Source organism: Marisediminicola senii, from assembly GCF_011057645.1.
GTDB classification, from domain to species: Bacteria; Actinomycetota; Actinomycetes; order Actinomycetales; family Microbacteriaceae; genus Marisediminicola; species Marisediminicola senii.
The window spans coordinates 1-44,246 of sequence record NZ_JAALGE010000019.1 but is presented as its reverse complement, the minus strand read 5'-3'; the positions used below and the strand labels follow the sequence as shown (position 1 = coordinate 44,246).

33 protein-coding genes are annotated in these 44,246 nt (G+C 67.2%); 18 read left to right on the top strand and 15 right to left on the bottom strand.

The window, feature by feature from the left end:
* Nucleotides 1-129: 129 nt before the first annotated feature.
* Nucleotides 130-1,146, top strand: a complete 1,017-nt coding sequence (locus tag G5S38_RS15845; RefSeq protein WP_268921057.1) for a carbohydrate binding domain-containing protein — start codon at nucleotides 130-132, stop codon at nucleotides 1,144-1,146.
* Nucleotides 1,147-1,870: 724 nt separating this feature from the next.
* On the opposite strand, the gene G5S38_RS08220 is transcribed toward G5S38_RS15845, so the two are convergent.
* From G5S38_RS08220 to G5S38_RS08210, 3 genes are all read right to left on the bottom strand, one after another.
* Nucleotides 1,871-2,794 carry a carbohydrate ABC transporter permease gene (locus G5S38_RS08220; RefSeq protein WP_165067117.1) on the bottom strand — a complete coding sequence of 308 codons (924 nt, stop codon included), beginning with the start codon at nucleotides 2,792-2,794 and terminating at the stop codon, nucleotides 1,871-1,873.
* Nucleotides 2,791-3,786 (bottom strand): carbohydrate ABC transporter permease, encoded by a 996-nt coding sequence (locus tag G5S38_RS08215; protein ID WP_165067114.1) that lies wholly within the window; start codon nucleotides 3,784-3,786, stop codon nucleotides 2,791-2,793. Before G5S38_RS08215 ends, G5S38_RS08220 begins: the two co-directional genes overlap by 4 nt.
* A gap of 84 nt (nucleotides 3,787-3,870) precedes the next feature.
* Nucleotides 3,871-5,154: an ABC transporter substrate-binding protein gene (locus tag G5S38_RS08210; RefSeq protein WP_165067111.1), complete on the bottom strand. Its 1,284-nt coding sequence runs from the start codon at nucleotides 5,152-5,154 to the stop codon at nucleotides 3,871-3,873.
* Nucleotides 5,155-5,324: 170 nt separating this feature from the next.
* Between G5S38_RS08210 and G5S38_RS08205 the strand changes: the two genes are divergently transcribed.
* Nucleotides 5,325-6,542, top strand: coding sequence for a glycoside hydrolase family 32 protein (locus G5S38_RS08205; RefSeq protein ID WP_165067108.1), 1,218 nt, complete (start codon nucleotides 5,325-5,327; stop codon nucleotides 6,540-6,542).
* Here the strand turns inward: G5S38_RS08205 and G5S38_RS08200 are convergent.
* Complete coding sequence (locus tag G5S38_RS08200) at nucleotides 6,528-7,559, bottom strand: LacI family DNA-binding transcriptional regulator (RefSeq protein WP_165067105.1); 1,032 nt, start codon at nucleotides 7,557-7,559, stop codon at nucleotides 6,528-6,530. The genes G5S38_RS08205 and G5S38_RS08200 overlap by 15 nt on opposite strands.
* Before the next feature lie 618 nt (nucleotides 7,560-8,177).
* Here G5S38_RS08200 and G5S38_RS08195 point away from each other — a divergent pair.
* The 3 genes from G5S38_RS08195 to G5S38_RS08185 all read left to right on the top strand — a co-directional run bounded on the left by G5S38_RS08195 (nucleotide 8,178) and on the right by G5S38_RS08185 (nucleotide 10,295).
* The gene (locus tag G5S38_RS08195; RefSeq protein ID WP_165067102.1) at nucleotides 8,178-8,531 is read left to right on the top strand and encodes a YciI family protein; all 354 of its coding nucleotides are present in this window, start codon (nucleotides 8,178-8,180) and stop codon (nucleotides 8,529-8,531) included.
* Nucleotides 8,532-8,676: 145 nt separating this feature from the next.
* A complete protein-coding gene (locus tag G5S38_RS08190) occupies nucleotides 8,677-9,027 on the top strand; it encodes a YciI family protein (RefSeq protein ID WP_165067099.1) in 351 nt (116 codons plus the stop codon).
* 89 nt (nucleotides 9,028-9,116) lie between these two features.
* A complete protein-coding gene (locus tag G5S38_RS08185; RefSeq protein ID WP_235928967.1) occupies nucleotides 9,117-10,295 on the top strand; it encodes an RNA polymerase sigma factor in 1,179 nt (392 codons plus the stop codon).
* Nucleotides 10,296-10,356: 61 nt separating this feature from the next.
* Here G5S38_RS08185 and G5S38_RS08180 read toward each other — a convergent pair whose 3' ends face one another.
* Nucleotides 10,357-11,955, bottom strand: a complete 1,599-nt coding sequence (locus G5S38_RS08180; RefSeq protein ID WP_165067094.1) for a DUF5597 domain-containing protein — start codon at nucleotides 11,953-11,955, stop codon at nucleotides 10,357-10,359.
* Between the two features lie 140 nt (nucleotides 11,956-12,095).
* Nucleotides 12,096-12,374 (bottom strand): hypothetical protein, encoded by a 279-nt coding sequence (locus G5S38_RS08175; protein ID WP_165067091.1) that lies wholly within the window; start codon nucleotides 12,372-12,374, stop codon nucleotides 12,096-12,098.
* A 138-nt stretch (nucleotides 12,375-12,512) separates the two neighbouring features.
* Between G5S38_RS08175 and G5S38_RS08170 the strand changes: the two genes are divergently transcribed.
* The 3 genes from G5S38_RS08170 (at nucleotide 12,513) to G5S38_RS08160 (ending at nucleotide 14,416) form a co-directional block, all read left to right on the top strand.
* On the top strand, nucleotides 12,513-13,025 hold the full coding sequence (locus G5S38_RS08170) for a TetR/AcrR family transcriptional regulator (protein WP_165067088.1): 513 nt from the start codon (nucleotides 12,513-12,515) through the stop codon (nucleotides 13,023-13,025).
* Nucleotides 13,018-13,683 carry a GAP family protein gene (locus G5S38_RS08165; RefSeq protein ID WP_165067085.1) on the top strand — a complete coding sequence of 222 codons (666 nt, stop codon included), beginning with the start codon at nucleotides 13,018-13,020 and terminating at the stop codon, nucleotides 13,681-13,683. Before G5S38_RS08170 ends, G5S38_RS08165 begins: the two co-directional genes overlap by 8 nt.
* A 67-nt stretch (nucleotides 13,684-13,750) precedes the next feature.
* Nucleotides 13,751-14,416 carry an SIMPL domain-containing protein gene (locus tag G5S38_RS08160; RefSeq protein ID WP_165067081.1) on the top strand — a complete coding sequence of 222 codons (666 nt, stop codon included), beginning with the start codon at nucleotides 13,751-13,753 and terminating at the stop codon, nucleotides 14,414-14,416.
* A 64-nt stretch (nucleotides 14,417-14,480) separates the two neighbouring features.
* Here G5S38_RS08160 and G5S38_RS08155 read toward each other — a convergent pair whose 3' ends face one another.
* From G5S38_RS08155 to G5S38_RS08135, 5 genes are all read right to left on the bottom strand, one after another.
* Complete coding sequence (locus tag G5S38_RS08155) at nucleotides 14,481-14,810, bottom strand: DUF3140 domain-containing protein (protein ID WP_165067078.1); 330 nt, start codon at nucleotides 14,808-14,810, stop codon at nucleotides 14,481-14,483.
* 164 nt (nucleotides 14,811-14,974) lie between these two features.
* Entirely contained in the window at nucleotides 14,975-15,946 is a 972-nt protein-coding gene (locus G5S38_RS08150; RefSeq protein WP_165067075.1) for an NAD-dependent epimerase/dehydratase family protein, read from the bottom strand.
* Nucleotides 15,947-15,978: 32 nt separating this feature from the next.
* Nucleotides 15,979-16,422, bottom strand: coding sequence for a response regulator (locus G5S38_RS08145; protein WP_165067071.1), 444 nt, complete (start codon nucleotides 16,420-16,422; stop codon nucleotides 15,979-15,981).
* Between the two features lie 2 nt (nucleotides 16,423-16,424).
* Nucleotides 16,425-17,951, bottom strand: a complete 1,527-nt coding sequence (locus G5S38_RS08140; RefSeq protein ID WP_165067068.1) for a sensor histidine kinase — start codon at nucleotides 17,949-17,951, stop codon at nucleotides 16,425-16,427.
* Nucleotides 17,952-18,010: 59 nt separating this feature from the next.
* Entirely contained in the window at nucleotides 18,011-20,956 is a 2,946-nt protein-coding gene (locus G5S38_RS08135; RefSeq protein ID WP_201276625.1) for an ATP-binding protein, read from the bottom strand.
* A gap of 649 nt (nucleotides 20,957-21,605) precedes the next feature.
* Between G5S38_RS08135 and G5S38_RS08130 the strand changes: the two genes are divergently transcribed.
* From G5S38_RS08130 to G5S38_RS08120, 3 genes are all read left to right on the top strand, one after another.
* Nucleotides 21,606-22,511 carry a class C sortase gene (locus tag G5S38_RS08130; protein WP_165067062.1) on the top strand — a complete coding sequence of 302 codons (906 nt, stop codon included), beginning with the start codon at nucleotides 21,606-21,608 and terminating at the stop codon, nucleotides 22,509-22,511.
* 204 nt (nucleotides 22,512-22,715) lie between these two features.
* Complete coding sequence (locus G5S38_RS08125; RefSeq protein ID WP_165067059.1) at nucleotides 22,716-30,929, top strand: pectinesterase family protein; 8,214 nt, start codon at nucleotides 22,716-22,718, stop codon at nucleotides 30,927-30,929.
* A gap of 113 nt (nucleotides 30,930-31,042) precedes the next feature.
* Complete coding sequence (locus G5S38_RS08120) at nucleotides 31,043-32,407, top strand: hypothetical protein (RefSeq protein ID WP_165067056.1); 1,365 nt, start codon at nucleotides 31,043-31,045, stop codon at nucleotides 32,405-32,407.
* A 46-nt stretch (nucleotides 32,408-32,453) separates the two neighbouring features.
* On the opposite strand, the gene G5S38_RS08115 is transcribed toward G5S38_RS08120, so the two are convergent.
* Both G5S38_RS08115 and G5S38_RS08110 read right to left on the bottom strand, forming a co-directional pair.
* Nucleotides 32,454-33,944 (bottom strand): MFS transporter, encoded by a 1,491-nt coding sequence (locus G5S38_RS08115; protein WP_165067053.1) that lies wholly within the window; start codon nucleotides 33,942-33,944, stop codon nucleotides 32,454-32,456.
* Nucleotides 33,945-34,177: 233 nt separating this feature from the next.
* The gene (locus tag G5S38_RS08110) at nucleotides 34,178-34,999 is read right to left on the bottom strand and encodes an alpha/beta fold hydrolase (RefSeq protein WP_165067050.1); all 822 of its coding nucleotides are present in this window, start codon (nucleotides 34,997-34,999) and stop codon (nucleotides 34,178-34,180) included.
* On the opposite strand from G5S38_RS08110, the gene G5S38_RS08105 reads away from it, so the two are divergent.
* Complete coding sequence (locus G5S38_RS08105) at nucleotides 34,993-37,428, top strand: helix-turn-helix domain-containing protein (RefSeq protein WP_268921056.1); 2,436 nt, start codon at nucleotides 34,993-34,995, stop codon at nucleotides 37,426-37,428. The genes G5S38_RS08110 and G5S38_RS08105 overlap by 7 nt on opposite strands.
* A gap of 36 nt (nucleotides 37,429-37,464) precedes the next feature.
* Here the strand turns inward: G5S38_RS08105 and G5S38_RS08100 are convergent, their stop codons facing one another.
* Both G5S38_RS08100 and G5S38_RS08095 read right to left on the bottom strand, forming a co-directional pair.
* Nucleotides 37,465-38,004 (bottom strand): NADPH-dependent FMN reductase, encoded by a 540-nt coding sequence (locus tag G5S38_RS08100; RefSeq protein ID WP_165067043.1) that lies wholly within the window; start codon nucleotides 38,002-38,004, stop codon nucleotides 37,465-37,467.
* On the bottom strand, nucleotides 38,001-38,810 hold the full coding sequence (locus G5S38_RS08095) for an IclR family transcriptional regulator domain-containing protein (protein ID WP_201276624.1): 810 nt from the start codon (nucleotides 38,808-38,810) through the stop codon (nucleotides 38,001-38,003). The genes G5S38_RS08100 and G5S38_RS08095 overlap by 4 nt, the downstream gene beginning before the upstream one ends.
* A 162-nt stretch (nucleotides 38,811-38,972) precedes the next feature.
* On the opposite strand from G5S38_RS08095, the gene G5S38_RS08090 reads away from it, so the two are divergent.
* From G5S38_RS08090 to G5S38_RS08065, 6 genes are all read left to right on the top strand, one after another.
* Nucleotides 38,973-40,238, top strand: a complete 1,266-nt coding sequence (locus G5S38_RS08090; protein ID WP_165067037.1) for a CaiB/BaiF CoA transferase family protein — start codon at nucleotides 38,973-38,975, stop codon at nucleotides 40,236-40,238.
* Nucleotides 40,235-41,065 carry a citryl-CoA lyase gene (locus G5S38_RS08085; protein ID WP_165067034.1) on the top strand — a complete coding sequence of 277 codons (831 nt, stop codon included), beginning with the start codon at nucleotides 40,235-40,237 and terminating at the stop codon, nucleotides 41,063-41,065. Before G5S38_RS08090 ends, G5S38_RS08085 begins: the two co-directional genes overlap by 4 nt.
* 93 nt (nucleotides 41,066-41,158) lie before the next feature.
* Nucleotides 41,159-42,019 carry a DODA-type extradiol aromatic ring-opening family dioxygenase gene (locus G5S38_RS08080; protein ID WP_165067031.1) on the top strand — a complete coding sequence of 287 codons (861 nt, stop codon included), beginning with the start codon at nucleotides 41,159-41,161 and terminating at the stop codon, nucleotides 42,017-42,019.
* On the top strand, nucleotides 42,016-42,381 hold the full coding sequence (locus G5S38_RS08075) for a hypothetical protein (protein ID WP_165067028.1): 366 nt from the start codon (nucleotides 42,016-42,018) through the stop codon (nucleotides 42,379-42,381). Before G5S38_RS08080 ends, G5S38_RS08075 begins: the two co-directional genes overlap by 4 nt.
* Nucleotides 42,382-42,431: 50 nt before the next feature.
* Nucleotides 42,432-43,898, top strand: a complete 1,467-nt coding sequence (locus G5S38_RS08070) for an amidohydrolase family protein (protein WP_165067024.1) — start codon at nucleotides 42,432-42,434, stop codon at nucleotides 43,896-43,898.
* 132 nt (nucleotides 43,899-44,030) lie between these two features.
* Nucleotides 44,031-44,246: hypothetical protein (locus tag G5S38_RS08065; protein ID WP_201276623.1), on the top strand; the 216-nt coding region annotated here is incomplete at its 3' end.

Genomic DNA, 44,246 nt, shown 5'->3' with positions numbered 1-44,246 from the left:
CTCGCCAGATCCCGCCTCACCCTCGTCCCCGACACCGGAACCGAGGTGACCACCGAACCCGCCCTCGGACTCAGCGCCTAACCCCCAAACCGAAGGACACCGCTACACCACCACCGGGGACTTGACCCAGTGACGCAGTTCTACGTGTACATGAACCAGGTCGGCGAGGCGTCGTCAGGTCGCATTGTTCTCGATGACATTCGGGCCGCCGCCGGCGACGCCGAGCCGGTCCTTCCGGGTGCGCCCGGCGGGCCGGGCGACGCGGAGCCGAGCATCATCGAAGACTTCGAGGGCTATGCCGACGACGCCGCCCTGCGTGCGGGGTGGACCCGACCAGGCGCGACCGCGATCTCCCTGTCAGCCGAGAACAAGTCGACCGGTGACTTCGGCGGGGCCTTCCCGTACACGGCTGGATTCGACGAGTTCCAGCGCGCGATTGCCGCCGACTGGTCGCAGTTGGACGAACTGAGCATGTGGGTGGCACCCGACGCGAACGACCAGCGCATCACGCTGCAGCTCGTGGCCGGAGGCAACTTCTACGACGCGACTGTGCAATTGACGGGAATCGAGCCGGTCAATGTGACCATCCCGTTCAGCGACTTCGTTCCGTCGCAATTTCAGGGTCGTGACACCGCGTTGCGACTGACCCCGACCGAATTGCGTACCGCGACGTCCCTCGCAATGTTCATCGAGGATTCGCCCGCTGCCGCTGTTCCGGCCACGGGTGTGCTGTATTTCGATGACCTTGTCGCAAGGGCGACCCAGGAGGCGCCAACAGATCCGACCGACCCTGTCGACCCCACGGATCCGACCGACCCGGTCGATCCGACGGACCCTGTCGATCCCTCAGACCCGACGGTTCCCCTGGACCCCACCGACCCGGCTGTTCCGTCTGGCCCCACGGGTCCGATCAGCCCCTCAGATCCTGCAGTCCCGACGAATCCCATTGGACCCACTGCTCCTGCGGGTGCGCCAGGGTCGACCGGCGGATCGGCGGGGTCAGGAGCTTCGGCAGCGAATGACGGTGAGCTCGCGTTCACGGGGGGCGATGGAAACCTAGTCACCGCCCTCGGGTTTGGTGCCATGGTCGTACTTCTGCTTGGCGCGGCATTGACGCTCATCGCTCGGCGGTCAAAGCTCTCGTAACGGGGGCACGCTCATGCGGGAGCGGACGCACGGCATTAGCCGGGCATCCGCTCCCGCTTTATGCGTTCAGGCCCTGTCCTCACTGCCGAACGAGGTGCGTGTTGACAGCGATGGGCTGTCAGCTGTTCGCCCTGTACCGAGTCACTAAGCCCACAAACACCTCGCCATATGTTGGAGGGGAGATGGTGGTATGGCGCCTACTCATACTGACCAATCGCCCGCACCTCGCAAAAAAGTCTTTCCGGCAGTGTCGTGTTCGGCGACAGCTTGCCAGGATTTTTCGAGTCGTCCGACCTGGCGAATAGCCCCTCGGTGCACAATCAATGCAACCAGGCGGCGGAGGATGCGACGGCGCCCGCAGCAATGGCGATGACCGCTTCAATCACATTGCAGACGATTGCCAATACAACGACTGACCGGTTGCGCCGTTGCAGCCACGGTGCGCGGACGCAGTCGAGAATGCCCTGCTGACGCCCGGGAGCGTCATGAGAGTTTGAGGGAAGCGCCTGGGTAGAGAACCAATTTCACACAACTGACTCCTCAGCTCGACTAACCGCAGCTAAACCAGACCAGCAAGTCGATGACGATGGTCTAGCAGGTTGCATCCAGTAATTGCGGGATGGTCCTCCCGCGCCGTGCGACTGTTGGTCTGAGGAGATTGACGTGTGCTCAGATCGTTGCGTGGTAACTCAAATCGGATAAACCGCCATCGCCCGCCTCGCTTTCACTTGACGGAGCCGGCGGTGAGGCCGCGGACGAAGAACCGCTGCAGCGCGAAGAAGATGATGAGAGGCACGACGAGCGTGATGAAGGATCCCGCGGCCACTCTCTGCCATCCCTGCCCATACTGGCCAAGGAGGGTATAGAGGCCCTGGGTGAGTACCTGGTTGGGGCCACTCTGAATGAACAGGTAGGCGACGAAGAAGTCGTTCCACACCCACAGGAACTGAAAGATCGCAAAGGATGCCAGCGCGGGTACCGACATGGGCACGATGAGGCGCCAGAAGATCTGGAAATGGCTGGCGCCGTCGACGCGCGCGGCCTCGATGAGTGAGTTGGGCAGTGTCTGCATGTAGTTGCGGAGGATGTAGATGGCCAAGGGCATCGCGAAGGTGGCGTGAACGATCCACGCCGCCGGGTACTGCCCGATGATTTGAATCCCCGTGGTGTCTCCGAACCATACGAACAGCTGAAGGATGGGAATGACGGCGATCTGGATGGGAACAACCATGAGGCCGAGAATGATCGCGAAGTAGGCCTCCTTACCGCGAAATTGGAAGAACGTAAATGCGTAGGCGGCCATGGCCGCGATCATCACGGGGAGGACCGTGGCCGGGATCGTCACTGCGGCCGAGTTCCAGAATGTCGTGCTGGCATCGAGGGCGCTCCACGCGTCGCTGAAAGCCCCAAGTGTCCAGGCCTGCTGGAACGGGGTGAGCAGGACGTTCCACCACCCCGTCGTGTCGACGTCCGTCTTGCTGCGGAAGCTCGTGATCAGCAGTCCCAATAACGGGAAGAGCCACGCTACGGCGATGACGCCCATGATGATGGTGATCAGGATATGGGGCTTTTCCCGTTCGGTGCCATCGAGTTTGCGTTTCTTGGACTTAGTCGGGATGGGCGGGGTGGCGGTTGGTGTCGTGGTCATCGGAGTTCTTCCTGCGACTTGTAGCTGCGGATTTGGTAGACGATGAGCGGCACCACGGCGATCATCAGCACGATGACGACCGCCGCGGCCTTGCCGGGATTCTGGAAACTGAATAGCTGCGAGTAGAACTCGACGACGAGCACACTCGTGTTGTACTGGCCGCCGGTCATGGCGTAAATGATGTCGAAGCTCTTCATGACGAAAATCGTTATCGTCACAAAGACGGCCAGCACGGTGCCCCGGATCTGGGGGACTATCACGAGAAGAAATGTTCGTCGCTCGTTGGCGCCATCGAGTCTGGCGGCTTCGATGGTCTCCTCGGGGACACCCTTCACTGCGGCCGACAGCAGGACCATTGCGAAGCCCACCTGGAGCCAGATGACGATGAGCATGAGCAGGAAGCTGTTGAGGCGCGCAGCGTCGATGGTGAGCCACGGCACGGGGTCATTGCCCGTGATTCGTGTCCACAGTGCGTTAAGCAGGTAGATGGGGGGGTTGCCGGGCGGGGCGTAGAAGTAGATGAAGCGCCAGGTGACCGCTGCTGCCACGCCGCTGATGGCCATGGGGATGAAGATCATGGCCTTGAAAGTCTGTTCCCGACGCTTGCCGAGTCGATCGGTCAAGATCGCGACCAGAAGCCCGATGAGGACGGTCGCGGCCGGCACGACGAGAACCCAGAGCAGGTTGTTGATGAGGACGCCGAAGAAGTTGGGATCGGTGAAGAGGGAGGTGTAGTTGTCGAAGCCGACAAAGGTGGCGCCTTCACCGCGCCGTTGGCTCTGCCGCATGAAGCTCTCCACAAAAGTGCGCAGCGCCGGATAGAGCAGGAATACCGAGACGAGGACGATAACGGGTAGCAGGAACACGTACGGGAGGAGCCGCGCCTTTGTTCTGTCGTGGGTTTTCTCGACCACCCAGTTGAGGAGCCAGAAGATCAGGAATGAGATGCCGAGGCCCAGGGCCACGGATATGAGCGCGCTGAGGATAGCCATCGAAACCGCCTGACGTCGTTGTGGGGAGGGGAAACTGCCTGTCGGGCGGAGATGTCTCCTGCCCGACAGGCACTGAGGGTGTGGCTACCGGGGCCAGGAGGCGTCGATGTCTTGGAATGCCTGTTCCATGGACTTTTGACCGGTGAACCAGCTGGTGAGTTCGGTCCATTCGGTACCGGTTCCCACTTCACCCGGCATCTGGTCTGACGCGTCGAATCCGAACACCGTGGAATTCTTCAGCAGCTCCTGCGCGTTCTTTTGGAACTCGGTCGTGTAATTCGAGGTGTCGAAGTCGTTGTGCGGCGAGAGGAAAATGGCTTGGCTCGCGTAACCGTTGGTGCCGAAGTCCTTTCCGGTGATGTATTCCACGACCTGCGTGGTGGCGTCCGAGTCCGTGAAGGCCCCGACCAAATCACCGCCGCCGAGCATGGCCACGTCGGTGCCTTCCGGGGAAGGCAGCTGAAAAAAGTTGACGTTCGTCAGGTCGTTCTCTGCGATCTGCGCCTTGACGTCGTCGGGGAAGAAGTCGGCGATGAACGAGCCTTGTCGCATCATGAAGCACTGTCCGCTGTCCTTGCCCGAAGCAAACAGTTGGTTGCCCGCTGACTGGAACGACGTGGTGGCAGCACCGGGACCGCCTCCGTTCACCTTGTCTGGCGCGAGCAGTTCATCGGCAACCTTGTCGCCGGCTTGCGTAACGGTCGGGCTGTCGAAGAGCAGGTCGCCAGCAATCCATGCGTTGTACTCATCGAGACCGCCAAAGCGCAGAACGTACTCTTCCAACCAGTCTGTTGCCGGCCATCCCGTGCCAGCACCCGATTCCAACCCCACGCACCAGGGGTAGCCGAGATCGCCGTCGATTATCTGCTGTTGCAGCGCGGTTAGTTCAGCGTCCGTCGTTGGCACCGATAGACCGGCGGTCTCAAAAGCGGCCGGGTTGTACCAAACCAGGGACTTCACGTTGATGGAATACGGGAGCCCATAGGTCTTGCCGTCTACCTCAGCGATTGTGCCAAGCCCGTTTGCCTCATCCGCGGTGATCGCGTCGACGTCAATTCCCAAGTCTTCCAGTGGATACAACGACTGCGTCTGGCTCTTCAGGACGCCCGGTTGCGGGTAGATGGCGATATCGGGCGGATTACCCGCCGTCGCTCGTGCAACCACCGCTGTCTGAAAGTCGGTATTCCCGTCATAGGTCACGGTAACTCCCGAAGTTTCGGACCACTTGTCCAGATCGGCCTGGAAGGCCTCGGCCTGGGCGTCAGTGAATGCACCCATGATGGTGACCTCGTCGTCCCCGCCGTTGGCGCCGTCATTCGCACCCGTGCATCCGGCCAGCGTCAGCACGGCTGCGCTTGCAATGGCCACGCGAACCTTTTGGTGTCGGAGCATCTTTACTCCATCCTCTCGTCGGTGGGCACCAGCGCCCAAAACGTTTTGTTAGAGTGACTGTAGTGACACGTAGCCGCGACACAAAACGATTTGTGTCACGACGAGGTAACGATCGGCCAGTTCAACACTCCGCCTCGAGGAAGCCCATGAGACCCGAGTTCCACTTCACCGCCTCCGGTTGGATCAACGATCCGCATGGCGTTACCTATGCCGATGGCAGATATCACCTGTTCTTCCAGTACGTTCCGGGATCGACCAGTTGGGATCTTGGCTGTTATTGGGGCCACGCGAGCGGGCACGACCTGTTTTCGCTCCATGAATTGGCGCCAGCGCTGGCGCCGGGCGATGGCGATGACGGCATCTGGTCGGGGGCCGTCATGGTGGCGGACGACGGGCTGCCGCGCATCTTCTACACCTCCATCTCTGCGGGTGAGCCAGCGATCGGGCGCATTCGCATCGCCTACGCGGAAGACCCGGACTGGCTGCACTGGAAGAAAGGGCCGGTCGTAGCGACGGCACCCACGGGAACCGGCGTCACGGCTTTTCGAGACCCGGTCGTGACTGCGGACGGCTCAGGATGGCGCATGCTCGTGGGTGCCGGGTTTGCGAACGGGGCCGCCGGAGCGGTGGGGTACTCATCCGGGGACGGGGAGACCTGGAGCGAAGGCAGCACGGTCATTGCTCGTCTTGGTGATGAGGTGGATCCGGTGTGGAGCGGGTCCATATGGGAGTGCCCACAGATCATCGAGGTCGATGGTCAACACGCCCTATTGCTCTCCGTGTGGAACGAAGACGTGCTGCACGACGTGCTGTATGCACTCGGCAGCTACGAAGAGGGCGTCTTCTCGCCTCGCACCTGGGGGCGCCTGAGCTTCGGGCCATCACCCTACGCGGCCACTGCTTTTCGCGACCAACAGGACAGGAGTTGCGTCATGTTCTGGCTTCGCGGAATATCCGGCGACGGTTGGACGGGCGCGCATTCCGTTCCTTACGTCGTCGCCATCGACGGGGATCAGCTGTCTCTGAGCCCGCACCCCGACCTCGATCGGTACCACGACGAAACCGCAGTAACCGGAACCGCGGCAGACATGTCCTGGTCTGACCATGCCCGCACGACTATGAGAATCCTGGGCCGCGACACCGAGATTCTCGTTCTGGACAAGATTGGCACGGACCTCCACATCCGAGTAGACGGGGCCGAGTACACGCTTCCGTGGGAGGGGGACATTCGCATAATCCTTGACGGACCCATCCTGGAGGTGTCGTCACGGGCAGGCGTCTTCGCCTGCCCCATCGACCCTCTCCAGGGTGACTGGCATCTGGAAGGGGCAGATATCAAGGTTCGCGGGTTACGGAAGCAATGATGACCGTCGGCGCGGTGTCGTCACCGAACCGCGGGTGACCAGCGTGCCCTCGAGACGCGTTTGCAGGGGGAGGTCAGCCGTGCTGGGCGATTCGAGCAGTGCCAGTGCCGATTCGACTCCCCAGTACCCCATGGCGTAGTGCGGGAGCGATACCGTCGTCAGCCCGGGAAGCAAAGCCGCAGCGACGGGTTCGAAATCATCGACACTGATGACGGAAAGGTCACCAGGAATCTCGATCCCGGCAAGACCGGCACCCTGATAGATCCCCATCGCCATCGGGTCATTGAAGCTGAAGACGGCCGTGACGTCGTGTGCTCCGGCTTCGAGCATCGCCGCGAAAGCGATTCGCCCTGCGGCGGATGTTCCCGGATCTCCTCCCGTGAATACCTGTGGTTCGAGACCCGCCGCTTTCATGGCGTTTGTGTACCCCTCCATCCGTCCGACGCTACCGCGGCCAGTCGCCGATACCGTGAGGTGGGCAATGCGCGTGTGGCCTGCTGCAAGCAGGGTCTCGGTCGCCAACCGACCGATCTGTTTCTCATCAGGGGTGACGGATGGGATTACGCCGCGGTCGTCGGAAGTGTCTACCAGCGAGGTCGGAATGTTCATTAGCTCGCGAGGGAGCACTGTTGCGCCTTGGTGGAACATCCGCGCGTACACGACGGCATCGACCTGCGCCGTGAGCAGTCCCGAGATCTGCCGGGACTCGATCGCGCTGTCACTATTACTGTTGACAACAACCAGCAGCTGCCCACGCTCGGACGCAGCGTCTTGCGCACCCAACACCACCCGCGTCGCGAACGGTGTCGTCGCGATGTCGTCTGAGACGAACCCGAGGATGTTCGACCGATGACCGCGCAGGGCACTAGCAAAGCGGTTCGGAACGTAACCCATTTCGACAGCGATACGCTGAACACGCTCCCGAGTCGAGGGTGCCACCTGGCCGCGTCCATTGAGAGCATGCGACACCGTCGTTATGGAAACGGATGCCGCCCGCGCAACGTCTTCTATGCCCACGGGTTTAGCTACCATCGATCTTCCTGACATAGTTTCCCGGGCTCCGACGGACAAGGCCGATCGTAGCCGAAGTACTACTGGCTAGGACGAGGTGCGGCAAGGAACGGAAATTGGCATGTGCAGAGGACGACCGAGCCATAGCGTGACCTGCCGGAAGCTAATCTGTCCAACTTGACGGCCGCGAAATCGTAACCATCAGCGGCACCGACTACACGCTCATCGACTGACCGTTCGCTGCCCAAGCCCCACAAAAACCCCACACGTGGCGGAGATCTGGGCTGGGCAAAACACGCGCTTGTGACCCTAGATTGCCGAAAAATGGGGCCTTCATCGTCACTCGCTTGCAGTTCTTGACCGCGATTTAAGGTTCAAATCCCTCCGGGCGCACCAAAGAAAAAGACCCCACAGTTTCATCGTGGGGTCTTTTTCGTTTGTACGGCTGGGTGGACGCGAACCCCCTCCGTGGGCCCCATCCCTGCCGCGAGACGGGGCGTCAGGTGCGACCGCGGCGAAATAGCCGCGACGAAATCCGGGTCGCTTGTCGATCTGGCGCCGGGCCGTTCGTTGTAGTTGTGACGGCGCCGGACTGGCCGGCCCGCGAATCCAGGAGGTAGTTCCATGTCCGAATACGCGATCCTCATCTACGAAGACCCGGCCTTCTACGAGACCATGCCGCCCGAGGGGTGGGGCGCGGTAGTCGAGGCGCACAATGAGTTCACCAAGGGGGTCGTCGAGCACGGTGGGTCCATCACGGGCGGCGGGGCCCTCAAGCCGGTGACGATGGCCCTCACCATCAGGGGTGGCACGGTCACGGATGGCCCGTTCGTCGAATCCACGGAGTCCTTCCTCGGCTACTACACCGTCGAGGCGCGTGACCTCGACCACGCAATCGAGCTCGCCAAGCTGGCCCCGGCCACCGGCGGCGGCGTCGAGCTTCGCCCGCTCCACGACCCGTCAGCGGGCCAGCTCTGATCGCTTTCCGCAAAAGGAGCCGACCGCGTCCGCCTTACGGGTGGGTGTCCTGCTCTTACGACGCGGATTCCGCGGTTCGTGTCGAATCCGGGGTTGCCCGTTCGCTGTAGGGATGCAACGGTTTCCACGACGAAAGGACACGACCGTGAAGTACGTCATCATGTTCACCACCACGCCCGAACTCGACGCAGCGGTGTCGCCTGAGCGCTTAGAGCAGGTCTATCGCCGCACCTACGATTGGTTCGGCACGAACCGTGAGGTGATGACCGAGTCCGGCGCGCAGCTGCAGCCGGTCACCACCGCCACCACGGTCACCCACGGCGGCGACGCGCCGGTCGTGGTCGACGGGCCGTTCTCGGAGGCGAAGGAGGCCATCGGCGGATTTCAGGTGATCGACGTGCCCGACCTCGACGCGGCGATAGCCATCGTGAAGACGTGGCCGCTGCTCGAGCTGCCCGGCGTTTCGGTCGAGATCCGCCCGATCATCGTCTACTAGCGATACATCGAGCTGTGAACGAGACGGATGCTGCGGCAGCGGAGTCGGGGCGGACCCGCGCCGCGGCATCCGATCGACTTCTCGCGAGGGTGATCCGCGAGGAGTCCGGGCGGATCGTTGCGGCGCTGACGGGTTGGCTCGGAAGCCTCGACCTCGCAGAGGAGTCGGTCGCCGACGCGATCGAGGAGGCCGTGCGCCAGTGGCGCAGGAGCGGGGTGCCCCCCAATCCCGGGGGATGGCTGACGCAGGCGGCCCGCAACAACGCCCTCGACCGCCTTCGGCGCGAGAAACGGTACCGCGAGAAGCTGGCCCTGCTCGCCGATCCGACGGAGGCCGCAACATTCATTGGCACCCGCGAGCTCGACGAGCGACTGCCGCTCCTGTTCGGCTGCTGTCACCCCGCTATCTCCCCGGACGCGCAACTCGCTCTGACGCTCCGTGCGATCTGCGGTCTCACGACCGCGCAAATCGCGCGCGCCACCCTGGCTCCGGAATCGACGGTCGCGCAGCGGATCGTGCGGGCCAAGCGAAAGATCGGCGCCGCCGGCATCCCCCTGCGAATCCCCGAGGGACCCGAGCGGGCTGCGCGCCTGGACATCGTTTTGACCGTCGTCTCCGTGATGTACAGCGAGGCCCACCTGATCGCAGGCGGAGATGCGGCTGCGGACCGCGACCTCGCCGATGACGCCCTATGGCTCGCGCGCGTGGTCGCACACCAACTGCCGCGCGAGGCAGAGGCGCAGGGACTGCTCTCACTGCTGCTGTTCCACCGGGCACGCGAAGGGGCGCGCGCCGTCGACGGAGAGCTCATCCTGCTTGCCGACCAGGACCGGACGCGATGGGACGGCCGACTGATCGCCGAGGGACAGGCCGTACTCGGGAAGGCGGCGATGCTACGACGCCCGGGGCGCTGGCAGCTGCACGCGGCGATCGCCGCATGCCACTCCGACACGCGCGACGGCGGCGACACCGACTGGCTCCAGGTGCTCACGCTCTACGACATGCTGCTGGCGTACGACCGCTCGCCGATCGTACGGCTGAACCGCACGGTGGCGCTCGCTGAGGTCGACGGACCGCAGGCGGCGCTGGAGGAGGTGGATGCGCTCCGACAAGCCCTCACGGGATACCACCTCTGGCACGCCGTTCGCGCGCGGATGCTCCGACACCTCGGCCGTCGGGACGAGGCAATGGCCGAAGACCTGCGCGCCCTGGAACTCACGGCGAACGACGCCGAGCGGCGCCTGCTGGAGGCGCGGGTCGCTCGCTGAGGCGGGCCGAAATTTCACCGTCACCGCGGAGTTACGGGCGTGAGACGATCAGTTCACGGGCTCACACGACGTACGCGGCGATGTGCACGATGCCGGTGTCGGGGATGCGGGTCGGGATCGGGCGGCCCGGTACGAGACCGATCCCGGCGAAGGGGAACGGGATGCGCGTGCCCGACGCCGTCTCGTCGCCGTTGAGTTGGAGGACCGGCACCAGGTCATCCCCCTCGAGGTCGAGGGCCGTCGCAGACAGCAGCGACGCGGCCTGGCCGTCTGCGCTCGTGAGGGTGATCCAGAACCCGCGCCCGATGACCCAGGCCGCGTTGTCACCGTCGTCGATGACCAGGCCGTACGCGGGGCGGGTCGGGGAGGCGGGATCCGATTCAGCTGCGCTGTGCACGGTCATCCTGATGTCGCCGATCGGCAGCTGCGCAGACGGCGTCACATCATCGAGAAGCAGGCCGCGAATGCGCGCGTCGGGGTGTTTTGCGATCACGGCACCTGCGCCGCGAAGCAGCCGGAATGCGTCGGACAGCAACCCGCCCTCGGGGTCTTCCGGCCAATAGTGGTCGACCCCGAACGGCGAGACGCCGAGTGCAGCGTGAGACCCGACTGCCGAGAACATCTGCAGCAGGCCCGGTGCATCCGCACGGAGCTCGGGCACGAAGAGCCGCCCACGGCGCGCCTTGTACCCGGCAAACACGGGCTCGGCGTCGTCGACGTAGACATCGGCAGCGATGAAATCGATGTCGGGGGCGAGGGCCTCCCAGATGGCGGCAACAGGCATCACCGGGCCGCCGCTGGGGTACTGCCCCGGTCGCTTGCCGCCAGCCAGGGCGACGGGGCCATCGAGCACGCTGTCACGATCGAGCCAGGCGTTGACGAACAGGGGCACGTCGAGTTCGGCCCGCCCGGCGGCAGCCACGACCTGCGTGTATGCCGCGAAGCCCGCTGCCATGAATGCCTCGTCGAGCCGGTCTCCCGCCGGAAACACCTCCTGCCAGGTGCCCGTGGTGAGACTTCCGCACTCCACCCACCCGGCGTGCAGCGGCGCGTGTCTGTCGCCTGCGACGGCATCGATCACCGATGCCGGTACTGGTTCGCCGTACCGCTTCTCGGCGAGTGGCCCTCGATCGCGAGAGTCACTGAGCAGGCCGATCTCGTTCTCCACCTGGACCGCGATGACGCTGCCCGCGGCGTCGACTTCGGCGATGCAGCGCATCATCGTGGCGAAGGCGCGCGCGTCGGCGTCGCGGGACTGCGCGGCGAAGGGGGTGAGGTGCTCGATGTGCCGGCCGTCGGCGAGAACGGCGCGAGGGAACCGCCCTGCGTCGCGCTTGACCCACGCCGGTACGTACGACGACGAGGCGTTCTTGTATGAACCGAACCACAGGGGAATCAGTTTGAGGCCGCGCGAGCGCGCGCCCTCGATCATCGCATCGAGCAGGTGGGTGTCGAAGACCCCCTCGGTGGGTTCGAACAGGTCCCACGCGACGGGCGCGAGCACGGTGTTGGCTCCCAGCCGCTGCACGGCGTCGAAGGAGGCGGCGATCGCTCGTGTCGTGCTCGAACTCGAGTTGTGGACCTCGGCCCCGACGACCAGAAACGCGCGGCCATCCACCGTGAGGTACGGTCCAGTCCACTGGTTCGACGTTCCGTTCACAGGGTCATTCCGTTCGTTGCAGCGAGACCAGGCGCGTCGCACGAGGCATGACGAGTGTGCCGGCGCAGGCAGCGTGACCCGACAGGTGCCGACTGTGGTGAATCGAACTCAGCGTAATACGCGGGGCGGGCCCCACATGGTCAGTCGAGAATGCGCCACTCGCGCACGAACTCCTCGACGGTCTTGGTCTCGAGGTCGCGACGAACCGTCTGGAGAAGAATGTGCGGGTCGCCGACGTCGGCGGCGGTGCGCAGGACCTCGGCTCCGCTCTCGCGCCGGCGCACGACGAGGTCGGCGTCGACATCGACGTCGCCCCAGGCGGCGCGAACTATGGCCGATGCCCGACGGAGCAGGCGCCGAGTGCGCGTACCGGCCGGCTCCTCGAGCTCTGCGGTCAGGTGATGCGAGGCGAAATCCATTCCCTCATCCTGTCGGATCCATGGTCCGGCGCGGCGCTCGTCGACGTGTCGCGGTTGCGAGCATAACCAGTGCTACCACCATTAGAGCAGGCCGCCACAAACCGACCAGTCGGTCGGTTCTCGTGCTATCGTCGTGTGATGGGAACAAGGCAACACATCCTGCAGACCGTTCGGCGACTCGCGATCCAGACGGGGTCGGTGCCGTCGATGGACGTCATCGCACGGCAGGCGGAGGTGTCGAAGGGTGGGCTCATGCACCACTTCACGTCGCGCGCCGCCCTGGTGGAGGGCATCGCCGTGCAGGCAATAGACGACATGGATGCGGCACTGACCGCTGCCGCCGGGCGCGGCGACGTCGTCGAGACCTGGCTGCGCCTGTCGTCATCCCCCGACGAGGCTGCCCTGTATCGGGCCATGCTGATCCTGCTCACCGATCACGCCACGCTGACCGACACGCTCCTGCAGCAGACAGTCGACGCGACCCGGCGATGGGAGCGCCTGTTCGCTGGCGAAACCGGGGACCCGGTGGCGGCCTCGGTGGTTCGCCTCGTGGGTGATGGGATGCTGCTGAACGGCGTCACCGCCGACAGTCCCGCGCCCGACATCGACGCGGTCGTGCACTGGCTGAACCGCGGGTCGTCCCGTGATTGACGGTGGCCTCCTCGCCGTGATCGCGGGTCTCGCGCTCGCGGATTCACTCAACCCGGCGACCATTGTCGTCATCACCCTGATCCTGCTCACCGTTCGGCACAGGCCGGTCGGATCGGCGCTGGTGTTCGTGCTGGGCGCAATGAGCACGGTATTCGCGCTCGGGCTGCTCATCTTCGTCGGCGCCTCCGCGGCCGCGAACGCCGTGGGCGAGGGGCTGGTCTGGCTTCGTCGCGCGGTGTTCCTGATCGCCGCGATCACCCTGGCCGTCGCCGGGGTGCGCCGCCTGAAGGATCGCGAGCGGAAGGGCATCGACCTGCCGTCGTGGTTCGGGGTGTGGACCGCGTTCCCGCTCGGCATCCTGGTCACCGGGGCCGACCTGCCGAACGCATTTCCGTACTTCATCGCCATCGAACGAATGATCGCCGCGAGCGTGGACCTGCCTGTCGGTTTGCTCGTGCTCGCCGGGTATGCCGTCGTGTACTGCATCCCGTGCCTGGTCCTTCTCGCCCTCGGGATGGCACATGGCGACACAGTCAGGGCGCGCCTGGGAAAGGTATTGACGCGATTCTCAACCGGAACCGTCCGGCGATCCGTGCCGGCAGCGGTCGGTCTCATCGCCCTGGCCATCGCGGTGCTGACCATTGCCTTCTGGCCCTGACGACCGCATGACAGAATCCGGGGAGCAAACATCGGCACGGGCGGCGCTGACCCAGGACGGGAGTGACATGACGCACACGACGATCACGGTCCGAGGCGAGCACATGGCGTTGCTCGCACCCGAACTGGCGACTGTCGACCTCACGATCCAGCACGACGGGCCCGTGCGGGACGCCGTGGTCGCGGCGTTGACCAGCACTGCTGACCGGCTCATCCAGGCCATCGTCAGGGCAACCGACCGCCACCCCAGCCCGCTGGTCTCCTCCGCCAACGAATCGGTGCGCGTCTGGGCTGAGCGACCGTGGACACCAGACGGAGTGCAGCAGGACCATGTGCACCACGCCACGATGCGGTTCTCCGTCGTCATCGATGACTTCGTGTTCCTCGATGGCTTCGTCGACGATGTCGCGGCGATGCCGGGTATCGCCGTGGAGGGGGTGTCGTGGTCCCTCACCGAGCCGACCCGGCTGGCCACCCTCGACGATGTGCGCCAGCGGGCCGTGCAGGATGCCGTGGCGAAGGCGACCGTGTATGCCCGAACCATCGGGATCGATGCCGTGCGGGTGACAGCGCTGGCAGACGCCGGGATGCTCACGGATGCCGGTCGACCTGCGACGGGTTTCGAGCAGTCGATGATGCTCCGCTCAGCACCCGCAGCGGCCCCCGGTATCTCCCTCCACCCCGAGGAGATCGAGGTCTCCGCGGCGGTCGACGCCCGATTCACCGCACCCTGACCTGACCACGGGGAAAGGGGCCACATCGGCTCCGTCTGCTAGCTCGCCCGAACCACCACGCCGTCTATTTCTGCGGGTCGTGGCCCCAGTTCATCAGGGAGTACCGCCACCGTGAGTGCTCGACGTCGTGCTCCGGTCGCTGGGCCCGGTGTCGGTGCACATATCCGACCACCTTGCGCATGTGCGCGTAGTCGTCAGACGTGAGGTTCGATTTGTTCTTCTCGAGGATTCGGATGATGTGTCGTCCGCTTTCGTGTCCGACCGACTCGCTCCCGCCGTCCTTCTGCCCGACCGCTCTCGAATCGTCCGTCTCGAGCCACGTCTTTAACTCGGCGGGCGTCATGTTCACCGCATCGCGGAAGTCTTCTCGGGTCTTTGCGTCGTCGTCGCTCATGTGCCCATTGTGCGGTCACGGTGCTGGGTAATGAACCCGTTGCGCATCGAGCAGGCGCGCCCCTCTGCGCCGGGGGGGGCGTTGGCGCAACGCCGTGCCCGAACATGCTCCCACGATGAGTCGAGGGTCACTCGCCAACCAGACCCCGCAACGGGTCCCCTGCGTTAGACCGCGAGTGGTACTGACACGCCGAGCTCTCCCCGCTCGATCAAGTGTCGAATGGACTCGAGAATGACGGCCTCCGGTTCATAGTGGGGCGCGTACCCCAGAAGCGTGCGCGCCTTATCGATGGAGAAGTATTGGCTCCGGTGAAGGTGCCCCCAACTGGCGTCCGCGAACTCGGTGGGTGTCGACCGTCGGAATTCCTCCCAGCCGACACTCTGCAGGGTCGCCTCCTGGCCGAACCAGCCCGACGCGATCTGCGCGTAGCCGCGAACCGTGAGCGCAGAGGGGGCGACGATGTGAAAGTCCTCGCCCGCCGCGGCATCCACATTCCGGGTCGCGAGTTCGAATGCCTGGGCGACATCGTCGGCGTGGACGTGGTGCATCGACTCCGCGCCCGAGCCGGGCATGCGCAGCTCCCCACCCTCGGAAAGGGTGCGCCACACGGCGGGGTCGAGGTTGCCCAGCGGCCCGATGGGGTGCCAGCCGGGGCCCGAGATGTGGCCGGGATGCAGGGACGTCGTAACGAGGCCGCCCCGCGCTGTCTCTGCCTTCAGGTATTGGGCGATGGCTTCTTTCTGGGTGCCGTACTCGTCGATGGCCGGGGTGCCCTCACCCTCCCGGATCGGGAGTTTGAGCGTGGGTCCGTAGCGCCAGACGGAACCGCAGTGGACGAGGTGCCCGACGTGACCGCGGATGCTCTCAACGAGCGCCGCGGCCGACTCGACGGTGAAGCACACCAGGTCGATCACCGCGTCGGGCGCTAGGTCGCGAACGCGCGCACCGAAGACGCCGTCGGTGTCTTCTTGCTCCCGATCGGCGGTGACCTGCCGCACCTGCTCCCATTCGGGGCCGCTCGTGTAGGCGGTACTGGTGCCGCGGGTGATGTTGGTGACCTCGTGTCCGGCGCGTACGAGGCGCGGGATGAGGAAGGAGCCGATGTGGCCGCTTCCCCCGGTGACGACGATGTGCATGGAAACTCCAATGGCGAGGGTGTACGTCGACGCTAGCCCTCTCGCTGTTCGATGGCGTCTTCGGCACGGCGGTCTGGCTGGGCACGCGATTCGATTCTGGCGAACTGCTGCTCGAGACGCTCCCGCAGCTCTACGGCTGCGAAGGGCTTGGCGACGAAGCTGTCTGCCCCGATGGGAACGCCCGCTGCGTCGACCTCCCCCTGAAAACCCGCGCTCATGAGGATCACGGGAATCGCGGCCAAGTTCGGATCGGCTCGTAATTCGTGGAGCACGTCGACTCCACTCAGCTTCGGCATGACGATGTCGAGGACCACGACCTGGGGCGAACGCTCCCGGATCAGGTCGAGCGCCATCCGCCCATCGGACGCCGCAATGACGTCATAGCCGGCCTTCACCAACCACCGGGTCACCAGGGTCAGCAGGTCGGCCGTGTCGTCTGCGACGAGCACGGTGCGCGGGTGTGCGGCACCGACCACGGTCAGTCGCCGCGCGGGTGGATAGCCGGAAGGGTGATCGTGAACGTGGAACCCTCGCCGAGCACGCTGGTCGCCGACATCGTTCCGTTCTGCGCCTCCACCATTCGCTGCGCTATGGCCAGGCCGAGACCGGAGCCCTTGACGCCGACGTTCAGGGCGCCAGCCGTACGAAAGAAGCGATCGAAGATGCGATCGATGGATGCCGCTTCGATGCCAATCCCGGTGTCCTGAACTGCGATTCGCACGGTGTCGCCGAACCCGCCGATACTGATCGTCACCTGCCCGCCGTCCCTGTTGAACTTCACCGCGTTGCTGATGAGGTTCGAGAGCGCCTGTTCGAGGCGCAGCGGGTCGGCTTCGACGGTGAGGGTGTCGGCTGGCGCATCCGTTTCTGCATCCGTTTCGACGACGATGTCGACCTGCGTCGCCTGGGCCGTTGCAGCGAACGACGTCACCACGAACTCGACCAGTGCGAGAACGGGCACGGATTCGGTGTGCATCATGGCGGCACCGATGTCTGCCTCGCCGACGATGAGGAGGTCGTCGATGAGCTTGCTCAACCGCTTCGCATTCCGGTGGGCGATATTCAGGTATTCCCGGTCCTCGGCGGCGAGGTCCGGGTTCTCCAGTACCTCCTCGATGAAGCCGAGCACCGAAGCCGTGGGCGTTCTCAGTTCGTGTGACGCGGATGCCGCGAAGTTGCTCTGCATCTCGTTCGCTGCCACCGCGGCATCGCGAGTGGCCGTGGCCTCCGCCCGCCACTGCATCTCGTCGGTGACGTCGGACAGTGTTCCGACCCAGCCGGAGGATGTCCCTTCACCGCCGAAGACGGGCTTGGCGACGTGGAGCATGGTGCGAATGGTCTCGTGGCGGGTGATCTCGAACCGGTGCGAGAACGGCGGGCCGACCCGGCCGACGTCTGGCCTGGCGCCGACGAGGGCGGTGACCTGGGTCGGACTGAGCAGGATCTCCCACGGGTTTCCGACGGCCTGGTCTGCGGTAATTCCTGTCAACTCGGTCCACCGCGGGTTCACGTAGGTGTAGCAATTGTTGAGGTCGGTGCGAAAGATGCCGATGGGGGCGGAGTCGGTGAGCAGGGTCAGTTCGTCGGCGGATTCCCTGATCTCCCTGGCCTGTCGGGCCAGGGCTTCGGCGCGCAGGTAGAGGTTGGCGAACACCCGGACTTTCGCCCGGAGCTGGCTCGGGGGCACCGGACTGTAGATGAAGTCGGCGGCGCCAGCGTCGTAGGCCGTGAGATTGGCGATTGCCTCGCTGTCGTGGGCCGTGATGAAGATGACGGGCGTGAGCTCCGACTGTCGGCGCTGCCGAAGCAACTGGGCCGTCTCGAAACCGTCCATGATCGGCATTCGCACGTCGAGCAGGATCACCGCGAAATCCTGCGTCATGGCGCAGCGCAGGGCGGCATATCCCGAGTCGGCCTCCACGACGGTGTATCCGAGCGGTTGTAACGCCGCCTTCAAGGCGAACCGCTTGCTCGAGTCGTCGTCGACGATGAGGATGTGAACCAACGGAGCACTCTCCGGTTCGTTTACGGACGGCTGGACGTCTACCTGCATGACCCGGGTGTTCACGACGGCACCACCCGAGCGGAACGGCGCCATGGGGCGAGGGCCGCGAGAAGCTCGGCGGAGTTGACGGGCTTGGGGAGATACTCGTTCGCGCCGGCGCCGATGCACCGTGCTCGTTCGCCGTCGACGACCTTTCCGGTCATCGCGAGAATGGGCAATGCGGAGTATCGGTCGTCACGCCGGATGGTTCGGATCGTCTCGTAGCCGTCCATCACCGGCATCATGATGTCCATGATGACGATGCTGACGGCTGGGTTCCTGCCGAGCACGTCGATCGCCGCGAAGCCGCTTTCTGCGAAAAGCACGGTGGCACCGCATCTCTCGAGGAGAGCGGTGATGGAGAAGATGTTGCGCATATCGTCGTCGACGACGAGCAGCGTGGTGCCCGTGAGTGAGTCGTGGTGCGATGCGGAGCCTGTGAACAGCGTGTCGGCGTGGATCGGCTCGGCGTCTGCTCGGGTACTGGCCGCGACGGCCGCGGGTGAGAAGCCGTGCTGGGGAGTGGGAACGAGCTGGGCGGTTGCGGTGGGGGGTGCGTGGCCACTGCCGGCCGTGGTGTCGACCGGGAGGTAGACGGTGAAGGTGCTGCCGATACCGGGCTCGCTCGAGACGGTGATCTCGCCCCCGAGCAGGCGCACGTATTCGCGACTGATCGACAGACCCAGCCCCGTACCGCCGTACAGTCGCGCCGTCGTGCCGTCACCCTGGGCGAACTCCTCGAAGATTCTCGCCTGATGATCCTCCTCGATGCCGATACCGGTGTCGACGACGGAGAACGCCAGAACCGTGTCGGCCGAGGCGAGGGACTCCATTTCCCTGTTCCAGCCCTCTGCAGCGAGGCTCACGGTCAGCCAGACCTGCCCGCTGGGGGTGAACTTGAACGCGTTGGCGAGGAGGTTCTTCAACACCTGGCGGAGGCGGTCCGCGTCGGTGACGAGCCACTCCGGGCAGTCCGGGGCGATGGTGACCATGTAGTCGAGGGACTTGGCCTTCGCAACGGGCTCGAACTCCCGTTGGAGGGCGCTGCAGACCGGGCCGATGGCCGACGCCGTCAGCTCGACGGAGACGGTGCCCGACTCGACCTTCGCGAGGTCGAGGATGTCGTTCAGGAGCGTGAGGAGGTCGTTGCCCGACGATCGGATCACGCTGGCGTATTCGACCTGCGACGCCGTCATATTCGCCTCGGGGTTGCTTTCCAACATCTCGGCCAGGATCAGGAGGCTGTTCAGCGGGGTCCGCAGCTCGTGGGACATGTTCGCGATGAATTCCGACTTGTACCGGGAGGAGGCCGCCAATTGGCCGGCCTTCTCCTCGAGCAGTCGGGCCGATTCCTGCGCTTCGCGATTCTTCTGCTCCGCCTCGGTGTTGCGCGTGGCCAGCAGGGCAGCTTGCCGACCCAGGTCAGCGTTGGATTCCCGTAATTCTTCGGCGAGGGACTGCGATTGCCTGAGCAGGTCGCCGGTTCGGGTGTCCGCCTCGATTGTGTTCAGAACGAGGCCGATGCTCTCGGTCAACTGGTCGAGGAATTCCATGTGGGTGGGGCTGAACGGCGAGAAGGACGCCAACTCGAAGACGGCACGGACCGAGCCCTCGAAGAGCACGGGCACGACCACGATGCTCAGGGGAGACGCCGACCCGAGCCCGGAGTTGATCCGCACGTAGTCGTCGGGGACCTCGATGAGCAGGATGCGTTTCTTCTCCCGAGCGCACTGGCCGATCAGGCCCTCTCCCACCCGGTACGTCGTCGACAGGTGTTTGCGTTCCCTGAATCCGTATCCCGCCTGCAGGCGGAGCGTGACGTCGTGCCCCTCGGTCGAATCGGAGATGACGTAGAACACCGCGTGCTGTGCGGACACCAGCGGTGCGAGTTCGGAGAGGATCATGTTCGAGACGGCCTCAAGGTCTCGTTGCCCCTGCAGCATGCGGGTGAAGCGTTCCAGATTGGTCTTCAGCCAGTCCTGTTCGATGTTCTGGCGCGTGGTCTCCCGGAGGTTGCGGATCATCTCGTTGAGCTTGTCCTTCAGTACTGCGACCTCCCCGCTCGCTTCGACGCTCACCTGCCGGGTGAGGTCCCCTTCCGTGACCGCGGTGGCCACCTCGGCGATGGCCCGCACCTGGTTGGTGAGGTTCGCCGCCAACTGGTTGACGTTGTCGGTGAGGTCCTTCCATACGCCGCCGATCTCCGTCGACTGGGCCTGGCCTCCCAGCTTGCCCTCGACTCCCACCTCGCGGGCAACCCGGGTCACCTCGCTCGCGAACGCGTTGAGCTGGTCGACCATGGCGTTGACGGTATTCTTCAGCTCGAGGAATTCGCCCTTGACGTCGATCGATATCTTCTTGCTCAGGTCGCCATTCGCGACGGCCGTCGTGACCTCGGCGATGTTGCGCACCTGGCCGGTGAGGTTGCCGGCCATGAGGTTGACGTTGTCGGTGAGGTCTTTCCAGACACCGCCGACCTCGATCGTGACGGCGGCGGCCTGACCGAGCTTTCCCTCCGTGCCGACCTCGCGAGCGACGCGGGTCACTTCGGAGATGAAACCGTTGAGCTGGTCGACCATGCCATTGATGGTGTTCTTGAGTTCCAGCATCTCGCCGTCGACCTCGGCGGTGACCTTCTTGCTCAGGTCGCCGCCCGCAACAGCGCCGATCACGCGTTGCATCTCGCTCGTGGGCTGCACCAGGGCGTCGATCAAGCCGTTGACGGAGTCTGCGCTCCCTGACCAGCCCCTCGCCCAGCTGCCGGACGACACTCGCTGGGAGAGCCGGCCCTGTCGTCCCACGACCTCGGTGACGCGGCCCAGTTCCTCGCTGAATGACTGGTTGGCGATGATCACATCGTTGAGGCTGTCGGCGACCTTGCCGCCCAGTCCCGTCCAATCGAGCGGTGCGCGTACCGAGAAATCACCGGCCTTGACGGCGGCGAGCACCTCGAGAAGCGCGGCCAACTCGGTCGTGTCCGCAGGTGGCGCAGAGCGTGCGTTCCCCCGTGAAAATCTCCCCATGCGATGCTTCTCCCCGTGTGCGACGCGGAAGCCGCGACATTCCCCTTCGCATGCCCCGCACCTCCCACCGTAGACCCGATGATGCCCACGACGCGGTCCCCTTTAACCCCCCGAAAGGGGCACTGTACACCGTGCGGTGCCCCGCACGGCGCCCGCGGCACCGGCATGGTCCCGTACCCAATCCCGGTCGTCCTGGCCAAGAGAACCGATAGACACGACCGGGGGGACTCCTGATCGGGGTGTACCCCGATGCTCACCCCTGGATTGCTCCACGGGTGAGCATGAACCAAGAATTCATGCGTAGTTCAGCGCACATCCCGGCGGGATGCGATTTGCGTCACGCTCGCGTATCGCTCTTGCATCACGAGCATTCCTAATTTGCCATCGCAATGTTCGTGCGCTCCTATGCGCGCCGACTCCTCGGAGTTTGGGGCCTCCGCAGTCTTGGTGACATTCGTGTCGCCTCCTTTTTGTGTCTGGCACACGTTTCGATACGTAAGTAGACCCGTTTTCTTGTTTCTTCGCCCAGCGCAGGAGGGAGCTGCGCCGCCGCACCCGGTGGCGGCTGCCCCTTGTACCCCTCGCGATCGCGATGGTGAGCCTGGCCGGGGCCGGCCTGCTGCTGTACCCGGCGGCAGCCGCCTGGGGCAGCGCGGTCGAGCAATCCCGCGCTATCGACAGCCTCACGCAGGGCATCACCGACCTCGGCGCCGAGACCCTGCGCGAGCGGGTCGCCGAAGCATACGACTACAACCAGAACCTCGGCGGAGGCGGCGCGGCCGTCGCCGCGAACGAGCGACTACCGCTCGCCAACGACCCGGGTGGCGCAGACGACGGCGAGTACCGTTCGATGCTGCGCGGCGACACCGAGGGCCTGATGGCCCGGGTCAAGATCCCCTCGATCGACGTCGACCTGCCGATCTACCACGGCACGAGCGAGACCGTGCTCGAGCACGGTGTCGGCCACCTCGAGGGCACCGCCCTGCCGGTGGGAGGGCCATCCACCCACTCGGTGCTCACGGGGCACCGGGGCCTCGCCACGTCGGAGCTGTTCACCGACCTCGAACGGGTGCGGGTCGGAGACACCTTCACCATCGAGGTGTTCGGCCAGGTGCTCACCTACCGGGTCATCGAGAAGCTCGTCGTCGAGCCCGAAGACACCGAGAGCCTGCTCATCCAGCCGGGGTGCGACCTACTGACCCTGGTCACCTGCACGCCCCTCGGTATCAACAGCCACCGCATCCTGGTGACCGGAGAACGACTCGTTCCCACCCCGCAGGCCGAACTCGACGCCGCGGGAGACACGCCCGACGTTCCCGGGTTTCCGTGGTGGGTGCTCGGTGCCGGGGGAGCCGTCGTGGTCGCCGGTGGCTACGTCTGGGCCTCCGGGCGCCCCCAAAAGGGGGGTCACCCGATCGGGGGGCCACCGCGCCCGACGCCCCGTGAGCCCCGGAATTCCGGGGATTTCGCGCGCGGCCGCACGCCGCGCGGCGGGTAGTCACCACGAGTTCCCAATGTTCACCTGCGCGTGGTCTTGCAACCTGCGTCTCCGGGTGTATAACTAAATCCGGCTCAGTCTTACCCAGGCCAGCCACTTACCCGATTCTCTTTCGCGCTCCCCCGAGCCGAACCGTTTTCTCGCGCCCCCACGCGATGGTTCCCCGACGGGCAGTCGTGCCTTACCCGAAGGCCAGCATCCGCTATGTCGCGCCGTTTTCTCGCACACCCGTTCGCCTCCCGTTCGTCTACCAGCACGCCAGCGCCCGCGCAGTCCGCTGATACCCCGTCCAAGTCGCGTCTGCGCCTGCCCGCGATCGCCGTCGTCGCCGCCGTGCTGGCCGGCACCGTGCTGCCCGCGCAGACGGCGTTCGCCGCCGACACCAGCGCACCGTCCACCCCGGGAAGCGTCTCGGCCAGCTACTTCGGCGGCGTCGGATCGGTCGTCACCTGGGGCAAGGTCTCGGCATCCGACCTCGCCGGCTACCGCGTCTACCGCAGCACCAGCAAGACCGTCACCCCGTCGACCGCCACCCTCGTCGGCACCACGACGACGCTCAAGGCGACCGACGCGACGATCGCGGCCGGCTCCACCGGCTACTACGCGATCACCGCCTACGACAAGACGGGCAATGAGTCGAAGCCGTCGAGCGTCAAGACCATCACCGCGAAGGACACCACGAAGCCGGATGCCCCGGCCAGCGTCAAGACGTCGGTGTCGGCTACCGGCATCGCCCTCGACTGGGGAGACAATGACGAACCGGACCTCAAGGGGTACACGGTGTCACGCTCCACGTCGTCGAGCGGAACCTACAGTGCCCTCAGCGGCGCCCCCATCACCAGCTCGTCGTTCATCGACACGCAGGCCCCCAGCGGCACCAAGTCGTACTACCGGGTGATCGCCGTCGACCTCACCGGCAATGTCTCCTCGACCTCCTCCACCTCGGCGACCCGCCCCGCGGGCGCACCCGCCGCGCCGGCAGCCCCGACGTCCCTCACGGCCAAGGTCACCTCCGGCTCCGCCGTCGCCCTCAGCTGGGGCAGCAGCGCGGGCGCGACCAGCTACGTCGTCTCGCGCGCCACCAGCGCCACTGGACCCTTCGTGCGCGTCAACACCTCGACCCTCACCGGCACCTCCTACACCGACGCGCCCCCCGCTGGCGCGACGGCTTGGTACTCGGTCGTCGCGGTCAACGCCGTCGGCACATCCCCAGCCGCGGCCACCTCGGTCGCCCTGCCCGCCGACACGACCGCCCCGAAGACGCCGACCAGCCCCACCTCCGTCGTGCTCGCCGGTACCGCCGGAATGAAGATCTCGTGGAAGGCCAACACCGAAGCCGACCTCGCCGGTTACATCGTCTACCGTCGCGACGGCAACGACACCTACCAGCAGTACCTCCCCGCCGCCGGCGTCACCGCGCTCACCACGCCGACCTTCACCGACGCCGCCGCCACCGAGGGCACCACCACCTACTACCGGGTGCGCGCCGTCGATACCTCGGGCAACGTCTCGAGCTACGTCGCCATCACCGCCAACAACCGCAACGTCGCCCCCGCCGCCCCGTCGAGCTTCACCGTCAAGCAGAACCCGGCGTCGGGCCTCGACCTCGCCTGGGCGACCCCCAGGGACACGGATGTCGCGGGCTACAGCATTTCGCGCAGCACCACGAGCTCCGGCACCTACGTGCTCCTCGCCACCGTCACCGCCGAAGCCGCGGGCACCCTGCCGAGGTTCACCGACACCAGTGCCCCCAAGGGCGTCACCGTCTACTACCGGGTCACCGCGCAAGACAGGGTCGGCAACGTCTCGAAGGCGTCGAGCACCGTCTCTGGAACGTCGCTCACCGCCCCCACCCCGATCGCCGTCGACTACACGGTGCTCACCGTCGGGGCCGACAAGCAGTTCCCCACCATCCAGGGCGCACTCGCGACCATCCCGAAGAACGCGCTCAAGAACTACCGGATCGACATCGACCCCGGCACCTACAACGAGTCGTTCCGTGTCGACCAGTCCAACGTGATGCTGCACGGGCTGGGCTCCGACCCGTCGCAGGTCGTCATCTCGGCCGCGCAGGCGTCCGGATCATCCGACCCCGACGAGCCGGAAGAGACCCTCGGCACCGCCGGCAGCGCCGTGGTGTTCGTCACCGGTTCCGACGTGACCCTGAACAACCTCACCGTCGTGAACGCCTTCGACGAGGCCGCGAACCCCCAGATCACCAGTGCCCAGGCCGTCGCGCTGCGCGTCGAGGGAGACCGCTTCATCGCCGACACCGTGCGCCTGATCGGTAACCAGGACACCCTCCTCGCCGACACCCCGAAGCCGACCACGCGCATTCGCCAGTACTACGTCAACAGCTACATCGAGGGCGACGTCGACTACGTGTTCGGTGCGGCCACCGCCGTCTTCGACCGCGTGACCTTCCGCTCGCTCGACCGCGGCAAGAGCAACAACGGCTTCCTCACCGCAGCCAGCACCGACACCGGAAGCAAGTACGGCTTTCTGATCACCGACAGCAAGATCACCAGCGACGCCGCAGCCGGCACCATCAACCTCGGTCGCCCGTGGCACCCGAGCGCCGACCCGTCCGCCCTCGGATCCGTCGTCGTCAAGAACACCTGGCTGCCCTCGGCCCTCGACAGCGCCGCCCCGTGGGACGACATGTCGTCGACCAACAGCTCCGGCGTCAAGGTGCCCTTCTCCTGGAAGGACGCGCGCTTCTCCGAGTTCGGCAACTTCGGCCCCGGCGCGACTGTCAACGAGAACCGCCCCCAGCTGAGCGCGAAGGACGCCGCGAACGCGACGTCCGAGAAGTACCTCGCGGGCAAGGACGGCTGGAACCCGATCGTCCCGGTCAGCGCCGCCCTGCCGGCCACCCCCGCCGGAGTGACCGCCGCTGCCGACTCGAGCGTCGTGCACCTCACCTGGAACGACGACACCGCGGCCAGCGTCACCGGCTGGACCGTCTACCGCGCCGACGCCGAGGGAGCGTTCGCCAAGCTCGCGTCGATCGACTCGCCCACCTACAGCGACACCACCGTCACCAACGGCGCGCAGTACCGCTACGTCATCACGGCCGACTCCCGCACCGGTGCCTCCTCAGCACCCAGCGGAGCCGTCTCGGTCACCGTCGAAGCCGCCCCCATCGTCGTCGACATCGTGGTGGATGCCGCGGCAACCCCGAACGGCACGACCGTGTTCTCCACCCTCTCCTCCGCGCTGCTCGCCGCACCGGCTGGCACCGCCACCAACCCCACGGTCATCTCCCTCGCCGCCGGCCGGTACGCGGAGTACACGACCATCGCGAAGGCGTACACCGTCATCGTCGGAGCGACGGGGGCGGCATCCGATGTCGTCATCACCGGCAACCGGGCCGCGGGAACGCCCACCGGCACCACCACCGACGGCGTCGCAGACACCTACGGCACCTCGGGCAGCGCGACTCTCGTGATCACGGCGTCGAACGTGCAGCTGCGAAACCTCACGGTGGAGAACGACTACGTCGAAGGCACCTACGCCAACGGCCAGGCCGTCGCCCTCCGCACCACGGGTGACCGCCTCGTCTACGAGAACGTGCGCCTGCTCGGCAACCAGGACACCCTGTACGCCAACAGCGCGAACACGGCCACCGCCGCGCGCTCGTACTTCCACAACAGCTACATCGAGGGCGACGTCGACTTCATCTTCGGACGCGGCACGGTCGTCATCGACAACAGCACCCTCAAGGCGCTCGACCACGGAACCTCGCCCAACGGCGCAGTGACCGCGGCGAGCACCGACATCGGCCAGAAGTACGGCATCCTGATCACGAACAGCCGCATCATCGGAACAGCTCCCGACGGTTCGCAGAACCTCGGACGCCCGTGGCAGCCCGGCCAACGCCAGGCCGACGGCACCTCCATCGCCGACGTGAACGCGATCGCCCAGGTCGTCGTGCGCAACACCTGGCTCGGCCCCGTGGTCAGCGCGACCGCGTGGACCGACATGGTCAACAGCGGCACCACCACCACGTGGCAGAGCGCCCGCTTCGCCGAATACTCCAACTCCGGCCCCGGTGCGAGCACGGGAGCGAACCGCGCCCAGCTCACCGCCGACCAGGCCACGGAGTACACCTCCGCGACCTACCTCGCTGGAACCGACGGCTGGAACCCCGTGGCCACCGCAACCGCTGACGTCGCCCCCGGCGCCGTCACCGGACTCAGCGCATCGGCCAGCGACAAGCAGGTCGGGCTCTCGTGGAACGACGGAGTCGAGAACGACGTCGTCACCTACCGCGTGTACCGCTCGGCCGGAACCGACGCCGTCACGACCGACGCCCGCCACCTGGTCGCCGAAGTGAGCAAGCCGGTCTACCTCGACAAGGCGCTCAGCAACGGCACGACCTACCACTACCTCGTCGTCGCGGTAGACCGGGCCGGACAGGCATCCGCCGCATCCGCCCAGGTCGACGGCGCCCCGATCATCAAGCCCCTCGTCGCCGACCTCACCGTCGCCGCCGACGGGTCGGGTGACTACACGACCGTGCAGGCGGCCCTCGCGGCCATCCCCGCCGGCACGTCGGCTGCACCCAAGGTGATCCTGGTGAAGCCAGGCGAGTACCGCGAGGTGGTGTCGTCCGCCAAGGCGAACATCGTCATCTCCGGCACCACCGGCAACGCACGCGACGTCGTCATCACCTTCGACAACGCCAACGGCACCCCAAAGGCCACGGACACCTGCCCCGCCGTCGTCGCCGCGACCTGCGGAACCGCCGGCAGCGCCACCGCGACGCTCAGCGGATCGGGTATCGAGGTGCGCGACCTCACGATCGCGAACACCTTCGCCAAGGCCGACCACCCGGAGATCGGCAGCAACAACACGCAGGCCGTCGCCCTCCGCGCGCTCGGTGACCGCCAGGTCTACCGCAACGTGCGACTGCTCGGAACCCAGGACACCCTCAACGCCGACGCGAGCGGAAACATCACCGCGACCGGCTCCGGGTACCCGCGCCAGTACTACGTCGACAGCTACATCCAGGGCAACGTCGACTTCATCTTCGGCCGCGCCTCCGCAGTCTTCGACCGGGTGACCCTGCACGCCACCGCCCACAACGGCGGCACCATCTTCGCGCCGAGCACGGCGAGCAAGAGCCGTGGCTACCTGGTCGTCGACAGCCGCATCACCAGCGACAACGACTCGCCGAGCATGTCGCTCGGTCGCCCGTGGCGCTCGTGGAACGACGGCACCCAGGCCGACATCTCGCGCGGCCAGACCGTCATCCGCAACACCTGGATGAGCGGCGGCATCGCCACGGCCCAGCCCTGGACCGACTTCTCCCCGAACGTCTGGACCGACGGCCGCTTCGTCGAATACAAGAACACCGGACCGGCAGCGACCGTCAACGCGAACCGCCCGCAGCTCACCGACGAGGCAGCCCTCACCCAGACGCCGGCCGACTACCTCGGCGGAACCGACGGCTGGAACCCCATCGCCGACGCCAAGGCAGACACCGCACCCGCGACGCCCGCCGCCGTCACCGCCGGTGCAGGTGCCGGCCAGGTCGCGCTCGACTGGGACGAGAACACCGAGTCCGACGTCACGGAATACAACGTCTACCGCGACGGACAACTCATCGACAGCACCCTCACCTCGTCGTACACCAGCACCGGGCTCACGAACGGCACCCCGTACGTGTTCACCGTGACGGCCGTCGATCGCGCCGGCAACGAGTCCGCGCCGTCGGCACCCGTCACCGCGAGCCCCGCGCTGAAGATCGACGCGACGGTCAGGGCCGATGGCAGCGGAACCTACCCCACCCTGCAGTCTGCGGTGGACGCGGCATCCGGCACCTCAGAATGGGTCATCAGCGTCGAACCAGGCACCTACACCGGGGCGACCACCGTGGCCAAGTCGAGCATCACGATCGTCGGCTCGGGACCAACCGCCGCCGACACCGTGCTCACCAACGCCGCGACGACGGGCACCCTCGTCATCAGCGGGTCGTCGGTGACCGTGCGAAACATCAGCATCGTCAACACCACCGCCGCGGGCAACGCGCCCGCGGTATCGATGACCGGCGACAAGGTGCTGCTCGCGAACACCGCCATCACGAGTGCGGCAGGCCGGGCGATCTTCGCCGACACCTCGACCTACACCGTGTCGGCGCGCCAGATGATCACGGGCTCGACTATTACCGGTGGCAACGACACCGTGCTCGGTCGCGCGAGCCTGGTCATCAACGACTCGACGCTGCGCATCCGCACCAACGGAACCGTGCTGACCCCGAGCACCGCTGAGACCGGCAAGGGATTCCTCGTCATCAACAGCCGCATCGAGACGCCGGGATCGACGAACGTGCAGCTCGGCCGTCCATACCGGGCATGGGCTGACACTTTCACGCCACGGTCGGTCGGCCAGGCCGTCGTGCGCGACACCGTGCTCGACGCGGGCATCAAGACCACACAGCCCTGGGGTACCGGTCCGTCGAGCGAACCGTGGACCCTCGGACGCTTCGCCGAATTCGGCAACAGCGGCGATGGTGCCGGCACAGGCGCGAACCGGCCGCAGCTGGCCCCCGCGGACTCCGTCTCGGTGACCGTCTCGCAGTGGCTCGGCGCAGCGACCTGGTACCCGGCCGTGGCGAACCCCGCCACCCCGTCGGATGTCGCGGCACCCGCTGCCCCGGCCGACCTCGTCGCTACGGCGGGAGACGCATCCGCATCGCTGGCCTGGACGGCATCGACCAGCTCCGACACCACGGGCTACCGGATCTACCGGTCGACCACCTCACCGGTGGCCACCACGGCGTCGAACCTGGTCGGCACGGCTGGAACCTCGCCCGCCTTCGCCGACACCGGGCTCACCAACCGCACCACGTACTACTACGCGGTCGTCGCCGTCGACGGAGTGGGCAACGCGTCCACCCCCGCCACGGCGCAGGTGAAGCCCGTCGACACCGCCCCGCCGGCGGTTCCGACCGGAGTGGTCGCCACCCCGGCCGACAGCAAGGTCATCCTGTCTTGGACCGCGAACACCGACGGCGACCTCGCCGGCTACAACGTGTACCGCGACGACGTCAAGCTGAACACCGTGCTCCTCACGAGTGCCACGTTCACCGAGACCGGACTCGTCAACGACACCGCTTACGCCTACCGCGTGACCGCGGTGGACGAGACCGGCCTCGAATCCGCGGCCTCGGCCGTGGCATCCACCACCCCCAAGGAGGGCGACGCCGTCGCTCCCGCCGTGCCAGCGAAAGTGTCGACCGAGCTCGGCCGCGGATCGATCGCGGTCCGCTGGGCGGCCGTGCCCGACACCGACGTGACCCGCTACGACGTGCTGCGGTCGACCGGTGACGGCGTCGCAACCGTCGTCGGCTCCGTCGGCCCGGCAGCGACCAGCTACACGGACACCACGGTGGCGGTCGGCAGCACCTACACCTACTCGGTGATGGCGATGGATGCGTCGGCGAACGCCTCGGCGGCGTCGGCCGGCGCCACCGCGACCGCAATCACGGTGGACATCGTCGTGGCCGCGGATGGAAGCGGCGACGCGACCAGCCTGCAGGCTGTGCTGGGTGCGACCGACCCGGCGACGGGTTCGCTCGCGAACAACGCCGACTACACGACAACGGGGGGCCGCACCATCCTGGTGAAGCCCGGAACCTACTCTGGCGCATTCCTCTCGGGTAACCGATACGGCGTGAGCATCGTCGGTGCGACCGGCAACCCCGCCGACGTCGTGATCACCGCCCCCGGTGGTGCAGTCGCGACGCTCACCATCTCGGCCCCGCAGTGGACCGTGCGTGCCGTCACGCTGCAGAGCGTCGCGACCGCGGTCGGTGCACAGGCCACCGCGGTGCAGGTCAAGTCGGGCGACAAGATCGTGCTCGACACCGTGCGACTGCTCGGTGACAAGCAGACCCTGCTCGTCTCCACGGCCAACACCACCACCTACAGCCGCGTGTACGTGACCGGGTCGTACATCGAGGGCGGAGCCGACCTGATCCTGGGCCGTGCCGTCACCGTCGTCGACCGCAGCACGATCCACGTGCTCGACCGTCCGGGGGCGTCGCTCACCGACTCCTCCATCGCGGCTGGCTCCGCCTATGGGTTCCTCATCACCGACAGCTCGATCGTCACCGATGGCGCGGCAGGCTCGATCTTCCTCGGTCGGCCGTACTCGACCACGGGCAAGGCGCAGGTCGTCGTGCGGGGCACCGACCTCGGGGGTGCGATCAACACCGCGCAGCCGTGGAAGGACTGGGACGCCGTCACCCCGTGGACCGCGGGTCGGTTCTTCGAGTACCGCAACACCGGTGCCGGCGCGGTCGTCACCGACGCCACGAAGCGTCCGCAGCTCACCGACGCCGACGCGGGTACCTTCACCGCCGCGAAATACCTGGCGGGCGCCGACGGCTGGAACCCGACCGGCCGCTAGCAGCAGCCCGCCGCACCCGCCCACCCCGGCGGATGCGGTTCCCCTCCGGTGGGCCAGCAGCCCGAACTGCTGGCCCACCGCCCTTATCCATCCCCACCCACCTTGGATCCACCATGAACAGGCTTACCCGCTGCCGTCCCCTGCTCCTCCTCACGGTCGCCGCGTCGCTCGCCGTCGCGTTCGCCGTCGGCCTCGCGCCGGCCCACGCCGCGCAGGCCGAGACCCCCGGCGTCGACGCCACCTGCTCGACCCTCTCCGTCAAGCCCAAGGGATTCGCCGCCAAGGGCGAGGTGCGCGTGACCATCGACGGCGAGGTGCAGACCGAAGGCACCGACGACGGCTGGCGCAGCTTCACGGGCAGCTTCACCGGCGTCTACCGCTTCGACCCCGTACTCGAACACGAGTACACCGTCGAGGTCAACTCGTTCGGCGCTGACAGTGCGGGCCGCGACTTCTCCGACGGCGAGGGATACGACGCCAGCTACACCGGGCCGACCACCCCGTGTGCCCCCGTCGAGATCACCGCCTCGGGATCCAACTGCGTCTCCGACACGCGCGTCGACAAGATGACCCTCAACCTCGAAATCTCAGAACTGCGTCGCAGCACGACCTACCTGGTCGAGGTGCTCGCCCACGACGAGGTTGTCACCCACTTCCAGTTCCGCACCGCCCCCGTCGTGCAGAAGACCTTCTCCGGCCTCACCGCGGGCGAGCGCTACGAGGTGCGGGTGACCGACCAGTCCGACGACGCACTGTCGTCGCGCACCTCGGTGCTCATCCCCGGCTGCGCCGCACCCATCGCCCTCGATGCCACCGCCACGTCGTGCGCCACGCCGGGCAGCGCCCCGGCCATCGTCGCCGAACTCTCCGGACTCGTCGACGGCCGCAGCTACGAGGCCCGCCTCACCCCCGGCGACCGCGTGCAGGCCGTCTCGGGCAGTGCGGCCGACTCGACCCTCACCTTCGGCGACCTCGAACCCGGCACCGGCTACGTGGTGACCGTCACCGACGATGCCGCCCCGCGCAGCGTCACCAGCGACCCGATCGACGTGGCCGAGTGCGCGACCGCACCCGTCGAGGGCCCCGGCACATCGACCCCGGGCGCGGGAACCGGCTCCGGCAATGGCAATGGCGCTGGCACCGGCTCGGAAGGCTCGACCCCGCCGGTGGATGCACCCGGCACGGCGTCTCCCGACGCGGAGACCGGTTCGGAGGGCACGCCAGCCGTGACCGCCCCCACCGGAACCGCGGGCGTCCCGGTCGGCGAGCTCACCCCGGTTCTCGCCGACGGAGCCGGACCCGCGTGGGCAGACGCCGCGATCACCGGCGGCACCGACGCCGCGAACAACAGCGGACTTGCCTGGACCGGCGTCTCCGTTGCCGCTCCGGTGCTACTGGGCGGGGGAGCCGCCGCGCTCCTGCTCGGCCTCGTGCTCGTCGCGCTGCACCGCAGGGCGCGCCACACCGCGGGCGAGTAGCCGCGGGTCGCGAAGCCGGCCGCTTCGGCGACGGAATCGCGAGCACTCAGGCCGGGGCGTCGGACCGCTCGACCGGCGCGGCGTCGACGGCACCGTCGGCCCGCTCCGCACCCTCGGCCTGCTCCGCACTGTCGGCCTGCCCGGCACCCTCGGCCCGCTCCCCACCCTCGTCCGTCTCGTCCCGCCCGAGGTACTGCGCCGAGATGACCCGGTACGACCGGGTGAGGAACGCGCACGCCGCCGCGATCATCATGACCACGCCAGAGACGAGGAACACGAGGGCGATGCCGCGAGCCTGCCCGTCGCCCAGCAACCAGCCGAGGCTCGAGCGGCCGGCATCCGAGTTCATGTACGGAATGATCGCGAACTCCGCGATCGGCGCGATGAGGAACGCGGTGATGGGCGCCGCCGCCGACTCGAACGCCGCGGCGAATCCGAACACCCTCCCCTGCGTCTCGAACGGCACGACCTTCTGGATGACCGTCTGCTCGGCGGCCTCCACCGCGGGAATCAGCGCCATGTACAGCCAGATGCCGGCGGCGTACAGCCACCACCACTCGCGAATCGTGAACAGCGCACCGAGCACGCCCATCGCGATGACGATCAGCAGCATCGTGCGGATCGGGTTGCGGCCGAGGCCGAACTTCGCGATCAGCAGGCCACCGATGATGAACCCGGTCGAGGTGACGCCGAGCACGATGCCCCACCACTCCACCGCGAACAGCTCGAGGCCGTACGGGTCCATCAGCGCGACGTAGACGCCGCCGATCAGGTTGTTAAAGGTCGAGAAGACGATCAGCGCGAACAGCCCGGTGGCCGCCCGCACCGCGGTGATGCTCCCGCGCAGGTCGACCAGCGGTCGCCGCTCACCGTCCTGCCGGGGGCGTTCCTCGGGGATGCGCAGGAACAGCAGGTGCACGAGCGCGACGGCCGAGAGCGCGATCGCGATGACGAGCGTCCACCCCATGCCGAGCAACCCGATCGACAGCCCGCTGAACACGCTGGTCACCATGAACGCGAGGCCCTGCACCGTGCCGACCAGCCCGTTGGCATTCGCGTGCCGCTCCACCGGAATGAGCAGCGTGACGGTCGTCGACAGCGCGATGTTGCGCATGTTCTCGACGACCGCGCCGATCAGGATCACCCCGCCGAACACCCAGAACATCGGCCCGCCGATGTCGAGCAGCGTCGATTCGGGAAACGCCAGGTACACGCCGTACCCGATCGCGAACGCCACCAGCGTGAACGCCCCGGCGAAGATCATGACGTGGTGCTTGCGGTGCCGGTCGACGATCGTGCCGAACGCCATCGAGCACAGCGCGAGCAGCAGCATGTACGCACCGCCGATCACGCCGGTCGCGAGCACCGAACGCGTCTCGAGGTACACCCAGAACGTGAGGGCGAACCACAGGTAGCTCGTCGTGACGTTCGCCACGGCGGTGTTCACCAGCACCTGCGCGAAGGTGCGCGAGCCGCCGGGCGGCACGGTGCGGGCGATGGATGCCGCCTCCGCGGGCGTCTGGTTCGCGCTGGTCATGACGTGCACTCCGATCGGCGCTCTCGTCGCCTCGACGCGGTCGCACGCGTTCGCCGGGGTGGACGGCCGGGCGACAGGACGGGACCGATGCGACCCAGTGTAGGGAGGTCCCTCGTACAGGTCGAGGGGTACAGGCCCCCGCCCTCTGGCTCGGCTCGCGCATTGTTGTTCGGCCCGCGCCGCTGGATCACGAGAACGCCGGCCACGCGTATATCCGCGGCCGGTGCGACCGTCTACTCGGCGATGAACGCGAGGATGTCGGCGTCGAGCTGCTTCTGGTACTCGCCGTGGATGCCGTGCGACGCCCCGGGGTACACCGTGAGGGTGCCGTGCTTCACGAGCTTGATCGACTTGAGCGCGGCGGCGCCGATCGGCACGATCTGGTCGTCGTCGCCCTGCGCGATGAAGATGGGCACGTCGAGGGCCTTCAGGTCCTCGGTGAAGTCCGTCTCGGAGAAGGCCTCGATGCAGTCGTAGGCCGCAGCGAGGTTGACCAGCATGCCCTGCCGCCAGAAGTCGTCGCGCATGCCCTCCGACACCGTCGCGCCCTCCCGGTTCGCACCGTAGAACGGAAAGGCGAGGTCTTTCCAGAACTGAGATGCATCCGCGAGCACCCCGGCCCGGATGTCGTCGAACGCGCTGAGAGGCGTGCCCTCGGGGTTGCCCTCCGACTGCACCATGATCGGCGGCACGGCGCCCGCGGTGATCACCTTCGCGACGCGACCCTGTGCGTGCTGTGCGGCGTACCGCACGACCTCGCCCCCGCCGGTGGAGTGGCCGATCACGACGAGGTCCTGCAGGTCGAGGGCGTTCACGAGTTCGGCGACGTCCCGCGCGTAGGTGTCCATGTCGTTGCCGGCGTAGGTCTTCGACGAGCGGCCGTGGCCGCGGCGGTCGTGGGCGATGGCCTGGTAACCGGCATCGGCCAGTAGCTTCACCTCGACCTGCCAGGCGTCCGAGCTGAGGGGCCAGCCGTGGCTGAGCAGCACGGGCTGGCCGTTTCCCTGGGCCGTGTAGTAGATCTCGGTCCCGTCGGACGTGGTGATGTATGGCATGGTTCTACTCCTGTTCTGGTGGTCCATACGAATTACTCAGTGATTCCCGGCGGCGTGGTTGCTTTCGTTCTGGGCCCGTGCGACGCTCGGGGAATGACCTCGTGCCCTACTTCACGGCCCCCCGCGGGCGTGTCGCAACGCAGTCGCGGTGCAGGAACGAGGAACTGCCACTTGTGAACGCTCACCACTCTCTGGGGGAACAGTTACGGTCGCATCGACTTGCGGCGGATCTCACCCTCGAGGGATTGGCAGAGAAATCCGGCATCAGCGCGCGCTCCCTGAGCGATATCGAGCGGGGCGTCAGCCAGGCTCCGCACCGTCGCACGCTCGAGGCGATCGCCGCCGGGCTCGACCTTCCTCCTCCGCAGCGGGAGGCGCTGTTCCGCGAGTCGCGGGCCCGGCGGGCGGTGCCGGCCGAGGGGCAACGGGCGTCCGCCGTCGCTCCGCACCGTGTCGCGGACTTCACGGGGCGGGAACGCGAGGTCGCCGAGATCTCGGCCATGCTCACCGCGGCGCGCAGTACGCCGCCCCCGGCCGCGGTGGTCGTGACCGGCCCTCCCGGCATCGGCAAGACCACCAGCGCCCTCGAGGCCCTCAGCCGGGTTCGCGCCGACGAGCAGCAGATCCTGTTCGTCGACCTCGGGGGCTTCGGACCCCTTCCGCTCACGCCGCTGCAGGTGCTGCGGGCGCTGCTGCGGCAGGTGCCGGGCATCGGTGACCGGGTGCCAAGCAGCCTCGACGAGGCCGTGATGCTGTGGCTCTCCGTCTCGACGGCCAGCCCCGCCGCGGTGCTGCTCGATAACGCCGCGCACGAATCCCAGGTGCGGCCCGTGCTCACCAGGGAGTGCGAGAACAAGACCCTCGTCACCTCACGCCGCAGCCTCGCCGGCCTCGAGGCGGTACGCAGGGTGACCCTCGGCCCCCTCAGCGACGAAGAGAGCGTGCAACTGCTCGCCAAGCTGATCCCCGAGAACCAGCGCGCCGCCGGTGACCTCCGCGAGCTCGCCCAGCTCTCCGACCACGTTCCGCTGGCCATGAGGATCGCGGGCAACCGCATCGCCAGCCAGCCCGCCCTGCAGACGGCGGACTTCATCGCGCGCCTGAGATCGAGCGAGAACCGGCTGCGGCTGCTGGTGGCGGGCGACCTGGCCGTGGAGGCCGCGTTCGCGCTGTCGTACGACGACCTCGAACCCCGCACCGCCGAGCTGTTCCGCGCCATCACGGTGATCGACGGGCCCACCTTCGACGCCAGGATCGCCGCGGCGACCGTGGACCACGACGTGCTCGACGTCGAGTCGAGGCTCGACGAACTCACCGACCTCGGCCTGATCGAGGCGCGTGGCGGCAACAGGTTTCGCATGCACGACCTGGTGCGGCTGTTCGCCGTCACCCGGCGCGACGCGGTCGACGGACCGGCGACGTCACTCGAGCGGCGCGCCCGCCTGCGCGCCTGGCTGCTCGCCGCACTCGAGAGGGCGGGGGCCTGGTACGAACCGGGGCGCACGCCAGACGCCCCGGGCAGTTCGGGTACGGGATTCCCCGACGCCGAGACCGCGGCGGCATGGATCCGCATCGAGGAGAACCACTGGTGGCCGGCGATGCGCGAGGCCGCAGCGGTGGGGGAGCACGGCGTGGTCGTCGACGTCGCCGATGCGCTGCACTGGTTCTCGGAGTTGTGGATGGAGTGGGGCCACTGGCTCGAGCTGTTCACCCTCGCGGCCGAGTCGGCGGGGGCACTCGGCGACAAGAGGCTCGAAGCCATGCACCTGGGGTACACGGTGTGGGCGCACCTGATCGAGACCAAGGACCACGTCGAGGCGCTCGCGGCTGCTCGACTCGCGGTGGCGGCCGCCGAGGAGTCGGGCGACCACCAGCAACGCGGGTGGGCGTTCTTCTACCTGTGCTGGGTGCTGCGCACGGTCGACTTCGAAGAGAGCATCGCGGCCGGTCGCGAGTCGATGGCGCAGTTCCAGCTCGCCCGCGACGATGTCGGCCTCGCGCAGATCAGGGTCAGCATCAGCATCCTGCTCAACCTGCACGGCGATCATTCGCTCGCGGTCCGCGAGCTACGGCGGGTGCTCGACCACGCGAAGTTGACCACCGATGGCACGCCGACGCTCGCGCAGATGATCACGAGGCTGTCGGCGAACCAGGACCTCTCGTCGAGCTATGTCGCGCTCGGGCGGTACGCCGAGGCCATCGACGCCGCGAGCGTCGCCGTCGAGGTCGCGGAGACCTTCGGAACGCCGACCAGGGTGGCCAGGGCGCTGCGCTACCGGGCGACCGCCTACTTCGTGGCGGGCGACGTCGAGGCGGCGAAACGCGACATCGACCGTGCCATCGATGCGCTCGACGAGGGCAAGGTCATCGAGTACTTCATCGCCGAGCGCGAGGAACTCGAGGAGCTCCGCCGCACCCTGCCGGAATAACCGACAGCACTACCCGAAAAGCACCACCCGGCAGCACTACCCGGCGAGCGCGGCCAAGGCGGCCAGCATCGCGGCGATGGCACGGTCCTGCCGGTCAGTCGCCACGAACTCGCCGTCGACGATGCTCTCCGCGACCCAGGCGAGCTCGACGTTCGCCGGAAGCAGGCGGGCCCCGAGGTTCACCAGCACCGGCTGCAGCGCGACGACGGCGCGGCTGCCCGCCGAGATGCCGCCGTAGCTGACCATGCCGATGGGCTTGCCGGCCCACTCGCCGTGCAGGTAGTCGATCGCGTTCTTGAGCGGTGCGGTGAAGCTGTGGTTGTACTCGGGCATCACGAGCACGATGGCGTCGGCCGCCTCCACCGTCGCACTCCATTGCCACGTGGTCTGCCTGGTGTAGTCCTTGAGTCGTGGATGCTTCGGCTCGTCCATCATCGGCAGGTCGAGCTCCCGCAGGTCGACGATGCGCGCCTCGAGCCCCGCGGAGGCGGCGACCCGCGCCTCGACCCACCGCCCCACGGCCCCGCCGACGCGCACGCTGCGGGTGCTGGCGATGATGATGAGCACGTCGGTCATGGTCGGATCGCCTTCGTGGGCAGGGAGTCCCAGCGCGCCCAATCCTCGCCGATATCGGTCGCGGTGCGCAGCAGCTGGGGCAGGTACTCGTCGACGAGTGTCTCGAGGCTGGTTTCGAACGCGTGGGTGTTGACGTTGACCGCGGCCACCACGGTGCCGTCCGCGCCGCGCACGGGGGCGGCGACCGAGCGGATCGACGGGGCGAGCTGCTGGTCGGTCATCGCCCAGCCGCGCTCGCGCACCTCCCGCAGCGTCTCGTCGATCTCCGCCCGGTCGGGCGACCACACTGCGCGGGCCACCGACCGGGATTCCGTCGCGAGCACGGCGTCGAGCTCGTCTGCGGTGAGCGCGGCGAGCAGCACCTTGCCGAGCGATGTCGCGACGGCGGGAAAGCGGGTGCCGATCGAGACCGAGAACGCGACGAGCTTGGGCACCGCGACCCGCGCGACGTAGACGATGTCCGAACCGTCGAGCTGCGCGATCGAGCACGACTCGCCGACCCGCTCGCTGAGGTCCTGCAGGTGCGGTTGCGAGAGCTCCCAGATGTTGCTCGACGCGATGTAGGCCATACCCAGTTCGAGCACCCGCGGGGTCAGGGTGAACCCGCCGTCGTCGGCGCGCACGTAACCGAGTTCGGTGAACGTGATCAGGATGCGCCTGGCCGTCGGGCGGGCGAGGCTGGATGCCGCGGCGACCTCGGACAGCGTCATCCGCGGCTTTCCGGGGCCGAAGGCCTTGAGCACATCCACCCCGCGGGCGATCGCCTCGATGAAGTCGGGATTCTCGATCTCGCGCACCTTCACCACCGTCCGGCCAGTCTCGGAATGCCGTGCCCAGCCTAGCCACCGCAATTCGCTGTGGATTTCGCCACCCATGCATCTGCCTGGTTGACGCGGCTGCTCTTTTGTCGTTCACTATAGGCACCTGTCCGCACAGCGGACAACCCTCCGAAAACGAAACGGCTCTCCATGTCGACGACGACACCGCAGGCGTCACCCACCCGCGACGGCACCGGGCACCGCGCCGACGCGGGCACCGAGCCCGGCAGCACGGCCGGCACGGAGCCCGCAGCCGGCCCCCTCGACGGGCTCCTCGTGGCCGATTTCTCCCGCGTTCTGGCCGGCCCGTACTCCACCCAGATCATGGGAGACCTCGGCGCCACCATCGTCAAGGTCGAGGGACCGGGCGGCGACGAGACCCGCCAGTGGCTGCCCCCGGAACGCGACGGCATCTCGACCTACTACATCGGCGTCAACCGCAACAAGAAGAGCGTGACCCTCGACTTTCGCGACGCCGACGACCGCCTGCTGGCCCAGGAGCTCGCCCGCCGGGCCGACATCGTGATCGAGAACTTCAAGCCGGGCGGGCTCGCCAAGTTCGGCCTCGACTACGCGTCGGTCAGCGCGGCGAACCCCGCCGTCATCTACGCGTCGATCAGCGGGTTCGGGTCCGACGGCGGGGCCGGTCTTCCCGGCTACGACCTCATCGTGCAGGCCGCGTCCGGGCTCATGAGCCTCACCGGCGACGCCGATGGCACGCCGTTCCGCAGCGGGGTGTCGGTGTTCGACATCATGACCGGAATGCAGGCGACCGTCGGTATCCTCGCCGCCCTCAACCACCGCACCCGCACCGGGGCCGGCCAGCACGTCGAGGTCAACCTGCTGTCGACCGCGCTCTCGGCGATGGCCAACCACTCGTCGACCTACGTCGCGGGCGGAAAGGTACCGTCGCGCATGGGCAACGCGCACCCCAGCCTGTTCCCCTACGAGCCGCTGCCGACCAGTGACGGCGACCTCGTGGTCGTGGCCGCGAACGACCCGCAGTTCGCGAAGCTGGCAGCGGCGCTCGGGCATCCGGAATGGACCACCGACGACCGGTTCGCCCGCACCGTCGACCGCAACACCAACCGCGCGGCACTGCGGCCTCTCATCGTCGATGCGCTGTCGACGAAGACCACGGCCGAATGGTTCGACGAGCTCACCCGCGCCGGCGTCGCCTGCGGCCCGATCAACACCATCGACGGGGGAGTGGCGCTCGCCGAGAGCCTGGGCCTCCGGCCCGTCGTGCAGGTCGGCGAGGGCGACGCCGCCGTTCCCATGGTGCGCAACGCCATCGACTTCTCTCTCACCCCGGCCAGGTACGACTCCCCGCCGCCGGCCCTCGGCCACGACAGCACCGCCATCCGCGACTGGCTCGCCAGCGACCCCGACGACGAAAGCCACCGACTGCCATGACCCAGCCGACCGCCGCCCAGCCCCCAGCGCCCCAGCCCGCCACGCCGCAGTACCCGACCGGCATCGGCACGAGCGACTCCGACTCGATCTCCCTCCTCGGACACGACCTCGCGAACGACCTGCTCGGAACGGTGTCGTTCGGCGAGCTCGCGTTCTGGCTCGCCGCGAAGCGTCGGCCGACCCCCCAGCAGCTGCGGGTGTTCGAGGCCGTGCTCGTCTCGCTCGCCGACCACGGGTTCACCCCGACCGCCATCGCCGCACGCATGACCTACTACTCCGCGCCCGACTCGCTGCAGGGGGCGATCGCGGCCGGGCTCCTCGGCGGCGGCTCGCGCTTTCTCGGCGTCACCGAAGACACCGGAAAGTACCTGCACGAGGCGCTCGACGGCCTCGGCGACACCACGGCATTCACCGACGATGACTGGGATGCCACGGCGGCGGCCCTCCTCGTCGACGGAAAGTCGCGTGGCCTCCGGGTTCCGGGGCTCGGGCACCCCGTGCACAAGGTGCGCGATCCCCGCACCGACGTGATCATCCGCATCGCGGACGACGAGGGGGTGCGCGGCCCGCACCTGCGCCTGTTCGAGGCCATCGGGCGGGTGAACGAATCCGTGCTGGGCAAGAAGCTGCCGCTCAACGGTGCCGGTGTCGCCGGGGCCGCGCTCGCCGACCTCGGCCTGCCCATCGACCTGCTGCGCGGGTTCGCGCTGCTCGCCCGCACCGCGGGCATCATCGGCCACCTCGCCGAGGAACGCGAGAACCCGATCGCGCCCGACATCTACCACTCGGTCGACCGCAACGCGGTCTACCGACCGCCGACCGACTGACACGCTGCCGACCGACCGACCACCCGCACGAACCCACGCTCGAACCCACCCCCGCACGAACCAGAACGTCTCGCAGTCCTCGAAGGAGAGAACATGGCAACACTGAGCGCGGTGCTCGCAACCACCCACCACCCGTTCTACCTCAAGGCCACCACGGCGCCGCCCGAGGAGCGCATGCCGCAGGCCGACGAGTGGAAGCGCAAGGTCGAGGCATACCGCGAGACCCTCACCGCGGCGAAGCCCGACGTGCTCGTCATGGTCGGGGCCGACCACTTCCACCAGTTCTTCTCCGACAACTACCCGACGTTCCTCATCGGCAAGCAGCCGCAGTACGACGCCACGTTCTACAACGAGACCCGCGAGTTCGGCATCCCGCCCTACCTGCTCGAGGGCCACGAGGAGCTCTCCGGCTACATGCTGCAGGGGCTGATGGATCGCGGCTTCGACTTCTCGGTCAGCCACGAACTCAAGATCGACCACTCGATCATCTGCCCCATCATCACCACGCGCCCCGACGCCGACCTGCCGATCGTTCCGATCTACACCAACATCTTCGCGCCGCCGCTGCCGAGCCCGAAGCGGTTCTGGGATCTGGGTCGCGCCATCCGCTCGGTCATCGACGAGTGGCCGGGCGAGCAGCGCGTCGCCGCGGTCAGCAGCGGGCACCTCTCGCTCGAGCTCGGTGGGCCCCGCCAGTTCGGCGAGACGGGCCCCGACCCGGTGTTCGACCGGCAGGCCATCGAATGGCTGCGCACCGGCGACATCGACGCGATCCTCGCCAACGTCACGCACGAGAGCATGACCGCCAGCGGCAACGCCACGCACGGGTTCATGGACCTCATCCTCATGATGGGCATCGCCGGCCCCATCGAGGCGAGCTACGTCGACAGCCTCGACCTGTTCCACACCATGGAGGCCTACGTCACCTGGTACCCGGAGGGAGCACCGGAATGAGCAAGTACTACGTCAACAAGTTCCTCTACCAGGTCGACGGCGACCCCGAGCTGCTCGCCGCGTACAAGGCAGACCCCGCGGCACTCCTCGAGCGATGGGAGCTCGAGCGCGGCCAGTGGCTCAACCGCAGCGAGAGAACCACCTGGCTGTCGTTCACCGACCGCGAGCGCGAGGCGCTCATCGCCCATGACTACGTGACCCTGTTCGAGCTCGGGGCGCACTTCTTCCTGTCGCTCACCATCTTCATCGCCATCTACGACGAGGACTACGCGTCCGAGTTCGGCCCGCTGTCGTTCCAGCGCGAATACGGGGCCAACCTGGCGCGATGGATGGGCACGGACTACCCGAGCGTCGCGCTGTAACCCCCACCCCCAGCATCCACACCCCGAAGCACCCCGGCAAAGGAGCCACCATGACCATCCCCGCACCCGCACTTCCCGAGCAGGCACCGCCGTCGACGGCGTTCCGCAATGCCACGATCCTGACGATGGATGCGTCGCGCCGCGTACTCCACGGGGCCGACCTGCTCGTGGTCGGCGACAGCATCGCCGCGATCGGCGTCGGCCTCGAGGTGCCGCCAGGCACCTTCGAGATCGACGCGGCACGCGGCATCCTCATGCCTGGGATGATCGACACCCACCGCCACATGTGGCAGACCGCGATGCGCGGGTACGGTGCCGACTGGACCCTCACCCAGTACTTCGTCTGGTACTACCTCGAGCACGGCAAGCAGTTCCGCCCGCAGGACGTCTACGCCGGAAACCTGCTGTCGTCGCTCGACGCGATCGACGCTGGAATCACCACCACCGTCGACTGGTCGCACGGGCTGCGCACCTCCGAGCACGCCGAGGCGGCGCTCGCAGCCCTCGAGGAGGCGCCCGGCCGCTCGGTGCTCGCCTACGGCAACATCTTCGCCGGCCCCTGGGAGTGGGCGGACTCCGAGGAGTTCAAGAACTTCGCGACGGCACGCGACCGGTCGTCCGAAACCCTCGGATTCCAGATGGCGTTCGACGTGACGGGCGACCCGGCCTTTCCCGAGCGCCGCGCATTCGAGGTGGCGCGCGACCTCGACCTCGCGGTCACCACGCACGCGGGCGTGTGGGGGGCGACCAACGACGACGGCATCCGCCTGATGTACGAGAACGGGTTCATGCGCGACGACACCGTCTACGTGCACGCGGCCACCCTCAGCCACGACTCCTACCAGCGCATCGCGGCGACCGGCGGCTCGGTGTCGCTGTCGACCGAGAGCGAGCAGAGCTGTGGCCAGGGCTACCCGCCGTCGTGGGTGCTGCGCGAGCACGGCATCCCCGTCTCGCTGTCGGTCGACACCAGCGTGTGGTTCAGCAGCGACCTGTTCGCCGCGATGCGCGCGACCCTCGGCGCCGACCGGTCGATCGAGCACATGAAGGCGCACGAGGTCGGGGACACCGTCACGCACTCACACCTGCGCTCGGAGCACGTCGTCGACTGGGCGACCCGGGGTGGAGCGGATGCCGTCGGCGCCAGCGACCGCGTCGGCAGCCTCGAGGTCGGCAAGAAGGCCGACGTGGTGCTGGTCAAGAACGACGCGTCGCCGTCGATGTTCCCGCTGGTGAACCCCTACGGGCACATCGCCCTGCAGGCGAACCGCGCCGAGGTGCATACGGTGCTCGTGAACGGCCGCATCGCCAAGTACGACAACGAGCTCGTCGGCACGCAGATCCACGCCGCCCGCAAGGCCGTCGAAGACACCGTCACGCACCTGCAGTCGGTGCTCGGCGAGGAGGTCTGGAACGCCGGAATGAACCCCGACATCCCCGCCACCAAGATCCTCGACAACCCGTACCAGTACACCGACTACCGCACGAGTTCGACGCACGTGGCAACGGAGGTATGACCGGGCGCGTGATGGCGTCCGGCGGCAGGAGTTAGGACTTCTGGCCCTAGAGCTGGCTGCTTCGGCCCGAGCACACTCGAGGGGATCGACCCCCCAGACAGTGTCCGCTCCAGGCCCGAGGAAGGCAGACCCATGGACTCCCCGAAACGCACCCGCTGGATCATCGCCGCCACGCTGGCGGCCACCGCGCTCACCCTCGGTATGGGAACGGCGGCCGTCGCGGCGAGCGCGGCGAGCGCGGCCGTCGCGGCGAGCGCGGCGAGCGCGGCGAGCGCGGCGAGCGTCGCACCCCCCGGCTCTTATTCCCATCCGACGCTGCCCACGAAGAGGGTGGGGGAGAGCCTGGTG

Coding starts and splice junctions, on each gene's coding strand:
- G5S38_RS08175 (WP_165067091.1), bottom strand. CDS start 12,374: ATGGATTTCGCCTCGCATCACCTGACCGCAGAGCTCGAGGAGCCGGCC.
- G5S38_RS08105 (WP_268921056.1), top strand. CDS start 34,993: ATGGCATGGTTCTACTCCTGTTCTGGTGGTCCATACGAATTACTCAGT.
- G5S38_RS08110 (WP_165067050.1), bottom strand. CDS start 34,999: ATGCCATACATCACCACGTCCGACGGGACCGAGATCTACTACACGGCC.
- G5S38_RS08125 (WP_165067059.1), top strand. CDS start 22,716: ATGTCGCGCCGTTTTCTCGCACACCCGTTCGCCTCCCGTTCGTCTACC.
- G5S38_RS08070 (WP_165067024.1), top strand. CDS start 42,432: ATGACCATCCCCGCACCCGCACTTCCCGAGCAGGCACCGCCGTCGACG.
- G5S38_RS08090 (WP_165067037.1), top strand. CDS start 38,973: ATGTCGACGACGACACCGCAGGCGTCACCCACCCGCGACGGCACCGGG.
- G5S38_RS08130 (WP_165067062.1), top strand. CDS start 21,606: ATGGTGAGCCTGGCCGGGGCCGGCCTGCTGCTGTACCCGGCGGCAGCC.
- G5S38_RS08195 (WP_165067102.1), top strand. CDS start 8,178: ATGTCCGAATACGCGATCCTCATCTACGAAGACCCGGCCTTCTACGAG.
- G5S38_RS08100 (WP_165067043.1), bottom strand. CDS start 38,004: ATGACCGACGTGCTCATCATCATCGCCAGCACCCGCAGCGTGCGCGTC.
- G5S38_RS08150 (WP_165067075.1), bottom strand. CDS start 15,946: ATGCACATCGTCGTCACCGGGGGAAGCGGCCACATCGGCTCCTTCCTC.
- G5S38_RS08155 (WP_165067078.1), bottom strand. CDS start 14,810: ATGAGCGACGACGACGCAAAGACCCGAGAAGACTTCCGCGATGCGGTG.
- G5S38_RS08215 (WP_165067114.1), bottom strand. CDS start 3,786: ATGGCTATCCTCAGCGCGCTCATATCCGTGGCCCTGGGCCTCGGCATC.
- G5S38_RS08085 (WP_165067034.1), top strand. CDS start 40,235: ATGACCCAGCCGACCGCCGCCCAGCCCCCAGCGCCCCAGCCCGCCACG.
- G5S38_RS08080 (WP_165067031.1), top strand. CDS start 41,159: ATGGCAACACTGAGCGCGGTGCTCGCAACCACCCACCACCCGTTCTAC.
- G5S38_RS08220 (WP_165067117.1), bottom strand. CDS start 2,794: ATGACCACGACACCAACCGCCACCCCGCCCATCCCGACTAAGTCCAAG.
- G5S38_RS08160 (WP_165067081.1), top strand. CDS start 13,751: ATGACGCACACGACGATCACGGTCCGAGGCGAGCACATGGCGTTGCTC.
- G5S38_RS08205 (WP_165067108.1), top strand. CDS start 5,325: ATGAGACCCGAGTTCCACTTCACCGCCTCCGGTTGGATCAACGATCCG.
- G5S38_RS08170 (WP_165067088.1), top strand. CDS start 12,513: ATGGGAACAAGGCAACACATCCTGCAGACCGTTCGGCGACTCGCGATC.
- G5S38_RS08075 (WP_165067028.1), top strand. CDS start 42,016: ATGAGCAAGTACTACGTCAACAAGTTCCTCTACCAGGTCGACGGCGAC.
- G5S38_RS08115 (WP_165067053.1), bottom strand. CDS start 33,944: ATGACCAGCGCGAACCAGACGCCCGCGGAGGCGGCATCCATCGCCCGC.
- G5S38_RS08120 (WP_165067056.1), top strand. CDS start 31,043: ATGAACAGGCTTACCCGCTGCCGTCCCCTGCTCCTCCTCACGGTCGCC.